The organism is Chryseobacterium sp. AC405b (assembly GCF_979258685.1).
In genome coordinates, this window is record NZ_OZ409877.1 from 2,709,682 (window position 1) to 2,767,352 (window position 57,671).

56 protein-coding genes and 4 pseudogenes (1 of these 60 running past the window's edge) are annotated in these 57,671 nt (G+C 34.0%); 27 read left to right on the forward strand and 33 right to left on the reverse strand.

The features are described 5' to 3' along the window. The 6 genes from ACZZZA_RS12945 to ACZZZA_RS12970 all read right to left on the reverse strand — a co-directional run. Positions 1-566, reverse strand: partial view of a polysaccharide deacetylase family protein gene (locus ACZZZA_RS12945; RefSeq protein WP_463432378.1) — the 5' portion only. It extends 301 nt beyond the left edge of the window; only the first 566 of its 867 coding nucleotides appear in the window; its start codon is at positions 564-566; its stop codon lies off the left edge, out of view. Positions 567-682: 116 nt separating this feature from the next. After that, positions 683-1,315: a DUF72 domain-containing protein gene (locus ACZZZA_RS12950; protein WP_463433778.1), complete on the reverse strand. Its 633-nt coding sequence runs from the start codon at positions 1,313-1,315 to the stop codon at positions 683-685. Continuing rightward, complete coding sequence (locus ACZZZA_RS12955; RefSeq protein WP_463432380.1) at positions 1,285-1,413, reverse strand: hypothetical protein; 129 nt, start codon at positions 1,411-1,413, stop codon at positions 1,285-1,287. The genes ACZZZA_RS12950 and ACZZZA_RS12955 overlap by 31 nt, the downstream gene beginning before the upstream one ends. Positions 1,414-1,479: 66 nt before the next feature. Continuing rightward, positions 1,480-4,212, reverse strand: a complete 2,733-nt coding sequence (locus tag ACZZZA_RS12960) for a heavy metal translocating P-type ATPase (RefSeq protein ID WP_463432382.1) — start codon at positions 4,210-4,212, stop codon at positions 1,480-1,482. Positions 4,213-4,381: 169 nt separating this feature from the next. Then, positions 4,382-4,942: a helix-turn-helix domain-containing protein gene (locus tag ACZZZA_RS12965; RefSeq protein ID WP_463432384.1), complete on the reverse strand. Its 561-nt coding sequence runs from the start codon at positions 4,940-4,942 to the stop codon at positions 4,382-4,384. Then, the gene (locus tag ACZZZA_RS12970) at positions 4,939-5,334 is read right to left on the reverse strand and encodes an acyl-CoA thioesterase (protein WP_463432386.1); all 396 of its coding nucleotides are present in this window, start codon (positions 5,332-5,334) and stop codon (positions 4,939-4,941) included. Before ACZZZA_RS12970 ends, ACZZZA_RS12965 begins: the two co-directional genes overlap by 4 nt. Before the next feature lie 347 nt (positions 5,335-5,681). Here ACZZZA_RS12970 and ACZZZA_RS12975 point away from each other — a divergent pair, with 347 nt between their 5' ends. Continuing rightward, positions 5,682-6,065: an RNA recognition motif domain-containing protein gene (locus ACZZZA_RS12975; RefSeq protein WP_463432388.1), complete on the forward strand. Its 384-nt coding sequence runs from the start codon at positions 5,682-5,684 to the stop codon at positions 6,063-6,065. A gap of 60 nt (positions 6,066-6,125) precedes the next feature. Here the strand turns inward: ACZZZA_RS12975 and ACZZZA_RS12980 are convergent, their stop codons facing one another. Both ACZZZA_RS12980 and ACZZZA_RS12985 read right to left on the reverse strand, forming a co-directional pair. Beyond that, positions 6,126-6,587 carry a BlaI/MecI/CopY family transcriptional regulator gene (locus ACZZZA_RS12980; RefSeq protein ID WP_463432390.1) on the reverse strand — a complete coding sequence of 154 codons (462 nt, stop codon included), beginning with the start codon at positions 6,585-6,587 and terminating at the stop codon, positions 6,126-6,128. A gap of 42 nt (positions 6,588-6,629) precedes the next feature. Beyond that, positions 6,630-7,277, reverse strand: a complete 648-nt coding sequence (locus ACZZZA_RS12985) for a phosphatase PAP2 family protein (protein ID WP_463432392.1) — start codon at positions 7,275-7,277, stop codon at positions 6,630-6,632. Between the two features lie 126 nt (positions 7,278-7,403). Between ACZZZA_RS12985 and pdhA the strand changes: the two genes are divergently transcribed. Beyond that, positions 7,404-8,405 carry a pyruvate dehydrogenase (acetyl-transferring) E1 component subunit alpha gene (gene pdhA, locus ACZZZA_RS12990; RefSeq protein WP_463432394.1) on the forward strand — a complete coding sequence of 334 codons (1,002 nt, stop codon included), beginning with the start codon at positions 7,404-7,406 and terminating at the stop codon, positions 8,403-8,405. 82 nt (positions 8,406-8,487) lie between these two features. Then, on the forward strand, positions 8,488-10,104 hold the full coding sequence (locus ACZZZA_RS12995; protein WP_463432396.1) for a dihydrolipoamide acetyltransferase family protein: 1,617 nt from the start codon (positions 8,488-8,490) through the stop codon (positions 10,102-10,104). 192 nt (positions 10,105-10,296) lie between these two features. On the opposite strand, the gene fsa is transcribed toward ACZZZA_RS12995, so the two are convergent. Continuing rightward, entirely contained in the window at positions 10,297-10,950 is a 654-nt protein-coding gene (gene fsa / locus ACZZZA_RS13000; protein WP_463432398.1) for a fructose-6-phosphate aldolase, read from the reverse strand. A 150-nt stretch (positions 10,951-11,100) separates the two neighbouring features. Between fsa and pepE the strand changes: the two genes are divergently transcribed. From pepE to ACZZZA_RS13035, 7 genes are all read left to right on the forward strand, one after another. Beyond that, complete coding sequence (gene pepE / locus ACZZZA_RS13005) at positions 11,101-11,793, forward strand: dipeptidase PepE (protein WP_463432400.1); 693 nt, start codon at positions 11,101-11,103, stop codon at positions 11,791-11,793. Positions 11,794-11,833: 40 nt separating this feature from the next. Further along, on the forward strand, positions 11,834-13,207 hold the full coding sequence (gene dacB, locus ACZZZA_RS13010) for a D-alanyl-D-alanine carboxypeptidase/D-alanyl-D-alanine endopeptidase (RefSeq protein ID WP_463432402.1): 1,374 nt from the start codon (positions 11,834-11,836) through the stop codon (positions 13,205-13,207). 6 nt (positions 13,208-13,213) lie between these two features. Continuing rightward, positions 13,214-14,368 carry a sensor histidine kinase gene (locus tag ACZZZA_RS13015; RefSeq protein ID WP_463432404.1) on the forward strand — a complete coding sequence of 385 codons (1,155 nt, stop codon included), beginning with the start codon at positions 13,214-13,216 and terminating at the stop codon, positions 14,366-14,368. Between the two features lie 76 nt (positions 14,369-14,444). Continuing rightward, a complete protein-coding gene (locus tag ACZZZA_RS13020; protein ID WP_463432406.1) occupies positions 14,445-15,113 on the forward strand; it encodes an ABC transporter ATP-binding protein in 669 nt (222 codons plus the stop codon). Positions 15,114-15,172: 59 nt separating this feature from the next. Then, entirely contained in the window at positions 15,173-15,745 is a 573-nt protein-coding gene (locus ACZZZA_RS13025; protein WP_463432408.1) for a murein L,D-transpeptidase catalytic domain-containing protein, read from the forward strand. A gap of 26 nt (positions 15,746-15,771) precedes the next feature. Continuing rightward, on the forward strand, positions 15,772-16,449 hold the full coding sequence (gene radC, locus ACZZZA_RS13030; RefSeq protein ID WP_463432410.1) for a RadC family protein: 678 nt from the start codon (positions 15,772-15,774) through the stop codon (positions 16,447-16,449). Beyond that, entirely contained in the window at positions 16,446-17,336 is an 891-nt protein-coding gene (locus ACZZZA_RS13035; RefSeq protein WP_463432412.1) for a hypothetical protein, read from the forward strand. The genes radC and ACZZZA_RS13035 overlap by 4 nt, the downstream gene beginning before the upstream one ends. A 3-nt stretch (positions 17,337-17,339) precedes the next feature. Here the strand turns inward: ACZZZA_RS13035 and ACZZZA_RS13040 are convergent, their stop codons facing one another. Next, complete coding sequence (locus ACZZZA_RS13040) at positions 17,340-18,122, reverse strand: FkbM family methyltransferase (protein ID WP_463432414.1); 783 nt, start codon at positions 18,120-18,122, stop codon at positions 17,340-17,342. Between the two features lie 170 nt (positions 18,123-18,292). On the opposite strand from ACZZZA_RS13040, the gene ACZZZA_RS13045 reads away from it, so the two are divergent. The 3 genes from ACZZZA_RS13045 (at position 18,293) to ACZZZA_RS13055 (ending at position 22,397) form a co-directional block, all read left to right on the forward strand. Further along, on the forward strand, positions 18,293-18,805 hold the full coding sequence (locus ACZZZA_RS13045; RefSeq protein ID WP_463432416.1) for a DUF7935 family protein: 513 nt from the start codon (positions 18,293-18,295) through the stop codon (positions 18,803-18,805). Positions 18,806-18,827: 22 nt separating this feature from the next. After that, positions 18,828-19,439 carry an inorganic pyrophosphatase gene (locus tag ACZZZA_RS13050; RefSeq protein WP_463432418.1) on the forward strand — a complete coding sequence of 204 codons (612 nt, stop codon included), beginning with the start codon at positions 18,828-18,830 and terminating at the stop codon, positions 19,437-19,439. 225 nt (positions 19,440-19,664) lie between these two features. Continuing rightward, entirely contained in the window at positions 19,665-22,397 is a 2,733-nt protein-coding gene (locus ACZZZA_RS13055) for a sodium-translocating pyrophosphatase (protein WP_463432420.1), read from the forward strand. A gap of 93 nt (positions 22,398-22,490) precedes the next feature. Here ACZZZA_RS13055 and ACZZZA_RS13060 read toward each other — a convergent pair whose 3' ends face one another. After that, positions 22,491-23,630, reverse strand: a complete 1,140-nt coding sequence (locus tag ACZZZA_RS13060; protein WP_463432422.1) for an aminotransferase class I/II-fold pyridoxal phosphate-dependent enzyme — start codon at positions 23,628-23,630, stop codon at positions 22,491-22,493. 159 nt (positions 23,631-23,789) lie between these two features. Here ACZZZA_RS13060 and ACZZZA_RS13065 point away from each other — a divergent pair, with 159 nt between their 5' ends. The 4 genes from ACZZZA_RS13065 (at position 23,790) to ACZZZA_RS13080 (ending at position 26,231) form a co-directional block, all read left to right on the forward strand. Beyond that, positions 23,790-24,845, forward strand: a complete 1,056-nt coding sequence (locus tag ACZZZA_RS13065) for a M28 family metallopeptidase (RefSeq protein WP_463432424.1) — start codon at positions 23,790-23,792, stop codon at positions 24,843-24,845. 67 nt (positions 24,846-24,912) lie between these two features. Continuing rightward, on the forward strand, positions 24,913-25,359 hold the full coding sequence (locus tag ACZZZA_RS13070; RefSeq protein ID WP_463432426.1) for a GNAT family N-acetyltransferase: 447 nt from the start codon (positions 24,913-24,915) through the stop codon (positions 25,357-25,359). Then, the gene (locus tag ACZZZA_RS13075; RefSeq protein WP_463432428.1) at positions 25,356-25,724 is read left to right on the forward strand and encodes a VOC family protein; all 369 of its coding nucleotides are present in this window, start codon (positions 25,356-25,358) and stop codon (positions 25,722-25,724) included. Before ACZZZA_RS13070 ends, ACZZZA_RS13075 begins: the two co-directional genes overlap by 4 nt. 6 nt (positions 25,725-25,730) lie before the next feature. After that, on the forward strand, positions 25,731-26,231 hold the full coding sequence (locus tag ACZZZA_RS13080) for an endonuclease V (protein WP_463432429.1): 501 nt from the start codon (positions 25,731-25,733) through the stop codon (positions 26,229-26,231). 269 nt (positions 26,232-26,500) lie between these two features. Here the strand turns inward: ACZZZA_RS13080 and ACZZZA_RS13085 are convergent, their stop codons facing one another. Further along, positions 26,501-27,058, reverse strand: a complete 558-nt coding sequence (locus ACZZZA_RS13085; RefSeq protein ID WP_463432430.1) for a hypothetical protein — start codon at positions 27,056-27,058, stop codon at positions 26,501-26,503. 9 nt (positions 27,059-27,067) lie between these two features. Next, positions 27,068-29,855: pseudogene (uvrA, locus tag ACZZZA_RS13090) on the reverse strand (excinuclease ABC subunit UvrA). 480 nt (positions 29,856-30,335) lie between these two features. Here uvrA and ACZZZA_RS13095 point away from each other — a divergent pair. Genes ACZZZA_RS13095 through ACZZZA_RS13110 form a run of 4 tightly spaced genes read left to right on the forward strand, consistent with a single transcriptional unit; the run spans position 30,336 to position 32,915 of the window. After that, the gene (locus tag ACZZZA_RS13095) at positions 30,336-30,803 is read left to right on the forward strand and encodes a TonB-dependent receptor (protein WP_463432432.1); all 468 of its coding nucleotides are present in this window, start codon (positions 30,336-30,338) and stop codon (positions 30,801-30,803) included. Then, complete coding sequence (locus tag ACZZZA_RS13100) at positions 30,700-32,142, forward strand: TonB-dependent receptor (protein ID WP_463432434.1); 1,443 nt, start codon at positions 30,700-30,702, stop codon at positions 32,140-32,142. Before ACZZZA_RS13095 ends, ACZZZA_RS13100 begins: the two co-directional genes overlap by 104 nt. A gap of 51 nt (positions 32,143-32,193) precedes the next feature. Continuing rightward, positions 32,194-32,523 carry a porin family protein gene (locus ACZZZA_RS13105; protein WP_463432436.1) on the forward strand — a complete coding sequence of 110 codons (330 nt, stop codon included), beginning with the start codon at positions 32,194-32,196 and terminating at the stop codon, positions 32,521-32,523. After that, positions 32,481-32,915, forward strand: a complete 435-nt coding sequence (locus ACZZZA_RS13110; protein WP_463432438.1) for a DUF2490 domain-containing protein — start codon at positions 32,481-32,483, stop codon at positions 32,913-32,915. Before ACZZZA_RS13105 ends, ACZZZA_RS13110 begins: the two co-directional genes overlap by 43 nt. On the opposite strand, the gene ACZZZA_RS13115 is transcribed toward ACZZZA_RS13110, so the two are convergent. Continuing rightward, the gene (locus ACZZZA_RS13115) at positions 32,912-33,358 is read right to left on the reverse strand and encodes a phosphohydrolase (RefSeq protein ID WP_463433780.1); all 447 of its coding nucleotides are present in this window, start codon (positions 33,356-33,358) and stop codon (positions 32,912-32,914) included. The two genes, ACZZZA_RS13110 and ACZZZA_RS13115, sit on opposite strands and share 4 nt — an antisense overlap. Positions 33,359-33,638: 280 nt before the next feature. Here ACZZZA_RS13115 and ACZZZA_RS13120 point away from each other — a divergent pair, with 280 nt between their 5' ends. Beyond that, complete coding sequence (locus tag ACZZZA_RS13120; protein ID WP_463432440.1) at positions 33,639-34,223, forward strand: outer membrane beta-barrel protein; 585 nt, start codon at positions 33,639-33,641, stop codon at positions 34,221-34,223. Between the two features lie 214 nt (positions 34,224-34,437). On the opposite strand, the gene ACZZZA_RS13125 is transcribed toward ACZZZA_RS13120, so the two are convergent. The 10 genes and pseudogenes from ACZZZA_RS13125 to ACZZZA_RS13170 form a co-directional block, all read right to left on the reverse strand. Then, a complete protein-coding gene (locus ACZZZA_RS13125; RefSeq protein ID WP_463432442.1) occupies positions 34,438-36,249 on the reverse strand; it encodes a GEVED domain-containing protein in 1,812 nt (603 codons plus the stop codon). A 120-nt stretch (positions 36,250-36,369) separates the two neighbouring features. Then, positions 36,370-38,151, reverse strand: coding sequence for an acyl-CoA dehydrogenase family protein (locus ACZZZA_RS13130; protein ID WP_463432444.1), 1,782 nt, complete (start codon positions 38,149-38,151; stop codon positions 36,370-36,372). A 48-nt stretch (positions 38,152-38,199) separates the two neighbouring features. Beyond that, positions 38,200-38,556 carry a four helix bundle protein gene (locus ACZZZA_RS13135; RefSeq protein ID WP_463432446.1) on the reverse strand — a complete coding sequence of 119 codons (357 nt, stop codon included), beginning with the start codon at positions 38,554-38,556 and terminating at the stop codon, positions 38,200-38,202. Positions 38,557-38,589: 33 nt separating this feature from the next. Further along, complete coding sequence (locus ACZZZA_RS13140) at positions 38,590-39,768, reverse strand: thiolase family protein (RefSeq protein WP_463432447.1); 1,179 nt, start codon at positions 39,766-39,768, stop codon at positions 38,590-38,592. 45 nt (positions 39,769-39,813) lie between these two features. Beyond that, positions 39,814-40,175, reverse strand: a pseudogene (locus tag ACZZZA_RS13145) (four helix bundle protein). A gap of 35 nt (positions 40,176-40,210) precedes the next feature. Continuing rightward, positions 40,211-42,604 (reverse strand): annotated as a pseudogene (locus tag ACZZZA_RS13150) (3-hydroxyacyl-CoA dehydrogenase/enoyl-CoA hydratase family protein). A 5-nt stretch (positions 42,605-42,609) separates the two neighbouring features. Continuing rightward, positions 42,610-43,061: pseudogene (locus ACZZZA_RS13155) on the reverse strand (MarR family winged helix-turn-helix transcriptional regulator). A 166-nt stretch (positions 43,062-43,227) separates the two neighbouring features. After that, entirely contained in the window at positions 43,228-44,151 is a 924-nt protein-coding gene (locus tag ACZZZA_RS13160) for an ABC transporter ATP-binding protein (RefSeq protein ID WP_463432448.1), read from the reverse strand. 148 nt (positions 44,152-44,299) lie between these two features. Then, complete coding sequence (locus ACZZZA_RS13165) at positions 44,300-45,271, reverse strand: FecCD family ABC transporter permease (RefSeq protein WP_463432450.1); 972 nt, start codon at positions 45,269-45,271, stop codon at positions 44,300-44,302. Between the two features lie 23 nt (positions 45,272-45,294). Next, positions 45,295-45,855, reverse strand: coding sequence for a TlpA family protein disulfide reductase (locus ACZZZA_RS13170; protein ID WP_463432452.1), 561 nt, complete (start codon positions 45,853-45,855; stop codon positions 45,295-45,297). 121 nt (positions 45,856-45,976) lie between these two features. Here ACZZZA_RS13170 and ACZZZA_RS13175 point away from each other — a divergent pair, with 121 nt between their 5' ends. Then, on the forward strand, positions 45,977-47,101 hold the full coding sequence (locus ACZZZA_RS13175) for a flavin reductase family protein (RefSeq protein ID WP_463432454.1): 1,125 nt from the start codon (positions 45,977-45,979) through the stop codon (positions 47,099-47,101). Further along, a complete protein-coding gene (locus tag ACZZZA_RS13180; RefSeq protein ID WP_463432456.1) occupies positions 47,098-47,715 on the forward strand; it encodes a SanA/YdcF family protein in 618 nt (205 codons plus the stop codon). The genes ACZZZA_RS13175 and ACZZZA_RS13180 overlap by 4 nt, the downstream gene beginning before the upstream one ends. On the opposite strand, the gene tamL is transcribed toward ACZZZA_RS13180, so the two are convergent. Further along, entirely contained in the window at positions 47,712-50,309 is a 2,598-nt protein-coding gene (gene tamL, locus ACZZZA_RS13185) for a translocation and assembly module lipoprotein TamL (RefSeq protein ID WP_463432458.1), read from the reverse strand. The two genes, ACZZZA_RS13180 and tamL, sit on opposite strands and share 4 nt — an antisense overlap. Here tamL and ACZZZA_RS13190 point away from each other — a divergent pair. Beyond that, on the forward strand, positions 50,295-51,026 hold the full coding sequence (locus tag ACZZZA_RS13190; protein WP_463432460.1) for a TrmH family RNA methyltransferase: 732 nt from the start codon (positions 50,295-50,297) through the stop codon (positions 51,024-51,026). The genes tamL and ACZZZA_RS13190 overlap by 15 nt on opposite strands. Positions 51,027-51,096: 70 nt before the next feature. On the opposite strand, the gene ACZZZA_RS13195 is transcribed toward ACZZZA_RS13190, so the two are convergent. From ACZZZA_RS13195 to porQ, 5 genes are all read right to left on the reverse strand, one after another. Further along, on the reverse strand, positions 51,097-51,594 hold the full coding sequence (locus ACZZZA_RS13195) for a phosphoribosyl-ATP pyrophosphatase (RefSeq protein WP_463432462.1): 498 nt from the start codon (positions 51,592-51,594) through the stop codon (positions 51,097-51,099). A 2-nt stretch (positions 51,595-51,596) separates the two neighbouring features. After that, positions 51,597-51,905 carry a phage holin family protein gene (locus ACZZZA_RS13200; protein ID WP_463432464.1) on the reverse strand — a complete coding sequence of 103 codons (309 nt, stop codon included), beginning with the start codon at positions 51,903-51,905 and terminating at the stop codon, positions 51,597-51,599. A 77-nt stretch (positions 51,906-51,982) separates the two neighbouring features. Further along, positions 51,983-52,333, reverse strand: coding sequence for a YtxH domain-containing protein (locus tag ACZZZA_RS13205; RefSeq protein WP_463432465.1), 351 nt, complete (start codon positions 52,331-52,333; stop codon positions 51,983-51,985). An 86-nt stretch (positions 52,334-52,419) separates the two neighbouring features. Next, positions 52,420-53,091 carry a (d)CMP kinase gene (cmk, locus tag ACZZZA_RS13210; protein ID WP_463432467.1) on the reverse strand — a complete coding sequence of 224 codons (672 nt, stop codon included), beginning with the start codon at positions 53,089-53,091 and terminating at the stop codon, positions 52,420-52,422. Between the two features lie 81 nt (positions 53,092-53,172). After that, on the reverse strand, positions 53,173-54,165 hold the full coding sequence (porQ, locus tag ACZZZA_RS13215) for a type IX secretion system protein PorQ (RefSeq protein ID WP_463432469.1): 993 nt from the start codon (positions 54,163-54,165) through the stop codon (positions 53,173-53,175). A 165-nt stretch (positions 54,166-54,330) separates the two neighbouring features. Here porQ and pyrH point away from each other — a divergent pair, with 165 nt between their 5' ends. Together pyrH and frr are read left to right on the forward strand one after the other, a co-directional pair. Beyond that, positions 54,331-55,038 (forward strand): UMP kinase, encoded by a 708-nt coding sequence (gene pyrH / locus ACZZZA_RS13220; RefSeq protein ID WP_463432471.1) that lies wholly within the window; start codon positions 54,331-54,333, stop codon positions 55,036-55,038. A gap of 88 nt (positions 55,039-55,126) precedes the next feature. Next, entirely contained in the window at positions 55,127-55,681 is a 555-nt protein-coding gene (frr, locus tag ACZZZA_RS13225; protein ID WP_463432473.1) for a ribosome recycling factor, read from the forward strand. A 61-nt stretch (positions 55,682-55,742) separates the two neighbouring features. On the opposite strand, the gene ACZZZA_RS13230 is transcribed toward frr, so the two are convergent. From ACZZZA_RS13230 to ACZZZA_RS13240, 3 genes are read right to left on the reverse strand one after another with little or no spacing between them, the layout of a single operon-like run. Then, positions 55,743-56,378 carry a hypothetical protein gene (locus ACZZZA_RS13230; RefSeq protein ID WP_463432475.1) on the reverse strand — a complete coding sequence of 212 codons (636 nt, stop codon included), beginning with the start codon at positions 56,376-56,378 and terminating at the stop codon, positions 55,743-55,745. Positions 56,379-56,431: 53 nt separating this feature from the next. Continuing rightward, a complete protein-coding gene (locus ACZZZA_RS13235) occupies positions 56,432-56,770 on the reverse strand; it encodes a hypothetical protein (protein WP_463432477.1) in 339 nt (112 codons plus the stop codon). A 7-nt stretch (positions 56,771-56,777) separates the two neighbouring features. Continuing rightward, positions 56,778-57,572, reverse strand: coding sequence for a hypothetical protein (locus tag ACZZZA_RS13240; protein WP_463432479.1), 795 nt, complete (start codon positions 57,570-57,572; stop codon positions 56,778-56,780). Between the last annotated feature and the right edge of the window lie 99 nt (positions 57,573-57,671).

Sequence of the window (57,671 nt, forward strand, 5' to 3'; positions counted from 1 at the left end):
GCTTCGTCTGAAGTTTTGATGTCGGTACTTGTAATGTTATTAAGTCTCCAGATATTTCTTCCCGGAGTTCTTGCTATTTTATTCAGCAATTTTAAACTGTCTTTTGCCGTATCAAAATCATGAATTACAGCCGCAGGATTCTTGTAGAAATCTGTGTATCTGTTATGAGCATGGGTGTGGCTGTGATTGGCTAATTCTATCAACCTGTCTCTCCTCAAAGATTCAAGGTCATCTTTTTGTTTTTTGCTGCCATTAGCATGTTGTCCTACTAAAAATGCGGTTGCACAAACATTTCTTTTATGAAGGATTTTAAGAAGATTTTCAGTTCCACGATTGGGACCGTCATCAAAAGTGAGATAAATTACTCTTTTGTCTGAAATAATATCTTCATCATTTGATTGTAAATTTTGCTTTGCGACGGGAGGATCTTTGGAGATGATCTTTTCAGATGCTTTCATGTCTTTTTTCTGATTACAACTCGTAAAGAAAATTGATGTTGCGCTTATTACTGCAATCATCCCTAGAAAAGTCCCGTTAAAAGACTTTTCCGCAAAGGTTTTTTTCATAAAAAATGTCGGATATTAAATTGTTAAAAAAATGTTAAATTCTATTTTTACAATTAGCAAATTTAATACCAATATTTGTGAAAAAAAATGATGATTTAATTAAATTTTAATGATAATTATTTAGACAATATTTTTTGAAGATACAATCCGTTTTTAATAGCAGATATTCCCCAGGTATTGTTGAAAAATATGAATGTTTTTCTGTCTGAAATTTTGATTGTATCAGCTAAATCATTTAAAAATTCATCTGAATATTCTGATTTATACAGAATGGGTTTTCCGTGAAGTCTGTAATAAAGAAAATCATCAGAATTGAGAATCACTTCTTCCGGAAGGTTTCCCGGGAAGCTTACGCCGGAAAAAATAATTTTGTTGTCTTTCAATGTCTTGAGAATTTCATCAGTCCACCACGATTCATGACGAAATTCGATAACGTTTAAAAAGCTAAAATCAATATTTTCCAAAATAAGTTTCAAATGTTGATCGGTATTTTTAAAAGATGGCGGAAACTGGTATAAAAATCCGGAAAGTTTTTCTTTTAAATGGGTATGAATATGATCACAGAAATCACTGATTTCTTCTTTGCAGTTTTCAAGACTTTTATCATGTGAAATAGCCTTTGGTATTTTAATAAAAAACTTAAAATCATCAGGAGTTTCATCAAACCATTTTTGAAGTGTTTTTGCGGTAGGTTTTCTGTAAAAAGTTGAGTTAATTTCTACCGCATTGAATTGTTGAGAATACAGTATAAGAAAGTCTTTACTTTTTGCATCTTCAGGATACAGCGAACCCTTCCAATCATTGTTGTAAAAGCCGGAACAACCAATGTAGAGATTTTTTTTTTCATGTCAGATTTTAACATTTTAAGTTTAGTAAAAGCTGTGAAATATTATCTTTTTTGATGGCTCAAGTTTTATTTAATATTTAAATCCACAGAATTTAATCTTAATGAATTTAAAATTACCGATAATGAACTGATGCTCATTGCAGCTGCTGCTATCATCGGAGACAGCAAAATTCCAAAAAACGGATACAACAATCCTGCCGCAATCGGTATTCCCAGAACATTATAAATAAATGCAAAGAACAGATTCTCTTTAATGTTTTTTAGAAGTTTTTCGCTCAGAATTTTAGCTTTGGCAACTCCCATAAAATCACCTTTTAATAAAGTTATTTCAGCAGTTTCGATGGCAATATCGGTACCTGTTCCCATCGCAATTCCGATGTTTGCCTGTGCCAAAGCAGGGGAGTCGTTAATTCCGTCACCGGTCATGGCTACGATTTTTCCTTGTTGCTGCAGTTTTTTTACTTCATTTAATTTATCCTCAGGAAGACAATTTGCTCTAAATTGTTTAATTCCCAGTGTATCTGCAACGGCTTTTGCCGTGTCTTCATTGTCGCCTGTCATCATAACGACATCAATTCCGTCATTGATCAATAATTCAACTGCTCTTTTTGAGCTTGCTTTAATTTTGTCGGTGAAGCTTAAAAATCCTAAGACTTCATTTTCCTGTGCAACATAAGAAATGGTGTGCGCTTTTGATTGGGTTTCAATGGCTTTCTGTTTTAAAATTTCAGGAATCTGAATTTGATTTGAAGTCAGAAGGTTTTCATTACCTAGATAAACTGTTTTTCCGTTAATGATTCCTTTTACACCTTTTCCTGAAATGTTCTCAAACTGACTTACTTTTTCAGCAGAAATATTTTTTTCTTTAGCTTTTTTAATGACCGCATTGGATAATGGGTGTTCAGAATTTTGGTTTAACGAATAGGCCAGTTTTAAAATTAAATTTTGATCATTACTTACAGTTTCAATAGCCTCAAGAGAAGGTTTGCCTTCGGTTAAAGTCCCTGTTTTATCGGTAATTAGAACGTTTACTTTATTCATTTGTTCAAGTGCTTCGGCATTCTTAATTAAAATACCGTTCTTCGCACCCTTTCCGATTCCCACCATTAAAGACATCGGTGTTGCAAGTCCTAAAGCACATGGACACGCCACAATAAGAACAGCAACTGCATTTACAAAAGCAAACAGACTTTTTTTACCTTCAGGACCAAAAAATTGCCATAAAATAAATGTAACTACCGCAACAAAAATAACAGTCGGAACAAAAACTTTTGCCACTTTATCAGTCAGTTTCTGAATCGGAGCACGGCTTCGGCTTGCGTCGTTCACCATTTTAATGATTTTTGAAAGCAAAGTTTCGTCGCCCACTTTTTCAGCTTTCATAATGAAAACCTGGTTTCCGTTGATGGTTCCTGAACTTACCTTATCATCCAGGTTTTTTTCAACAGGAATGGGTTCGCCGGTGATCATACTTTCGTCAATCACAGAATTTCCTTCCGTAATTTTTCCGTCGACAGGAATTTTTTCGCCCGGTTTTACTTTTAATAAATCTCCAATTTTTATTTCGGATAATGGAACTTTTTTTTCCTCACCATTTACTATTAAATTGGCCTCATCCGGAGAAAGACTCATCAGTTCTTTGATGGCATTTCCTGTTCTTTTGTGAGCGGCAGCTTCCATAAGCTGACCTAGGATCACTAAAGTAATAATCACGCAAACCGCTTCAAAATACAATGGGCTTTCATGACTGTGACCTCGAATTTCGTGAGGAATAATATCCGGGAAAAGCAAAGCAATAATGCTAAACAAAAACGCAGCTGAAACACCTAAAGCAATCAGACTGAACATATTTAAGTTCCAGGTTTTGAAAGAAATAAAACCTCTTTTCATCAAAAACCAACCGGAATAGAACAGAACGGGAATTGTTAAGATAAATTCAATATAACCTTGAATTTGATGTGAAAAAGGAAAGTCAATCAACATTCCGCCCATTGACAAAATGAAAACAGGAATTGTGAATGCTAATGAAGTGATGAATTTTCTCTTTAAAATATTGAATGTTTCATCTTCTTCGCTATTGCCATTTTTATCGGGATATTTTACGAGATCCATCCCGCAGACCGGGCAGCCAACATTGGAATCATACGTTTTATCTCCCTCACAAAACATTGGGCAATAATATTTTCCCGCCATATCATCAGTAACTTTTGGAGCTTCATGATGTTGATGAAAATGTGAATGATTTGTAACGGAATTTTTAACCAGATCTTCTGTGATCTCTTCAAGATGCATATGGCAAACCGGGCAATCGCCTTTTTCATCATAAATTTTATCGCTCTCGCAGAACATCGGACAGTAATAATCACCGATATGATCTTTAAAATTTTCGGGTAAATTGGTTTTGGAAAAAGCAGGTTTGAAGTTCGGGTCTTTTGCCAGTTTTTCCTCAATAGGAACTAAAAACATATGGCAAACCGGGCATCTTTCACCTTGTTTAAAATATACTTTTTCGCCTTCACATTCCATCGGGCAATAGTAAACCGAAGATGGGGAAACTCTATCTTGTGGCTTTAGAAAAGTTTTTTCGGGATGATTGGGATCTTCCAATTTGTAATTTCCTATTTCTTCTAAAGCTGTGTTTAATTTTTCTAAATTAATTTCTTTATCAGAATTGACGGTTGCTGTGTTGCTTTCTAAATTGACATCAGCTTTTATATTTTCCAGACTATTAAGTTTTTCTGAAATTTTCTTCTGACAACCTGAACAGGTCATCCCAAATATTTTAAACTGCTGTTGCATGATTTTTAAATTTATTCAACAAATTTCCAAAATGAATATGGAAGACTGTTATAAATTTAAGGATAATAGTTATAGAATTTGGTGTTTTTCGTGAGAGAGAGAGAACCGGAGAGTTTGAGTGAAAGAAAGTTTAAGGATTACGAGAATCTAAACTCTAAACTCTAAACTCTCACACTTGATCCAGAGGTTTTCTGTCCAAGACTTTAAGTTTTTTAAACTCAGTAGGAGTGTGGCCTGTAGTAGTTTTAAATTGGGATGAAAGATGCTGTACACTTTTGTAGCCCATATGTCCTGCAATTTCGGTCAGCGTAAAATCGTTATTGAAAAGCAGTTCTTTTACTTTTTCAATTTTCTGAAGAATATAATATTGTTCTAAGGTAATATTTTCGTTTTGTGAAAACACCTTTGATATGGCACTATAATCTTTGTGAAGTGCATCGCTAAGAAAATTAGACAATATAAAGTTTTCGTCAGTATCTAATCTTCCAACTTTTAAAACAATCAGGTTTTTAATTTTCTCAATCAGTTGATGTGCAGAATCTTTAATTCTTTCAAAGCCAATTTCTTCAAGCCTTTTCTCAATATCAAAAAGTTGATTTTCTGGAATTTCAGACTCGGTCTCAACTTCACCTAATGTGATGGCTTTTATCTTAATTTCCTCTTTTTCAAAAATATTTGCCACAGCAGAAATACAGCGGTCACAAACCATATTTTTTACTGAAATTTTCATAACGGATTGCTCAGTCTGTCTTTTACAAATTCTACTTTTGTTTTTCCGTGTGGCTTAGGATTTCCGTCTTCATCAAGATTTACCATTACGATTTTTTCAACGGTAATGATGGTTTGGTGGGTCATTTTATTTCGTACAGCACATTTTAAAGTAAGTGAAGTTGATCCGAAAGCCGAAACCTCGATACCAATTTCGATGATGTCACCTTGTTTTGCAGAACTTACGAAATTAATCTCTGAAATATATTTGGTGACCACCTTTTTATTTTCAAGCTGAATTACAGCATATAGGGCAGCTTCCTCATCAATCCATTGCAGAAGTTTTCCTCCGAAAAGTGATTGGTTAGGGTTTAAGTCTTCAGGTTTTACCCATTTTCTGGTATGATAATTCATATTATAGATGATTAAAAATACAAATTTAAGGTTTAAAACTGGATAATTGAATTTAATGGAAATTATAGCCATATTAAAGACTTTGTTGATGTTATTATAGCAGAATTGCCTAATTGTTTTGATCTTTAAATGGCAGTTTACGACCGCAATGACTTGATTTATACAGGCATTTTATTAATTGAATGTTAAATTTGATATAATCGATGAAATACTTCAAAAAATGTTTTGATATATTTAATTTAATTGTATCTTGCAAGCGTTTATATTAGGAATCAATATCATGTTCATTATTATGTTGCTTTTCTTTTATACCAGAATTTATATTAATTTTTAATTTTTTTTTTACAATGAACATTTTTGTTTCAAACATCAATTACGCAACTAAAGAATATGAGTTGCACGATTTATTCGCAGAATTTGGCGATGTATCATCTGCTAAAATTGTTACAGACAGAGAAACTGGTCGTTCTAGAGGTTTCGGTTTCGTAGAAATGGGTGACGAAGAAGGAGCTCAGGCTATCGAAGCGCTTAATCAAAAAGAACTTAACGGTAAGATTCTTAACGTGTCTGAGGCTAAGCCAAGAGAAGAAAAACCAAGAAGAAGTTTTGATAATAACAGAAGCGGAGGTGGAAGTTATGGTAACAACCGTGGAGGAGGTAACAACTCTGGAGGTGGTTACGGAAACAACAACAACCGTGGAGGTAACGGAGGCGGCGGAAGTCGTTGGTAAAAAATTGAAGCGGCTTTTTAGCCGCTTTTTTTATGAGTTAAAACAAAATACAAACAACCATCACTCTTTTTTCTTCTTCTTTTTCTTATCCTTTCCTTTTTTCTCTTTCTTCGGATTTAAAATTTCTTCAGCTAGTTGCAATGTCGGAGATTTTACTTTTACAGGTTTCGTTTCAGTTTCGAAATATTCTTTGAAATCATCCTTTGAAACCAGATTTTCTTTAAACAAAAATTCTAAAATTTCTTTTCCTGAATTGTTGAAGAAATCTTGTGTAAGTTCTTTCAGTAAGAATTTTTTATAGTCATCGAACGGAATACCAACGCTGTACTTAAAAATTCTGCCTTCTTTTTCCGTAGATAAATAACCTTTTTCAACCAGTATTTTTAAGTAAGTAGAAACCGTATTCTGATGTGGTTTGGGCTCAGAATGTTTATCCATAACATCTTTAAGATAAAAGGAATTGAGATCCCAAAAAAGCTTCATTAAATTTTCTTCTGCTGATGTAAGATGACTTATTTTCATATTTGAATTTAAAATTATAATATAAGTATTTTTATAAAATGCTTATTTAATCGTTGTTTCCACAGGAATCACTTCAGTTGGCAAATCGTTGCGTTGATACTTATTGTTGCAATAAAGATAAATAAAAGAAACCAAAACAGCGATACCGGCTCCCATAAATACTTCTTTTACAGTATGTCTTTTCAGAATAACTCTTGTAATTCCTACCAAGATTGCAATCGCTAACCACACAAATCCGATTTTTATATCAAATGCAAAGAATAAAGCAGCTACAAATACATTGAAGGCAGTGTGCATCGAGCTTTTGATATATAAATTACTGAATTGTAAAGCGAATAAAAGGATCAGAATAAACAACATTACAAAATCTATAAATCCGTTTTTTATATAATTGAATGTCAGGTAAGAGATAATACAAACAGCAATGAAGATATACAGGCTTTTTCTCTGAACACGATTGGATACATCCATATTCGTGTAACGACCGGTTTTTACGTTCCAAACAATCCATAAAATGACAGGAAGAATGGTTATCAGCAAAATGGGTAAAAAGTGTGTTAGCGCATCTTTAAAAGTGTAATTCTGAATACTGAAATACACAAAATAAATAAACAGAGAAACCAGCGGATTAAAAAAATCTGAAATAATTCTTGAAACAATTTGTAATAATGAGGTCTTTTTTTCTTCCATATTGAAGTTTGTGATGTAAATATAACATTATAACTAAAAAAACAATTGGTATGTATATAATAAAAACAAAGTTTTTTTTATATTTTTGCTCAACTATTTCATAATAAATAAGCAAGAAGCTAGCACATGAAAGAATTTTCTAAAGAGATATACCTGAAGTGGTATGAAGATATGACAATGTGGAGAAGGTTTGAAGACAAATGCCGTTCTCTTTATTTAAAACAAAAAATCAGAGGTTTTTTACATTTGTACAACGGTCAGGAAGCTATTCCTGCTGGTTTTACTCATGCAATGGATTTAACTAAAGACAGCATGATCACTGCTTACAGATGTCATATTCATCCAATGGCAATGGGAGTAGACCCAAAAAGAATCATGGCAGAACTTTGTGGCAAAGCTACAGGTACTTCCGGAGGTATGGGAGGATCTATGCACATTTTCAGTAAAGAACACCGTTTCTATGGAGGTCACGGTATTGTAGGAGGACAAATTCCTTTGGGCGCAGGTATTGCTTTTGCAGATAAATTCTTTGACAGAAAAGCAGTAAACATTTGTTTCTTCGGAGACGGAGCTGCAAGACAGGGTTCTCTTCACGAAACCTTCAATATGGCAATGAACTGGAAACTTCCTGTAGTATTTGTGGTTGAAAACAATCAATATGCAATGGGAACTTCTGTGAAAAGAACTGCTAATCACGAAGATATTTACAAATTAGGTTTAGGGTACGAAATGCCTTGCCTTGCTGTAGATGCAATGGATCCTGAAAAAGTGGCTGAAGCTGCTTACGAAGCAATTGAAAGAGCAAGAAGAGGTGACGGACCGACATTTATCGAAGCCAGAACTTACCGTTTCAGAGGTCACTCTATGTCTGATGCAGAACCATACAGATCTAAGGATGAAGTTGCTATTGCCAAAAAAGACGATCCTATTGAATTGATCAAAGCGAGAATCTTAGAAAACAACTGGGCGACAGAAGAAGAATTGGAAGCTACAGACAACAAATCAAGAGAATTTGTAGAAGAATGCATCGAGTTTATGGAAAATTCTCCATACCCTACTGCAGAAAAAATCTATGAGTATGTTTACGCTCAGGAAGACTATCCATTCTTAGACAAATTAGAAAACTAAAAAATAATAATTAATTTGATTTTTTGAATTTGGGATATCTAATCTCAAATCTCGAATCTCGAATCTCAAATCAATATAGATTATGGCAGAAGTTATTACAATGCCACGTCTTTCCGATACGATGACGGAAGGTAAAGTGGCAAAATGGCATAAAAAAGTAGGAGATAAAGTAAAAGAAGGAGATATTTTAGCTGAAATTGAAACAGATAAAGCTGTTCAGGATTTTGAATCTGAAATTGAAGGAACCCTTTTATTTGTTGGAGTTGAAGAAGGTGCTGCTGCGGCAGTAGATTCTGTTTTAGCAATTATAGGTCAGGAAGGTGAAGATATTTCTGCATTAAAGGGAGGAAACCCAACAACATCAGAAGGAGCTTCTGAAGAAAAAAAATCACAGGAAGAAACTAAAACTGAAAATGAATCTACAAGTGTTGAAGAAACTTCGGCCGAAGTTCCTGCAGGAGTAGAAGTGATTACGATGCCAAGACTTTCTGATACAATGACAGAAGGTAAAGTTGCAAAATGGCACAAAAACGTTGGAGATACAGTAAAAGAAGGAGATCTTCTTGCTGAGATCGAAACAGATAAAGCGGTTCAGGATTTTGAATCTGAATTTAACGGAATCCTTTTGAAACAAGGTGTTGAAGAAGGCGGCGCTGCACCAGTTGATACTGTTTTGGCGATTATTGGTCCTGAAGGAACTGATGTTTCAGGTGTTGGAGCTGCAAAACCTACAACTAAATCTGAAGATAAACCTGCCGAACAAAAATCTGAAACGAAGACAGAAGAGAAATCGGTTGCACAAACTGTAAATACTTCATCTTCAGATAGAGTAGCAATTTCGCCTTTAGCTAAAAAAATGGCTCAGGATAAAGGTGTTGATATCAACAGTCTTCAGGGATCTGGTGAAAACGGAAGAATTGTGAAAAAAGATATTGAAAATTATCAGCCTTCACAAAAAACCGAATCTGCTCCTACACAAAACAATGCAGCAGCTCAGGTTGCGTTGAGTTTTGTTCAAGGTGAAGATACAGAGACACCAAACTCGCCTGTAAGAACTATTATTGCAAAACGTCTTGCTGAAAGTAAATTCTCAGCTCCTCATTACTATCTGATGGTGGAGATCAACATGGATAAAGCGATCGAAGCGAGAAAAGAAATCAACTCATTACCAGATACTAAGATTTCATTCAACGATATGATTATTAAGGCGACAGCAGTTGCTTTAAGAAAACATCCTCAAGTGAATTCAAGCTGGGCAGGAGATAAAGTGATTCACAGAGGAAACATCAACGTTGGAGTGGCGGTTGCGATTCCTGACGGATTGGTAGTTCCGGTTCTTAAGAATACAGATCAGATGAATTACACCCAGATTTCTGCTGCTGTAAAAGATATGGCCGGAAGAGCAAAATCTAAAGGTCTTAAAGCAAACGAAATGGAAGGATCTACATTCTCTATTTCAAACTTAGGAATGTTCGGAATTGAAACTTTCACGAGTATCATCAATCAACCGAACTCTGCAATTCTTTCAGTAGGTGCAATTGTGGAGAAACCAATTGTAAAAGACGGACAGATTGTTGTAGGAAACATCATGAAACTTTCTTTAGCTTGCGACCACAGAGTTGTTGACGGTGCTACAGGAGCTCAGTTCTTACAAACTTTAAAAACATATTTAGAAAGTCCATTAACTTTGTTATTGTAATCTTCTTTCTATATAATATTCAAACCTCTCATTTTGAGAGGTTTTTTTCGTTAAAATTATATTACGTTTCAATCATAAATTTTCCAAAATAGTAAAAAAAAATGCTAAAATAATAATCTCCTGGAATTCGAATTATTACAATAAAAAACGCCCGAAACTTTAGTTTCGGGCGTTCATATTTAAGTTTAAAATTTATGCTAGTTTCTGAGAATCTGCAACAAACTGAGCCAAACCGCTTTCTGTTAAAGGATGTTTCAATAGACTCAAGATCGGAGGAAGTGGAGAAGTAATTACATCTGCACCAATCTTCGCACAATCGATGATGTGCATCGAATGACGGATTGACGCAGCCAAAATTTCAGTTTCGTACATATAATTGTCGAAGATCAAACGAATTTCCTGGATTAAATTTAATCCGTCTGTAGAAATATCATCTAATCTCCCTAAGAATGGAGAAACGTAACTCGCACCAGCTTTCGCAGCCAAAAGAGCCTGCCCGGCAGAAAAAATCAACGTACAGTTAGTTTTAATTCCCTTATCAGAAAAATATTTTAAAGCTTTGATCCCGTCTTTTATCATTGGAATTTTCACTACAATGTTTGGGTGAATCGCCGCCAATTCATCACCTTCTTTGATCATTTCTTCGTAAGTTGTAGAAAGCACTTCCGCAGAAATATCTCCGTCTACAATTTCACAGATTGCTTTGTAATGATCTTTGATTGCTTCAGCTCCGCGAATTCCTTCTTTCGCCATCAATGACGGGTTGGTTGTTACACCATCCAAAATTCCAAGGTCTTTGGCTTCTTTAATTTGCTCTAAATTTGCAGTGTCAATAAAAAATTTCATTTTGTTCGATAGATTTATTCCCGCAAAGATAACGAATACTTTGTAATTGAGTGATCGATTATCGGCTATGAATTATCAGTTTTAAGTATATTTGCTGGTAATGGAAATCTCAATTACAGATTTTCTGTCAGGAATTTAAAATTGTATTAAATGAACATCATATTAGCTTCAACTTCCACACTTTTTGGTGGAAATTATCTGGAATATTTAAAGGAAGAGTTAATTAAATTATATCAGGGAATTGATGAAATTGTTTTCATTCCATTCGCAAGACCCGGCGGAATTTCTCATGAGGAGTATACGGAGAAAGTACGTTCTTTTTTTGCAACCATAAACATCAAAGTAAAAGGTTTACATGAATTTAACGATAAAAATGAAGCTTTAAATCAGGCAGAAGGCTATTTTACAGGTGGAGGAAATACGTTTCTGCTCGTTAAAACCTTGCATGAAGAAAATTTGATGAATATTCTAAAGCAAAATGTAGAGAACGGAAAACCTTATCTGGGATGCAGTGCCGGAAGTAACATTGGTGGGCAAAACATGAAAACCACCAACGACATGCCTATTGTTTATCCGTCAAGCTTTGATTGTATGGGATTGGTTCCTTTTAATATCAACCCGCATTATTTAGATCCAAATCCTGAGTTGAAACATAATGGCGAAACAAGAGAAACGAGAATTAAAGAATTTTTAACTCAAAACGATAGTAAAGTTGTAGGGCTTCGTGAAGGAAACTGGATTCGCAAAATCGGCGATAAAATTATAGTCGAAGGAAGCGAACTGACCAGAATTTTTGAGAAAGGAAAAGAACCTTATGAAATTGAATCTGGCAGTCAGCTTTAGTTTGTATTCTTAATTTTATATTTGAATAAGTATTTCTGAAATGAAAAAATCGTTTTCAATATTTGCACTTTCAACACAAGTTTTTTTTGCACAAAATATCAGCCAAAAACTGGATGAAGCTACAAAAAATCTGATGAACTCCCCAACAGCAGTTTCATCGAATCTGTCATTCTATGTTTCTGATGAGAGCGGAAATGTAGTCTACGATTATCAGGGAAATAAAGGACTTTCGACAGCCTCAACGCAAAAAATTTTCACAGCTGCTGCTGCCTTAGAAACTTTAGGTAAAAATTATACTTACAAAACAAATGCAGGCTACTCGGGAACGATCTCCGGAGGAAATTTAAATGGAAATTTTTTTATTACTTCAAATGGAGACCCGACTTTAGGAAGCTGGAGATATGAGAGTTACAAACCGGAAAATTTTAAACAAAAGCTTTTAGAAGCCATCAAAAAATCAGGAATTACAAAAATTTCAGGTGATTTAATTATTGATGATTCTTATTTTGACCATCAGACGATTCCCGGAGGCTGGCCTTGGGATGATTTAGGAAATTATTACGGAGCCGGAGTCTGGGGCGTAAACTGGCGTGAAAATCAGTTTGATATCAACATCAACGGAACAGATATTAAAAGTTTTTCATACCCGTTGGCTAATGTCAAATGGCTTAATGATCTGAAAGCAGCAGGAAGTTCAGACCAAAGCTTGATTTTTACAGCTCCACATTCGGATGTGGCGTTGATCAACGGAAGTTTGCCTGCAGGAAAAGTAACCACTGTTTCTGGTTCTGTTCCCAATCCGCCATTACAGCTGGGTATGGAAGTTCAAAAATGGCTGAAAGATTCAGGAATTGATTTTTCAGGAAAAGTCTTAACAAATTCTCAACTAGAATTAGATGGGAAAACAGCACTAGAATTTCCTAAAAACAATAGTATTCTTACCTACGAATCTCCGACTTTAGATAAAATTATCTATTGGTTTCTGAGAAAATCTGTGAATTTGTATGGCGAAAATTTAATTAAAACTTTAGGTAAAGAAAAAAAAGGAAACCCTAGTTTCAAAAGCGGAGTTGCCTATCTTAAAGAATTCTGGAAATCAAAAGGAATTAATTCTAATATGATTAATTTCGCTGACGGAAGCGGTCTTTCACCTCAAAATTATGTTTCTGCAAAAGCAGAAGTTCAGGCATTAATTTATGCCAGAAAACAATCTTGGTTTGAAAGTTATTATGATGGATTTCCCACTCAGGACAACGGCATGAAGATGAAAAGCGGAACGATGAGAGATACAAAATCTTATGCAGGTTATCACACTTCCAAGGATGGAAAAAAATACGTTTACGCAATTATCATCAATAATTATCAGGGAAGCGGAAGCACCGAGTTGCAAAAAATTTTAAATGTTTTAAAATAAATTCAATTGAAAAAAAGATCCATTTTTTCCAGATTCAACAACTGGTTTATTTTTTCTCTGATGACTTTGGTAGTCGTCGCTATCGTAATTGCTTCTACAATGGTAGTCAATTACTTAAGAAAAGAAGAAGTGAAAAGGGTTGATATTTTGGTTAAAGCTATAAAATTTCAGCAGGATATTACCCCGAGTTTAGAAGTTCAGGAGCTCCTTCTTGCAATTTACAGTTCCAACACTACAATTCCTGTGATTATTTTAGATAAAAATGATCAGATTATAGAATACAAACATTTACCAAAAGAGATTGGTGATGATTCCAGCGAAATAATTGCATTAGCAAAAGGAATGGCAAAAAAATACCCTGCGATAGAAATAATAGTGCAGGGTGGAAATAATCAGTTTGTTTATTATGACAATTCGGAAATGCTTAATAATCTGCAATATTTTCCTTTTTTGCTTGGTTTTTTTGTGTTGTGTTATTTCCTTTTTTCATTCTGGTTTTTAAGAACGGTCAAAAAAACTGATGAAGGCTACCTTTGGGCTGGTTTGGCAAAAGAAACCGCACATCAAATTGGGACACCATTATCTTCAATGATGGGTTGGATGGAAATTATGAAGCTTGATAATCCTGATTCGGACGGTGTTCAGGAAATCGAAAAAGATATTGAGAGATTGCGAACCATCTCCGAAAGATTTTCTAAAATCGGTTCGGTTCCAGAATTGAATGACAAGAATTTTAATGAAACAATTCGTGAAAATTATGATTACCTGAAAACAAGAATTTCAAAAAAAATCGACTTTACACTTTTGCTTCCCACTTACAATATTCTCGTTCCTCATAACAGAATTCTGATGAGTTGGGTCATCGAAAATTTAGTTAAAAATGCCGTAGATGCTATGAAAGGACAAGGAACTTTACAGATGTCGGTGTTTGAACGCAACAAAAATATTTTGGTTGAAGTAAAAGACAATGGCAGCGGAATGACAAAATATCAAGCTCAAAACGCGTTCAAACCAGGATATTCTACAAAAAAACGTGGTTGGGGATTAGGCTTATCATTAGCAAAAAGAGTGGTGCAGGAGTATCACAATGGCGATATTAAAATTTCACAAACCGAAATAGGAAAGGGTACAACTTTCAGAATTATTATTAAAAAAGCATAATATATTTTTCAAAATCTACAATACTAATAGTATAATTCAGAAGCCAAAAGCAAAAAAAAATCACTATTTTTGAAACATGATTAAAGCAAGTAATATCCATAAATCTTATGGAAATCTGGAGGTTTTAAAAGGGGTTGATCTTCACATCAAAACCGGTGAAGTGGTTTCTATTGTTGGAGAATCGGGAGCGGGAAAATCTACTCTTTTACAGATTTTAGGAACGCTGGACAGCCCGACGAATCCTAAAAATTATCATACAGAAATTACTCTGAATGGCGAATCTTTTATCAATATGAGCGACAAACAGATTTCAAAATTCAGAAATCAGAATATTGGTTTTGTGTTTCAGTTTCATCAGCTTCTTCCGGAGTTTACGGCTTTAGAAAATGTTTTAATTCCGACAAAAATTGCAGGAGCCAATGAAAAAGAAGCTATCGAAAAAGCCCATGATTTGTTTGAAGATCTGAAAATCGGACAAAGATTACATCATAAACCTAATCAGCTCTCTGGTGGTGAAGCACAAAGAGTAGCGGTGGCGAGAGCTTTGATAAATTCACCAAAAATCATTTACGCAGATGAACCGACCGGAAATCTGGATTCAAAAAACGCAGACGATCTTCACAGATTATTTTTTGATTTAAGAGATAAATACAATCAGACTTTTGTGATTGTAACGCACAATCCAAATTTGGCAGAAATCACAGACAGAAAACTCGTCATGAAAGACGGAATGATTATAGAATAGAGCTACTCTTGACTATTTTATAAATAATCTAAATTTTTAAAATTTGAACACAATTTCTGATGAAACACTTTATTTTACTATTTCTTTTTATTATTTCATGCTCCAAAACCCAGTCTCAACAGAGTCAATTGGCTTTGCCTGCATCTAAAATTTCGGAAATCAGAGAATTTGTAAAAGAAAAAAATTATAATCAGAATATTGCTGTATTTATCAATTTTAAAACACATTCAGGAAAATACAGATACTATGTCTATGACCTGAAAAACAATAAGATTTTACAGAAAGCGATCGTCTCTCACGGTTCAGGTTCTGTTGTTGCAAAATCTGCCAAACTGAAATTTTCTAATGTAGAGGGCTCTTATCAATCATCTTTGGGAAAATATGAGATCAGGGAAAGTTACGTCGGCAAGTTTGGCAAATCTTACAGATTGCAAGGTCTTGATTCTAGCAACAGCAATGCAATGCAGCGCGCTATTATCCTTCATTCTTTTGATTGCATTCCCAATAAGGAATCAGAAACACTGGCTTGTTTAAGTTTGGGATGTCCCATGCTTTCTAAAATTGCATTTGATCAAACTGCAAAATATATCGACCAGTCAAAGAAACCGATTATTTTGTACGCATTTTACTAAGCCTAGAAACTAATACTCATTAGATCATGTCCATAAAATTTCTAGCCGAAGATGACAGACCCAGAGAAAAGTTTTTACTGAAAGGTAAAAATTCGCTTTCTGATTCTGAACTTTTGGCAATTATCATGGGAAGCGGCAGCAGAGATGAGACAGCGGTGGAATTGGCAAGAAAAATTCTGGCATCGGTCAATAATAATTGGCATCATTTGAGTTTGCTGACGATAAAAGATTTAACAAAATTCAAAGGTGTTGGTGAAGTGAAAGCAATTTCAATTGCTGCGGCTCTAGAAATCGGACGAAGAAGAGCGGGACAGGAAATTCCGGAAAAACCTCAAATCTCAAGCAGCAATGACGCTTATCAAATCCTGAAACTTCATTTGTCTGATCTTAGAACGGAAGAATTTTGGGCAGTTTTTCTCAATCAAAGTAACAAAGTTATTCATATTGCCCGGCTTACACAAGGAGGAATCAATCAGTCGATTGTGGATATCCGGATTGTTTTTAAAACAGCGTTAGAACATTTTGCTACAGGAATTATCATTTCTCACAATCATCCTTCAGGTAATTTAAAACCAAGTTCTGAAGATATTAATATTACAAAAAAAATAAAAGCTGCGGGAGAGTTTATGAGTATTCAACTGCTCGACCATCTTATCATTACTCAAAATTCTTATTTAAGTTTTGCAGACGAAAACATATTATGATCAGAAGATTAAAATACAACGAAATAGATTTTGATAAATACTCAAAATGTTTAGAAGATTCTGAACAAAGAAAATATTCTGCGGCAAAAGATTTTCTCGATATTACTTCAGGCAAGCAATGGGAACTATTGGTTTATAATGATTATGAAGCGGTGATGCCCATTCCTTATGTTAGAAAAATGAGTTTAAAATTGGTAATTCATCCAAAACTTTGTCAGCAACTTGGAATTTTTTCTGAAAAAGATAATATTCAGATCAATGATCTGTTTTTAGATTTTATTAAAAAAAAATACAAAATCTGGTATTATGCATTCAACGATGCCAATCAGTTCACTCAAAAATTGAAGACAAGAAAAAATTATTTGATATATCCTGAAAACTATGAAGCTGTAAAGCAGAGATATTCGCCCAAAAGGAAAAGAAAACTCAGACTTGATGATGAAATAGTTGCTCATTCGGAGATTAAAGAAATCAAATTCAGACAAGCTGAAAAGTTTATATCAGAAAATTTCATCGGTGCAAAAAATAAAGATGATAAAAAGAAATTTCTAAAGATATTCTCTGATTTGGAGAAAGCAAATCTTTTAAAAATAAACGTTTTCATTTATAAATCGGAAATAATTAATGCATTGGCATTATATTCAGATCAAAATACAGTTGCCTTGCTGGGTACTTTTAATGATAAAAATTACATCAAACTATCGGGATCAGCTGTTTTGATAGATTATATTATTTCCAGAAACATTCATTCTAAAATATTTGATTTTGAAGGAAGCGAAATTCCCTCGATAGAAGAATTTTTCACTGGTTTTCGTCCAACATTAAAGACGTATCCTGTTATTAGAAATTCAAAAAAAGATCTTGTCAAGATGTTTTTAAAGCTTTAATAATTAAACTTTAGCTGCCATCAATACTGAGTGTTCTGCGCTTTTGATTTTAAAACCAAAAGGTTCTAAGTCTTCATTCAAATCTTGCTCTGAATAAGGATGATGAATTTCTATAATAATATTTTCCACGCTCGAAAGCCATGAATTTTGTTTACTTAATAGTTCGGTTTCTCCGCCTTCAATATCTATTTTCATCAAATCTATCTTACTAATATTGTATTTCTGCCTCAAGCTTTCAATAGAAATAGCTTCAGTTGAAATTCCTTTGTCTGATATTTTCTGATTGTAAGAAAGTTCATCATTACTGAAATTCACAAATCCGTCCTCAAAGTAGGCTGCAGCATTGATGCATAGTATGTTATTGAATGATTTCGTATTGGTTTTAAGCAGTTCAAAATTTTCACGCGAAGCTTCAACAGAATATATTTTTGCACTTGGATATTTCAGAGACAGATAAATAGAAGTCACCCCAATATGCGCTCCAAGATCAACAATTATCTGCGGTTCTTCTTTCAAAAGCGAAAGATATTCTGAATACGTTTTTTTCCAGAAAACTTCGTAGAAAATATCAATATCTCCTTTAAAAGTTCTCATGTAAAAATCAAAATTTTTCTTTCCTGCTTTTAAATGATAAACAAATGTTTCGTCATTTTTTAAGTCTAATATGTTTTTCTTGAATTTTGTACTGTATCTTTTTGAATTTACAATAAGAGAAATCCAGGATTTAATATTCTGACTTATGTTTGAGGTGAAAAAAAATTTTGAGAGATAATTTTTAAGAGGCATTTTAGGATATTTTGTTGTTCCGATTGGTAAAAATACTTTTAATTTCGATGAAACTTTATCTAATTTAATGATTTATTTTACTCGTAAACCTTTAGTATAAGAGCTTTTATTAAAACTTGTTAAAATAATGATTAAATAACAAATATTTAGTAATTTTGCTTCCTCAAATTATGACAGATTTTTCAGATTATTTACCGTATGCTTTTGCATTGATTGTAGCAATTCCTTTTTTGGTTTTGCTGAGACAGTTTGTCTACACTTATATTAATTTAAAAAATCAGGAAATCAAATTACTTTCTGTAAAATCAAATTCTGAAAACAAAACGCATTCTTACGAAAGAATGACGCTTTTTTTAGAACGAATGAAACCTTCAAACCTTATTCAGAAATTTGATAAAAATCTTGCTGCTCACGAATTTATATTCTTAACAGAGAAAACCATCAATGACGAATTTGAGTACAACTCATCTCAACAATTGTATTTAACAAAAAACTCATGGCAGAATATTGTAGATTCTAAAAATGCCATTATCGATTTGCTCCACAAAACCTACGAAAGTCTCAACAACAATCCTAATCTTGATGAATTCAAAACTGTATTCATCATGAATTATATAAACGGAGACGATTATATCGTTGCAACCATCGAAGATTTACGAAGAGAAATTTTAATAATTGCTTAAACTATAAAAATAAATATAAATAATGATTCCAAATTTTAAAGCACATCCATGGCATGGGATTTCTGCGGGAGAAGATGCGCCAGAAGTTGTTAACGTTTTCGTGGAAATTGTTCCTTCAGATACTATTAAATACGAAATTGATAAAGCTACAGGATATTTGAAGGTAGACAGACCTCAGAAATTCTCTAATATCATCCCGGCATTGTACGGTTTTGTTCCAAGAACATATTGTAACGATGAAGTTATGAAATTAGCTGTAGAAAGCGGAGCAGACGACGTTACAATGGGAGATCATGATCCTTTGGATATTTGTGTTTTAAGTTCTCATAATATTCATTCTGGCGGATTGTTGATGGAAGCTATTCCAATCGGTGGTTTTAAAATGATTGACGATGGTGAAGCAGATGATAAAATTGTTGCGGTAATGGTGAGTGACCATGCTTTCGGACATTTCAGAGATATTTCTGAGCTTCCTGAAGCTGAAGTTAAAAGATTAATGCACTACTTCTTAACGTATAAAAATCTTCCGGATGAGCCTGCAAAATGTAGAATTCAGGAAGTTTACGGAGCTGATCACGCAAGAAAAGTGATTGTTGCTTCACAAAATGATTACGCTAGTAAATTCGGAGGATAAAATTCTCAAAATCATACAATCTAAAAGAGTAAATGAGTGATCATTTGCTCTTTTTTCGTTTTAATTTTCAATAATATATTGACAATTTACATACTCTGGAAGCATAAAATTTCTATACAAATTAAAGCTTAGTGTAAAATTTTTAAAGACTTTTCAAAATTTTTAAATTTATGAATAGAATAATTTGGTATATTTATTAAACTATTATCAAAAAAATATTAAACTATGAACTTATTCTATTTAGTACCTATTTTTGGTGTTATCGCATTACTCTACACATTTCTGCAAAGCAACTGGGTGACCAAGCAAAACGCAGGAAATGAAAGAATGAAAGTTATAAGCGGACACATCGCTGACGGAGCCATGGCGTTCCTGAAAGCTGAATACAAAATCTTAACTTATTTCGTTGTCATTGTTGCCGTACTCCTGGCAATCATGGGAACCACTAATGAAAATTCTCACTGGAGCATCAGTATTGCTTTTGTAATTGGAGCCGTATTTTCTGCATTGGCAGGATTTATCGGAATGAAAATCGCTACGAAAGCCAATGTAAGAACTGCAGAAGCTGCAAGAACTTCACTTTCCAAAGCATTGAAAGTTTCTTTTGCCGGAGGTTCTGTAATGGGAATGGGCGTTGCAGGGCTGGCTGTTTTAGGTTTAGGAGCTTTGTATTTAATTATTAAACAGATCTTTGCTCCGGATGCAATGGTTGATTCTCACGAAATGGAAAGAACGATTGAAATTCTTACCGGATTTTCTTTGGGTGCGGAATCAATCGCTCTTTTTGCTCGAGTTGGTGGTGGAATTTACACAAAAGCAGCAGACGTAGGAGCCGATTTGGTGGGTAAAGTAGAAGCAGGAATTCCTGAAGATGATCCAAGAAACCCTGCAACTATTGCAGACAATGTTGGGGATAATGTAGGAGATGTTGCCGGGATGGGTGCCGATTTGTTCGGTTCTTATGTCGCAACAGTTTTAGCAACAATGGTTTTAGGCCGTGAGACCATGTCTAATGATTCATTTGGTGGTTTTGCACCCATTCTTTTACCGATGCTCATCGCCGGAACAGGAATTATCTTTTCAATGATCGGAACTTTATTTGTAAAAATAAATGACGATGAAGAGTCTTCTACTTCAAGTGTTCAGAATGCTTTGAATCTTGGTAACTGGGGAAGTATCGTCATTACAGCAATATCTTCATATTTTTTGGTTAATTACCTGTTACCGGAAACGATGGTTTTACGTGGATTGGAATTTACTAAAATGGGAGTTTTCGGAGCCATCATGGTAGGTTTGGTTGTAGGTACTTTAATGAGTATCATCACAGAATATTATACAGCAATGGGAAAAAGACCGGTTAAAAGTATTGTAAAACAATCTTCCACAGGTCATGCAACCAATATCATCGGAGGACTTTCCGTTGGTATGGAATCTACATTTTTACCAATCATTGTTTTAGCAGGAGGAATCTACGGTTCTTATCTCTGTGCAGGATTGTATGGAGTTGCTATTGCAGCAGCAGGAATGATGGCGACTACAGCAATGCAGTTGGCTATTGATGCTTTCGGACCTATTGCAGATAATGCGGGAGGAATTGCCGAAATGAGTGAATTACCAAAAGAAGTTCGTGAAAAAACAGATATTTTAGATGCCGTAGGAAATACTACTGCAGCAACAGGAAAAGGATTTGCAATTGCTTCAGCAGCTTTGACGGCTTTAGCATTATTTGCAGCCTTTGTAGGAATTGCAGGAATTGATGGGATTGATATTTACAGAGCAGATGTTCTTGCAGGATTATTTGTAGGAGGGATGATTCCTTTTATCTTTTCATCGTTGGCAATTACAGCAGTTGGACAGGCTGCAATGGCGATGGTGGAAGAAGTGAGAAGGCAATTCAGAGAAATCCCTGGGATTTTAGAAGGCAAAGCAGAACCGGAATACGAAAAATGTGTTGCGATTTCTACGGACGCCTCCATCAGAAAAATGATGCTTCCCGGTGCGATTGCAATCATTTCACCTCTATTGGTAGGTTTTATATTCGGGCCTGAAGTTTTAGGTGGATTTTTAGCAGGAGCAACTGTTTGTGGAGTTTTAATGGGAATGTTCCAGAATAACGCCGGCGGAGCTTGGGATAATGCCAAAAAGTCTTTTGAAAAAGGTGCGAAAATTAATGGCGAAACGTATTACAAAGGTTCAGAACCTCATAAAGCTTCGGTAACCGGAGATACTGTGGGAGATCCTTTCAAAGACACTTCAGGACCGTCGATGAATATTTTGATTAAACTTATGTCAATTGTTTCATTGGTGATTGCACCCACTTTAGCAGTAATGCATAAAGATAAAATTGACGCTAACCGTCAGGCAAAAATCGAAAGCCTTACAAGAATGGCAGGAGTTTCGATCAATCAAAATACAGCAGGTGCAACCCCTGTAGTTGTTCCTGCAGAAGTAATGGGTCAGCTTAATGAAAACGGTGATTTTGTTTACAATACAGGAACTCCCCAAGAGATTAAACTGAAAGGTGGTAAAACAATTTCTTTAGGAAACCAAAGTCAGCTTTTTGCGATGTATGATAATATCAATAGAAAAGATCAGAAAGTTTTAGATCCAAATTCGTGGTATACGATTGAGAACTTGTATTTTGAAGCAGGTTCAAGTGATCTGAAAGCAGGATCTGATAATCAATTGATGAATTTAGCTGAAATATTAAATGAATATCCTAATCTGAAAATAAAATTAGGTGGCTACACAGATAATTCAGGAAGTGAAGAAGCTAACAAGCAATTATCTAATCTGAGAGCGCAGACAGCAAAACTTAAATTATTAGAATTGGGAATCGCAGCAGACAGAGTAGAAGCAGAAGGTTACGGTTCGCAATATCCTGTTTGTCCTGCAAACGACACAGATGAATGTATGGCGAAAAACAGAAGGATTGATGTGAGAGTTTTGTCTTTCTAATGAAAATCAATAAATAAATAAATAAAATGAAACACCGCAATTTATATGCGGTGTTTTTTTATAAGTGAAAATCTGCGTGATCTTTGGGAACGTTCACAAATTCTTTCTCAAATGCTCCATCGCCTGAATAATCAAATCGTCTTTTTTAGCAAAACTAAATCGAATGTAATCCGAATCTTCCTTCGATTGATAAAATGCAGAAAGGGGTAAGCAGGAAACTTTCTTCTCAACAGTCAGCCATTTAGAAAACTCAACATCGGTCATCGTTTTAGAAACACTTCTGAAATTGACCAGTTGAAAAAAGCTGCCTTCAGATTTTTGTTCAACCAGCAGCGGAGTTTCTTTAATCATTTCGTTAAAAATATCTCTTTTATTCTGCATGATTTTTTGATTGTCTGAAGGATCAAAAACTTCCAAATACTTTGCTATAGCGTATTGACAGGGAGCATTTGAACTGTAAGAAATATATTGCTGATGACTTCTGAAATTTTCTAGCAATTCTTCCGAAGCTAAAAGATAACTTACTTTCCAGCCTGTAGAATGAAACATTTTACCAAAAGAAAAAATGGAGAATGTTCTTTTTTTGAGTTCAGGATGTAAAAAAGGACTGTAATGTTCGACTTCATCGTAACAGTAAATATCATAAATTTCTTCTGAAATGAGATAAATGTCATGATTTTTAATCAACTGGTACAACTGTTCCCAATCTGAAGCAGTCCACATTTTCCCAGTAGGATTTTGGGGAGAATTGATGATGATTGCTTTAGTTTTATCAGATATACAGTTTTGAAGTTTTTCCCAATTGATGGCAAAATCATTATTAAGATCATAATAAACAGGAATCCCTCCATTCAATACAATAGATGGCGCATAAGTGTAATATGATGGCTGAATGACAATTACTTCATCACCAAAATCCAATATCGATTTCAAAGAAGTATATAAAGCAAAAGTGGAACATGGGACAATATTTACTTCCTCTTTTTTCAGCAATAAGCTGTTAGTCCTTTTGATGTTGAATTTTAATATATTATCAATCAAAAGAGAATTTCCGGCAAGTGATTCGTAGCTGTGACTGATGATATCGGCAGATTCTTTGAGGTAATGGCGCAGACGCGGATCGATCTCGAAATCGGGAAGACCTAATGATAAATCATAACTCTGATGTCTCGAAGCGAGCTCAGACATTTCAGTAAAAAATTTAAAATCATTAAATCCGTAATTTTTTTTCATCGTGGTTATCAAATTTATAAATATTGATTCTGATCTAAAGTTAAATTATTTTTATTATTTTTAAAGAAATAATTTACGAATGAAATTGCCACGGTTGGTTTTGATCCGCAAACACCGATATAAAGGCAATAACCTGTGATCTTAAAATAAAATCTGCATATGAAAAAAATTCTTTTTCCGATATTTTCTTTGGTGGTTCTGGCAAGTTGTGGAGCATCAAAAGTAAGTCCTACTCATCAGACTACTCAAACTTCTGCAACTTCAAGTTCTCTTAAAAATGACAAGGCTTTTCAAGCTGCCTATCAAAACATTAAGCTGGAAGATTTAAAGAAAAATCTTTATGTAATTGCAGCTGATAATATGGAAGGCAGAGATACAGGAAGTCCTGGTCAGAAGAGAGCGGGTGATTATATGATCAATTACTACAAAAGTATCGGTGTTTCGTTTCCGAAGACTTTAGGTTCTTATTATCAGAAAGTTCCTGCCGATTATATGAAAAAAAGAGGTGGTGAAAATTTACCAGATTCAGAAAATATTCTGGCATTTATTGAAGGAAGCGAAAAACCTGAAGAAATCGTAGTGATTTCTGCACATTATGATCATGTAGGTACTCAAAATGGTGTCGTATTCAATGGAGCAGACGATGACGGAAGTGGAACAGTAGCTGTAATGGAGCTTGCAAAAGCTTTTCAAAGTGCAAAAAAAGCAGGGAACGGACCGAAAAGATCCATTTTGTTTCTTCATGTGACGGGCGAAGAGCATGGCCTTTTCGGGTCTGAATATTATTCTGATAATCCTGTATTTCCTTTGGCAAATACGGTTGTAGATTTAAATATTGATATGATCGGTCGTGACGATCCTGAAAACAGAGGTAAAAATTATGTCTATGTGATAGGGTCTGAAATGTTAAGCTCAGAATTAAAAGTCATCAATGAAGCTGCCAATAAACAAACAGTTAATCTGGAACTGAATTACAAATATGACGATCCGAAAGATCCACAGAGATTGTATTACAGATCAGATCATTATAATTTTGCTAAAAACAATATTCCGGTAGCGTTTTACTTTGACGGAATTCACGAAGATTATCACAAATCTACTGATGATGTCGAAAAAATTGATTATTCGATGTTGCAGAAGAGAACACAACTAGTCTTTGCGACAGCTTGGGAATTAGCTAACAGAGAAGCAAGAATAGTGGTTGACAGAAAATAAGTCATGTTAGATATTAACATTAAACCTATAAGAAAATTCTTGTAGGTTTTTTAAATTGAAATTTCAAATGAATATTAGAGAAGCTAAGATTGAGGATATTGCACAAATACAAATCGTAAGAAATTCTGTAAAAGAAAATGCATTATTTGATCCGAAGCTTGTTTCGGATAAAGACTGTGAAGAATATCTCACGAATAGAGGGAAGGGCTGGGTTTGCGAAATAGATAATGAGATCGTAGGATTTTCAATTGCAGATGTAAAAGATAATAACATTTGGGCATTGTTTATTCATCCTGATTTTGAAAAACAGGGAATTGGAAGAAAACTTCATGATGTGATGGTTGACTGGTATTTCTCAAAATGTATGGAAACGCTATGGCTCGGAACCTCACCCAACACGAGAGCTGAAACATTTTACAGGAAATCCGGCTGGGAAGATGTCGGAATGCACGGCAAAGAAATTAAATTTGAAATGACTTTAGATAACTGGAAAAAACAAATATCAAAAAAATGAAACAGAATATAAAATCAATCCGACCTTTTATAGGAGCTGAAAATTTTGAAGTGAGCAGAGCGTTTTACAGAGATTTAGGTTTTGAAGAAGTGATTCTTGAACATAACTTTTCAGTATTTAAAAAACAGGAAATCGCCTTTTATCTGCAGGATTATTATGCAAAAGAATGGATCGAGAACACCATGATCTTCATCGAAGTGGAAAATACTGATGAATATTATCATGAACTTTTATCATTGAACCTAAATGAAAAATATGAGAGTGTAAAATTAAGTCCAGTGAAAATAATGGAGTGGGGAAAAGAGTGTTTTCTTCATGATCCTTCAGGGATTTTATGGCATTTTGGAGAATTTTTTAATAAATAATCACTGATGATTTACGCTTTTGACACTTATTATTACGAAGATTCTGCGAAAACCGTCTGTATTTCATTTGAAGACTGGATCTCTGAAGAAGAAACAAAAATTTTCACAGAAAAAACTGAAATCAGTTCAGATTATAAAAGTGGTGAATTTTATAGAAGAGAATTGCCCTGCATTTTGAGCCTTTTGAAAAAGATTGAATTAGAACATAACGACATCATCATTGTAGATGGTTATGTTACATTAAGTGATGACGGGAAAATCGGTTTAGGAGGTTATCTTTATGAAGAACTTCATAAAAAAATTCCAATCATCGGAATTGCAAAAAATGAATTTTCATCGCCAGATTCAGATCGGAGAGAAGTTTATCGGGGAGAAAGCAAAACTCCTTTATTTATTACTGCATTGGGAATTGATGTAGATGAAGTAAAACCGAAAATACAGCAAATGCACGGCGCTTACAGAATACCAGCTTTGTTGAAGAAACTTGACCAATTGACCAGAGAATGATATCAATAAAAGAATCCGCCCTTTAGAGGCGGATCCAGTAGATAATCTCATTTTTTTTTAATTAGACAACAACAAAAAAGCACAGCCGACGATGCTGTGCTTTAAATTTATTTCAAATTTAATTGCAATTCCGAAAACGAAGAGAGCAAAAATTGATTTCATTTCAGTTTTATTACATAGTAAATGTAAGAATATTTTTAATATACAAAATGAATTTAATGTTAAAATTAACAGGTTATCCACATTTTTTTGTTGATAAGGTTATATTGCTATTTATATTTAATCGCTTCACTCTCAAAACGTGCTATCCTTCTAACATTATAAGAATGATAACCTAAACTGTCGATGTCTTGTAGTAATTTATAAATATCAAAATTCTTAATCGTATCATTCTCAAATGAAAAAGATAAATGATTTAAACTAACCCAATTATTTTTCAATTCTTTAGCTACAGTTTTTTCTTTTACAAAATTCAAAATTTCTCTAAACTGAATTTTTTGTAAACTGTCTTTGGACAATGTTCTTTTAATAGGTTTTAAGTTTCCTAATCCATTTCCACACATTATTGTAAATAATTCTTCTTGATAATACAGGATGGAACCATCTTTTAAAAAAATAAAATTAAATATTCCTTTAGGATAATCATACAATTTTGGTTGTTTAATAATCGATATTTCAGGATTTTTAATAAGTGATTCCTGAACATGTTTTTCAATATCATTATTAAATTTAGAAACGATGAAAACTTTCTCTTCAATACTTTTCTTATCATCATTTTTACAAGATGAAATAATTAAAGTTATCAGTATGAAAAAGAAAATTTTCATAGAATAGACTTACAATTTCTCAGCAATATATTTCGCCGTATGCGATTTCTTATTTTTGGCTAAATCTTCCGGAGTACCTGCAAAAACTACTTCTCCGCCATGTTTTCCGGCTTCGGGTCACTATGTCGATGATGTGGTCTGCAGATTTCATAATATCGGGTTGATGTTCAATGACAATCACAGAATGTCCTAATTCAATTAATGCCTGAAGAGATTTTAATAATTTCTGAATATCATGGAAATGTAATCCGGTGGAAGGCTCATCAAAAATGAATAAAGTTTTATCAGTCGTCACACCTTTTACCAGAAATGATGCAAGTTTCACACGTTGCGCTTCACCGCCGGAAAGGGTAGAAGAACTTTGTCCGAGTTGCAAATATCCCAAACCAACTTCCTGAAGCGGAGTCAGTTTTGTTGCGATTTTATCTTCTTTATTTTCTCTGAAAAATGCCAAGGCTTCATCAACTGTCATGTGAAGAATATCTGAAATGTTTTTTTCGTCAAATCTCACTTCAAGAATTTCATTTTTAAAACGGGTTCCTTTGCACACTTCACATTCAAGTTCAATATCTGCCATAAACTGCATAGAAACATTGATCACGCCTTCACCTTTACATTCGTCACATCTTCCGCCGTCGACGTTAAATGAGAAATGCTTTGGCTTGTAACCCATCATTTTCGAAACCTTCTGTTTCGAATACAGATCTCTGATATCGTCATATGCTTTCAGATATGTAACAGGGTTTGAACGTGATGATTTTCCTATTGGGTTTTGATCAATTAATTCAATATTTTTCACCAGTTTTTTTGGAAATTCCACAGAATCATAATCTCCTTTTTTTCCGCCCATTCCCAGCTGAATCTGAATCTCATTGGTCAGGATTTCCTTCATTAAGGTAGATTTCCCACTTCCTGAAACTCCTGATATGACAACCAGACTTTCTAAAGGGACATCAACATCAATATTTTTAAGATTATTGGTTCTTGCACCTTTTATATGAATAAATTCTTTAGCTTTTCTGCGTTTTTCAGGAACTTTAATTTCTAATCTTCCTGTTAAATACTTTGAAGTCAGCGTATCTGCATCCTTTAATTCTTTATAATCGCCTGCAAAAACCAATTCTCCACCGAGATAACCCGCTTCAGGACCGATATCAATAATATAATCGGCTGCACGCATCACATCTTCATCATGTTCTACAACAATTACGGTATTTCCCAGATCTCGAAGATTTTTTAAAACTCCGATTAAATTTTCAGTATCACGGGAATGCAATCCGATAGATGGCTCATCTAAAATATAGATAGAACCCACCAAAGAACTTCCTAAACTTGTTGCAAGGTTAATCCTCTGACTTTCACCTCCCGAAAGTGTATTTGAAGTTCTGTTAATTGATAAGTATCCTAAACCGACTTTCAGTAAAAAATCAAGTCGGGTGGTAATTTCGTATAATAATCTTTTGGCAATATCTTTATCGTGCTGAGAAAGCTGCAGGTTGCTGATCATCGGTGACAATTCATCCAGAGGAAGCTCAATCATTGACTGAATATTGAGACCGTCTATTTTTACCCAAGTAGTTTCTTCACGTAAACGCAGACCTTCACAGGTAGGGCAAAGCGTTTTTCCACGATAACGGGACAACATGACACGGTATTGGATCTTATACAAATTTTCCTCCAGCATATTGAAGAAATTATTCAAAGATGGGAACGTTTTGCTGCCGTCACCTTTCCAGAGATAATTTTTCTGCTCTTTGGTTAATTGATGATAAGGCTTATGAATAGGGAAATCTTTGGCTTTTTTAATGAAATCTTTTTTCCATTCGCTCATCGTTTCGCCTCTCCAAGAAGCCACAGCATCTTCAAAAACAGACAGCGCCTTATTAGGAATGACTAAGTCTTCATCAATTCCTATTACTTTTCCATAACCTTCACAGGTCGGACAAGCACCATAAGGATTATTAAAACTGAAAAAATGAACATTCGGCTCAAGAAATTCAAGTCCGTCAAGTTCAAATTTATTAGAGAAATCTTTCCTTTCTGCGGTCTGTATATTTTTCAATGAACAATATCCCCGACCTTCATAAAAAGCCATTTGAATTGAATCTGCCAAACGCTGAAGAAAACTCTCGTCGTCTTCATATGAAAAGCGGTCAATAACAAGATTAATAATCATTTCTTTTGAAGGTATAAAGCCAAAGCTTTCCAGATCTTCAATACCTGCAACGTTTCCGTTAACTTCAAGTCTCGTAAACCCTGCAAGTTTTAGAATATTTAAATTTTCTGTAAAATTTTCAATATCATATTGCAAAGGAACTGTCAGTAGAAATGTGGTCTCTTTTTTTGCTGATTTAATGTAGTCAATAACATCTGAAACCGAATCTTTTTTTACTTCTTCACCAGAAACCGGAGAAAAAGTTCTCCCGATTCTTGCAAAAAGCAGCTTCATATAATCGTAGATTTCCGTAGAAGTTCCTACAGTAGAACGTGGATTGGAGGAGATTACTTTCTGTTGAATCGCAATCGATGGTGCTAAACCTTTGATGTCATCAACTTTTGGCTTTTCAAGCTTGCCTAAAAACTGACGGGCGTAAGAGCTCAAACTTTCTACATAACGTCTTTGTCCTTCAGCATAAATGGTGTCGAAAGCCAGAGAAGATTTTCCGCTTCCGGAAACTCCTGTAATGACGATCAATTTATTCTTAGGAATTAATACATCGATGTGTTTCAGGTTGTTAAGATGTGCGTTTTTAACGAAAACCTGCTTTTTTATATCTATTTCTGTAAGTGGAGTCATAGTAAAATTAAGACTAACAAAAATACGAATTTTAAATTGTAATTTTCGAAGTAATTTTAATGCGATTTTAGAATGTCATATGACTTTTACGCATCAAGAATTCAAAATAATTCTTAGTAGATCTGTTAAAATTTCAAACAATAATTCACCTTGTTAACATTTTTTTTGACCATGTTAAAATTTAATTCCTTAATTATCAATTCTGTCAGAAAAATTTTAAAAAAAATAATTGCATTTTGTTGTAACATATTGTTTTATGTTTGAATTATATGTAAATTGCATATACCATAAAAATCTTAAAATATGAAAACATTGTTTAAACAGTTTATTACATATTTGATGAACAAAAGATAAATTTTCCCGTATTGCCCCTCAAAAAAAGACACAGATTTCTGTGTCTTTTTTTATGATAAGAATCATTTCTGATTTTCGAAGATCTCGTGTACTTTTGGCTTTTGATAATACGAGAAACTCATCAATATGATTAAAAGATTAGTAGCCATTTTATTTCTTGGGAATTTAGTCAGTGCACAGGAAAAAATTTCAGCAATTGATTCTCTGGAAATTCAGGGGAAATTTATTTCAACACCTTATAAAAATGCCAATCAGAATATTTCTGTAATTACAAAAGCAGATATTTTGAATTCACCCTCAACCAGCATCGATGAAATTCTTCAGCAGATTCCGGGGATGGATATCAGAAGGAGAGGAGCAAATGGTGTACAGAGTGATATTGGCTTCCGTGGAAGTTCTTTTGAGCAGGTTCTTTTGCTTCTTAATGGGATAAGAATGAATGACTCTCAAACCGGTCATAACTCACTGAATATACCTGTAGATCTGGAAGATGTTGAGAGAATTGAAATCATCAAGGTGCCCTGCAGCAAGACGTTTCGGGCAGAATGCTTTTGCAGGAGCAATCAATATTATTACGAAAGCCAATCCCGGTAAAAGAGTGAAGATAAGAGCGGAAGCGGGCGATTATGAAACCTATGGATTAGGACTGAATGCCAATTTTGGAAATGAAAAGTTTTCAAATTTATTACAGGCCAACTCGAATTCTTCACAAGGTTACAGACATAATACAGATTTTGAAATAAGAAATGTTTTCTATCAGAATCAATTAAAAATTAAAGATGGAAACATACGATTGCAAGCAGGGTTTTCTGAGAAAAAATTTGGAGCAAACGGCTTTTACTCTTCACCTAATGCCACTGAACAGTATGAAGAGCTTCAGGCTTCTATTGTAAGTCTGGCTCATCAGCAAAGTTTTGGGAAATTTAAATTCAACTCAAATGTTTACTGGCGAAGAGGGCAAGATATGTATCTGTTTAACAGAGAAAAGCCTGAGATTTACAGAAACATGCATATTGGGAATAATGTAGGCGGAGAAGTGAATTCCAGCTATACTTCAAGCTTGGGAACAACAGGTTTAGGAGTTGAGCTGAGGAAAGAATTTCTGGCAAGTAATAATTTGGGACAGAGAGAAAGATTTGTTTCTCAGGTCTTTTTTGAACATCACTTTTCTTTTTTAGATCAGAAACTGAATATTACACCGGGAATTTCCTGGGCAAATTATTCTAACGAAGGAAACTTCTTTTATCCGGGGTTAGATGTGGGATTTGATTTTAATTCAAACCATAAAATTTACGGAAACATCTCCAAAGTTCACAGAGTTCCGACGTTTACAGATTTGTATTACACCAGTAAAACAGAGAAAGGTAATGAAAATCTGGATCCGGAAAATGCTGTCTCGGCAGAAGTCGGATATCAATTTCAAAGAAATGGAATTCTCATTAAAGCGAGTGGATTCATGAGAAATTCAAAAAATGCTATTGACTGGGTGAAAAAATCGTTACAAGACCCAATCTGGTATGCACAAAATGTTGGAGCGATAGATACAAAAGGTGTGGAATTGGAAATTAATCATCAATTAACATCATGGTTGAAATATTCTTTGGGATATACTTATTTAGATACAGAATTTAAGCAACAAAATCAATTTGTCTCAAGATATGTGCTTGATAATCTGAAACATCAGGTTGTCACCAAATTACAGACTAAATTTCTTACTTACTTTACCAATGAATTGGTTTACAGATACAACGATCGTGTAAATTTGGGAAGCTATCATCTTCTGGATGAGAAACTGAGCTTTAATAAAAATGATTTTTCTGTATATGTTTTAGTAAATAATGTGACTAATTCGGATTATACAGAAACTTTTGGTGTACCGATGCCACAAAGATGGTTTCACCTGGGATTTACTTACAATATTAATATTAAGTAAACTTAATATTACGATACTGTTAATTCGTTTATTTTTGCAAAAATTTTTCGGATGAAGTTTATTACAAGTCTTGGCTTAGTTTTGATGGCAGCTTTTTTTAATGCTCAGGAGCATATTTCTTCTTTCAATGCATTGACTGTGACCTATAAATTTCATCCGAAATTTTTCTTATATGCAGAAGGTCAAATGAGAGGTATTGAAGAATACACTTATCCCGATTATTACGAAATCAAAGGTGGTTTAGGATATAATTTGACTAAAAATCACAAACCATTTGTTGGTTTAGGAAGATATGCAACATACAAAAATCACGCAATTGATAAAGAGAAGAGTTCAGAGTGTGGTTACAGGACGTCATTGATTTCAGAAAAGGAATTGTAAAATTCGAAAATCGTTTCAGAGCAGAGAAATCATGGTTTTATGAACCCAAAACCGGTAAAAATTCTGATAGAATGCGTTATCGTTACCGATTGAATATTTCAGTGCCTTTAAATGCCAAAAAAATAGAGCCAGGAACTTTATTTGCCAATGTTTACGATGAAGTTTTCTTTGTAACACCTATGAAGCCTACATTTGCCCGAAACAGATTATATGGTGGTTTCGGATATCAGGCTGACGAAACTTTCGGTATTGTGAGCGGTTATCTCTGGCAAAGAGAATTTGACGCAAAAGGAAATAAAAATGTACACTTTGTTTACTTAGCTCTCAACATCAATATTGACGGAGCAAAAGGTGAGGAAACGAAAACCTATCATTTCCCGGGAGCAGATTAATATTTCTCTGATAAATATCGGTAAGCTTTTAAATATTTATTGAATCTCTGAATATCTTTTGATGTAAGCTCACGGTTTACTCTTCTTAGATCCATATTATCCCGTAGATCATTAAGCTTTACTGCAACAGAAAGTGGGGATCTTTCTGTTCGTTTTACAAAATCATCATATAATTCGTCAGGATCATATTTTGTAAGACAGCTGATCGCATAAAGAATGTACTCAGGAAACCCCTCATCACGTAGATAATCTATACTGAAATCCTGAGGATTGTCTTCTACTACATCATGCAAAACTCCTACAATTTTTTCGTCCATCGTTTTCCCATATTCCATCACACGCATTACATGAGCGATGTAAGGAGCATGATATTTGTCTTTTTGACCTTTGTGTGCTTTATCTGCAATTTTTATCGCTTTATGTAGAAGTTCTTCTTTTGTCATTGTATGTAAAGTAGAATACAAAAATAGAAAATGCCTTAAAATCTGAGACATTTTTTTACTATTATTTTATATAATATTTACGTTTGCCTTTTATATTTTAATTAAGTATTTGAGCTATTGCTTTTTGAAGATAAACCGGAAACAGTAAAAAAATAACAGGCAGTAATTATTTTAACTATAAGTGGAAGGAAGCTTCATTAAAACATGATTAAAATCATAAAAAAATATTTCTCATCAATATAAAATTATTTAAATTTGTCACTTAATTAAAAACACATTTATGAAAAAATTGATTTTGACTGGGGCTATTGCCCTTTTCGGGTTGGTAAGTGCCCAAAAAAACACATTATTAGTTGGAGGTAACATAGCATATAGCTCTACCAAGGATACTAATGATCTCAATGATTCAAATACTTCAAATAAGTTCGAATTTTCGCCGACAATAGGATATCAGTTTGCAGACCATTGGACTGCTGGTGTTAATGCTTTTTGGGGAAGCGATAAAATATCGGAGGTTTATAAAAAAAACACCGATAAAATAGGAGCGTTTGTAAGATATGCCCAACCTTTTAATGAAACTTTTGCCATATATGGCGACTTAGGGGTTGGATATCAAGGTCAGAAAACTACACAGACATTGATGGATCAGGATCTTGTTACTAAAGCTAATGGGATGTATGTACAGTTTACACCCGCTCTATTCATTAATTTTAAGAATAGTTTCGGACTCAACTTTAATATCGGAGGTATTGGATACAACAATTTAAACGATAAGAATTCTGATCTAAAAACCAGTACATTCGATTTTTCTTTTGGTAAATCTATTAATGTAGGGATTTCTAAGAATTTCAAACTTGGTAAATAAGAAATAGATAAGCATGTATATCATAAAGCCGTCTCAATTGAGACGGCTTTTATATTTACAAAATAAGAAAGCAGAATAATGATTTTTCCCACTGATTTGTATATTGGTTAAAAGATAGATAAGTACAATAAATAATCAGAAGATTCTTTAGATATCAGACAGCATAAAAAAAACGCCTCAAAAATGAGACGTTTTGGTTTAAATAATGTTGTCTTTATTTATTAAATTTAGTATTGTATTTATCGTTAGAAATAATGTATGTTCCTTCTAGGTTAAAATTAAGATTAATTTCTTTTGACCTACTGTTTCCATACTGCATCAGTTTACCGGACATATCATAGATTTTATAATCGCCAATTACTTTATTGCTTATCAATTTGTTTTCATCTTTAGAATAGGTAATAACAAATTTATTATTTACTACCTTTTCATAAGTTTTTAAAACAGATGCTTGTTTAAGAATGACCGTATAGTCTTCCACCTGTCCTTGAGAAGGTGTTGTACAAGCTCCGGTTTCTCCGCTGGCTCTTACTCTGAATCGTAGCGGGGTATTAAGTGTAGCAGTAGCAGGAGGTGTTATTTGGGACATCCATACAGCATCAGTTGCAAAGCCATTAGGTGTAGGAACCTGTGTTAATGATGTTGCAACCAATTCAGATGCTTCAAAAGAACCATTATTGTTATAGTCTATCCAAGCCTGGATATATTGAGGATTGCCTTTAATATTTATCTGGAGTGTATAACTTTGTCCTATTGTAAGATCAGTATATGCTCCGGGGTTAATACAATTTTCAACAGAATAATCAGTATAATAAATATCATTGTCTGAATCTCTACCGCCACTTATATTATTTATCGTTCCTAATTTAACCAGTCTAGGACCTTTACCATAATTAATACTATTATTGGGATTTGCTATTGTACAGCTAGTAGCTGCTAATCCGCCAATTCCAGGATTAGTCACAATATCAGTGGCTCCTAAAGATTGAGTGAGATTTTCTCTATATGCTAAAAACTGTACAAGCGCTCTATCTCTTTGCCCCGGAGTAAATTTTCTACTGCTATTATAGCTCATCATATTGTACTGTATCCCATCATACACCTGGTTGGTACATGGGTTAATCATAGTATTATCAGGAAGAGGATTTATATAAGCAGTGTTAGGAGAAGTATCACAAACTTTATCATTATCAATATCACAATTATTGTTAGTTGAACAAACAGTTCCATTGCCACTAAAAGTATGCAGTAACCCTAATGAATGTCCTATTTCATGGGGCAAAATTCCTAAACTAAAATCACTGGTTCCAGTGACTAAGCCGCTTTTCATAAAAGCATGATAATCTGAATTAGGAGAGTTGGGGAAACCTGCAAAACCATTCTTTGCTGTGTAAGCGAAATTTCCGTCAAATCCTTTAACAACATATATGTTATAATATGATGATTCTGACCAATGAGGTGCTAAACTTGTAATCTGATCTCTTGATACCCCCGTATTATTATTTATATTAACACCATAAGTAGCGTAGTTTGCCAAAGAGCTGCCATCGTATCTTACTATCCCTGTTGTCGCAGTGCAATCTTTTTTTCTTTTAGCTAAAACAAGTTGGAAGGGAATAACTGTACCGTCATTATTTCCAATCCCTTCAGCAGAGAAGATTCCACCCTTGGTAGTTGCAAATATTGCATTTGTATTATTGATCCATGTTTGAATTTGTGCATCTGATGGATTAAACTCACTGCCAAGAGCTTCACCGTTTGGCACTATAATATGTACGACCACAGGTATTGTATAAATTGGCCCCACATATTTTACAGATACATCTGTTTTAATTTTTCTTGAACTTAAAAATTTTTTAATATCCAAAGAAAGTAATTTTTTTTCGGCATCTTCTCTCTCTTTTATAAGTGAGGGATTTCTGGATTCTAATTTTTTTTGTATTTCATCAGTCGCACAAAAATCTTGGGCATTTGAGAGGGAAAAAACATTTAAAAGGATTCCAAAGATTAGTAAACTTTTTTTCATTGTAAGTAGTTTTTTAAAGAATTAATATTGATTTTCTAACAAAAATAATAAATAATATTCATTATAATACAAAACGTCTCAAAAAATGAGACGTTTTGGAATTAAATTATGTGTAAAAGACTAATAAGATCCTTTTGCAATATAATGAGCAGCAACTTTTTCAGTTAAAGCAACTACATTCGGGTTGTTGGTGTATTTTGTAAACCTTCTCAATCCCGAAAGCATCATTCTCTGTTCGTCGCCTTCTGCGAAAGAAATAATTCCTTCTTTGGCAGCAACAATGATTTTTTCTACCGCTTTATAAAGATTAAGCTGTGCCATTGCAACTTCAACAGATTCTGCAGAAAAATGTTTTTCAGCTCTTAAGACTGCAGATTCTGCTAAATAAATCTGATTTAAAATTTCTGAAGCATTCAACAATAAATGTTGTTGTTTCTCAATATCCATCATGAATTTCTGAAGAGCAGCTCCGGCAACCATTAAAAATACTTTTTTGAGATTTGCCAAAATCGACTTTTCTTCACTCATCAATTCAGAATAATCAGGAACTTCAAAACTTGGGATCCCCATTAATTCTTTAGAAATCGCCATTGCAGGAGAAAGTAAATCCAATTCGCCTTTCATCGCTTTTTTGATTAACATTCCAACAGAAAGTAAACGGTTGATCTCGTTGGTTCCTTCATAGATTCTTCCGATTCTAGAATCTCTCCATGCTGCTTCCATCGGCATATCTTCCGAGAATCCCATTCCGCCATAGATCTGAATTCCTTCATCGGCAGTATGTTGTGTAAGATCTGAAACGAAAACTTTCAGAATAGAAGCTTCCACCGCAAATTCTTCAACACCTTTCAATTCTGCTTGTTGGTGATTCATTCCACCTGCAACCAATTCTGCAATTTTATCTTCTACATCTTTTGCGGCTCTGTATGAACCTGCTTCAGATACGAAAATTCCAGTCGCCATTTCCGCTATCTTTTTTCTGATAGCTCCGAAAGTCGAAATAGAAACTCCAAACTGCTTTCTTTCGTTAGAATATTGCAGGGAGTGATTTAAAATTCTTCTTTGTCCGTCAAGGTTTGCAGCAGCTAATTTAATTCTGCCCACATTCAAAGCATTCAAAGCGATTTTGAAACCGTTGTTTCTTTCACCTAAAAGATTTTCAGCAGGAACTTTCATATCATTAAAGAATACCTGTCTTGTAGAAGACGAACGGATTCCTAATTTATGCTCCTCTTCACCAAAAGAAAGTCCTTCAGTTCCTTCTTTTTCAACAATGAAGCCTGTAATGTTTTTATCGTCGTCAATTTTAGCAAAAACAATGAAAATCTCTGCAAAACCTGCGTTTGAAATCCACATTTTCTGTCCGTTAATGATATAATGTTTTCCATCTTCAGACAATTTTGCTCTTGTTTTTCCTGAATTTGCGTCAGAACCTGCATCTGGTTCAGTCAAACAATATGCTCCAAATTTAGTTCCTGTCGCCAGATCCGGAAGATATTTTTGCTTTTGCTCCTCAGTTCCGTAGAGTAGGATAGGAAGTGTTCCGATTCCTGTGTGAGCTCCGTAAGCTGTTGCTAATGAACCATTTGCTCCCGAACAATAATCGCAAGCCAGCATGGTGTTTACAAAGCCCATTCCAAGACCGCCGTATTCTTCGGGTACGGCAACTCCAAGAAGTCCCATCTCACCCAACTGACGCATCTTCTCCTCTGTTAAAGCATAATCTTTATGCTCAAATCTTTCTTTTTGAGGAATGACTTCTCTATCGATAAATTCTTTTGCAGAATCACGAAGCATTTTTTGTTCTTCTGACAGTTCCTCTAAAGTGAAGATTTCTTTTGCAGGAGTTTCTTTGATTAAGAATTCTCCTCCTTTTAATGATTTATTAAGTGTATCACTCATTGTTTTGTTTTTTTTTAGATTGAAGAATAAAGAGAAAAGAATAAAGACTTACAACTTTAAGGTTTTTTGGAAGCCAGAAATCATTCTCTGCAATTCTGTGATTTTAATTTCTATATTTTCAAGTTTAGATATTTCAAAATAATTTCTGTTTGAAGAAATTATTATTTGAGTCTGCAATTCATAAAGAGAGCCAAGACTGATTTCTAAAAAACGATTAAAATCTTTGTTAGAAGTTCTGCTTGAACCTTCAGCAATATTAGAAGCGATGGAAACTGAACATCTTCTAATCTGAGATTTAAGTCCAAATTCTTCGTTTTTTGGAAAACTATCTGTAAGAATATAAATTTCGTTTGCTAATTCTATTGAAAGCTTCCAAATATTTAAATTCTTAAAATTATGCTTCATCTGGTCTTTACTCTTTATTCTTTGTTCTTTTATCTACAATAACTCAAAAATTGAAGCCGCACCTTGCCCTGTTCCTACACACATAGAAACCATTCCATATTTGTTTCCGCGTTTTCTCATTTCGTCAAGCAACTGAACGGTTAATTTTGTTCCTGTGCAGCCAAGCGGGTGACCGAGAGCAATTGCGCCGCCGTTGACGTTCAGAATATCAGGATTTAAGTTTAATTCTTTTTTAATCGCCACCGATTGAGAAGCAAAGGCTTCATTCAATTCGATCAATTCGATGTCTTTTAATTCTAAACCAGCCTGTTTTAATGCTTTTGGAATGGCATAAATTGGTCCCATTCCCATAATTCTTGGCTCCAAACCTGCTGCTGCATATGCCACTAATCTTGCTTCCGGTTCCAAACCTAATTCCTTGACCATCTCTTCCGACATCACAATTACGAAAGCAGCTCCGTCACTCATTTGAGATGAGTTTCCTGCGGTAACCGAACCTCCGTTTGCAAAGACTGGTTTTAATTTTGTTAAACCTTCAATTGATGTATCTTTTCTCGGCCCTTCATCTACAGAAAAATCGAATTTTTTGGTTTGCATTTTCTGGTTTTCATCCAAGAAATTATATTCAACCGGGATTGAAACGATCTGATTGGCAAATTTTCCTTCTTCATTGGCTTTTAAAGCTTTCATGTGAGACTCAAAAGCAAACTGGTCTTGTTCTTCACGAGAAATGTTGAATTGTTTTGCAACTTCTTCTGCCGTGTAACCCATTCCCCAATAATAATCGGGATTTGACTTTGCAATTTCAGTTTCAGGAACCGGTTTGTAACCACCCATCGGAATGTAAGACATAGATTCTGTACCACCTGCGATGATACAATCTGCCATTCCTGCCTGAATTTTCGCCGATGCAATCGCAATAGCCTCACTTCCGGAAGCGCAATATCTGTTCACAGTAACACCGGGAACTTTGTCGGTTTTCAATCCCATTAAAGAAATTAAACGCGCCACATTTAAGCCTTGTTCAGCTTCCGGCATTGCGTTTCCAACGATTAAATCGTCGATTCTGTTTTTATCCAACTGCGGAACGGCTGCCATCAGTTTTTCGATAACTGTTGCCGCCATTACGTCGGGTCTTGTAAATCTTAAACTACCTTTTGGCGCTTTTCCAACGGCAGTTCTGAACCCTTTTATGATATATGCTTGTTTCATTTTTGTATTAATTAAGAAGTTAGAAATGAGAGGTTAGAATTTAGACTAACCAACCATTAGATTTGTTTTAAATTTGTAAATCATCTTTTGAATTTCTGTTAGGACATTTATTAAGGACTGAATTTCCTCTTCACTTTTAAAATTTAAATCAACTAATAAAATTAACTGAGTTTCCAGTTCATAACTCGAACCATTTGCAATTCCTAAAATTGATAAAACTCTTTAGTATTATTTCTTCCGGCACCTTCAGCGATATTAGAAGGAATAGAAACTGCACATCTTCTGATTTGTGAAATCAATCCGTACTTCTCAGTCAAAGGAATGTTTTTAGTTAAGAGATAAATATCTTTAACCAATCCCATTGATTTCTGCCAAATAATTAGATCTCGTAATCTGTGCGTTTTCATCTAACTTCTAATATCTAATATCTAATTTCTAACATCTAATTTCTCAACGGTTTCCCTTTTTGCAACATAAACTGAATTCTTTCCAAAGTTTTTCTTTCACCACATAGTTGAAGGAAGGTTTCTCTTTCAAGATTCAAAAGATATTGTTCGGTTACCACTGTTGGCTCAGAAAGATTTCCACCTACCAAAACATTAGCTAATTTATCTGCGATTAATTTGTCATGTTTTGAGATAAAATTCCCGGTTAACATTTGATCGGTACCAACGTAGAACATTCCTAAAGCATCTTTTCCAAGAACCTTTACAGTTTGTTCGATCGGTTGTGTGTAACCGTGTTCTGCCAAACTTTTCGCCATCATTTTTGCGGTCATAATCTGGCGTTTTTTGTCAACTACTACCACATCTTTCCCTTTTTCAAGAATCCCCATATCGTAAGCTTCGTAAGCTGAAGTGGCAACTTTTCCCATCGCAATATTCATGAAAGCTTCACGAAGGCGGTTGTTTTTTACATCATCGCTATGGAATTCTCTTGAAGTTCTCAAGGCAAATTCTTTCGTTCCGCCACCACCAGGAATTACACCAACTCCTGTTTCAACTAATCCGATATAAGTTTCTGCTGCTGCGACAACCCTGTCTGCGTGCATGGTCATTTCGCATCCACCACCAAGTGTCATTCCGTGAGGCGCAACCACAACAGGAATTGATGAATAACGAACTCTCATCATCGATTTCTGGAAATAAGCAATTGCCATATTCAGATCATCCCAATCCTGTTCGATTGCCATCATTAAAATCATGGCTAAGTTGGCTCCCACAGAGAAGTTTGCTCCTTGATTTCCGATAACCAAACCATCGTATTCTTTTTCAGCTAAATCAATGGCTCTGTTTAAACCATCTAAAACTTCACCTCCAAGTGAATTCATTTTAGAGCGGATTTCAAAATTGATAATTCCGTCGCCTAAATCTTCAATAGAAGAACCTGAATTGCTCCAAAGCGTTTTGTTTTTTCTGATATTATCTAAAATAATAAGTGATTCCTGACCCGGAATATTATTATAATTTCCTGTGTTTTTGTCGAAGAAAATGCTTTGTCCGTCTTCGTTTACTTTATAAAAAGATTCTACATTCTTCACCCAGTCAGAAACTTCGTAACCAGCTTCTGTGGCTAATTCGATTCCTTTTTGAACTCCAACTGCATCCCAAATTTCGAAAGTGACCGTTTTCCCAACCGAAACCGGCTCTCATCGCATCATCGATTTTGTAAACTTCATCAGAAATTTCCGGAACTTTATGAGAAACATAAGCGAATAATGCTCCTAAAGATTTTCTGTATAATTCTCCGGCTTTATCTTTTCCTCCAATTAAGACTTTAAAACGGTCAATTGGTTTGTCGATATTTTTCGTTAATTCTAAAGTAGGGAATGAAGATTTACCCTGAAGTTCGTATTCTAAAGTATCCAGATTTAATCCGTGAATTTCAGATTTTCCGTCTGCTCCTTTTACTTTTTTATAGAAACCTTGCTCGGTTTTTGATCCCAGCCATTTGTTGTCTACCATTTTCTGAATATAGTCAGGAAGAGCAAAAACATTGTTGAAATCATTCGCTTCTGCACCGCTTTGACGAACGCCGTTTGCAACCATTACCAAAGTATCAAGTCCTACAACATCTGCAGTTCTGAAAGTTGCAGATTTTGGACGACCAATAACGGACCTGTCAATTTATCAACATCAGAAACATTTAAACCTAATTTCTGAACATTGTGAAGCAAATCCATCATTGAGAAAACTCCGATTCTATTGGCGATAAATGCGGGAGTATCCTTTGCTAAAACGGTTGTTTTACCTAAAAATTTTGCACCGTAATTCATATAGAAATCGGCTATTTCAGGATCAGTTTCCGGCGTTGGAATTACCTCTAAAAGTGGCAAATATCTTACAGGATTAAAAAAATGTGTCCCTGCAAAATGTTTCTTAAAATCATCGCTTCTTCCTTCGATCAGAAAGTGAATAGGTATTCCTGAAGTATTGGAAGAGACCAAAGTTCCCGGTTTTCTGAACTGCTCGATTTTTTCGTAAACCGATTTTTTGATGTCCAATTTTTCCACAACAACTTCAATAATCCAGTCAGTATCTTTTATTTTCTGTAGATCATCATCAAAATTTCCTACTTTGATTCTTTCAGCAAATTTTGGAGAATAGAGTAGTGCAGGACTTGCTTTCTTAAGTTTTTCAAAGTTTTCGGAAGCAATTCTGTTACGAATGGCTTTATCTTCTTTGGTCAAACCTTTTTTCTGTTCGGTTTCATTCAATTCAAACGGAACAATATCGAGCAACGAAACCTGCACACCAATATTGGCAAAATGTGCAGCAATACCGCTTCCCATGATTCCTGAACCTAAGACCGTTACGTGTTTGATTCGTCTTTTCATTTGATTTATTTTCTATTATTAATATCTGTTGCAATTTTCATAATTTCTGTCATCACTTCTTTGAACATCTCCAGTTTTTCGGGAGCAATTTTTTCCATCACCTTTTTGTTGAAATTGACCACGACTTCTTTAGACATATTTCGGGAACTTAATCCTTTATCTGTAAGTTTAATAATGACTTCTCTTTTGTCAGTAGTGGTTTTTTCTTTATAGATATATCCGTTGTCTTCGAGTAGTTTGATAATTCTTGTAAGTGAAGTGGGCTCGATTGCCATTTTTCGGTACCTAAATTGGTACTTCTGGTACCTTCTTTCGGATCAATTTTCAATAATGTTAATGCCTGTACAGCAGTAGAATCGTGTTCTTGAGCAAGCTCTGTGTACATTTTAGAAACAGCCAACCAAGTCTGTTTTAAAATGAGATCAACATTTTCTGTTTTTTCTTTATTATTATCCATCATATTTTTTGCTAATCGGTTTTATCAAATTTAGTAAATATTATGCATGCATAGTATTTATTAACATTAAAATTTGTTAACAATATGATTTACAGATAATTAAAATGTATGACAAGCATAATACTATGCATGCATAGTATGTAGATATTTTAATGAAAAATGAGAATTAATGAATGTTTGAGATTAATTTAAGTATATTTTCAAAAGATTCGCATTGGTATACTTTGCCATTATAAGAAATCTCCCAGAATGTTCCATCAAATTTAAAATTTAAGTTTGAGAGATCTTTTTCAAAATTTTTCTGAAGTAATGAGTATAGCATTTCTTTTTGTACTTCAGGTGCTGAAATCTTTGGTGCTGCAAAACCTTCATTCACCTGAAAAAGTGAAACATTGGTGAGTTCATCATGTTGTAGTAAAACATCTTCAACCAAACCGGAAAACAGTTTTTGATCTTTAATGTACCAGATTTTATCCGCAAATTCTTTTGCCAATCGCCAATCGTGAGAAGAAAACAAAATTAATTTATTTTGTTCTTTTGCTAATTTTCTCAGTGTTTTAAGAATAATTAATTTATTTTTCTCATCCAAATGAGTCGTGGGCTCGTCAAGAATAATGATGGCAGAATTCTGTGTTAAAGCTCTTCCGATGAATGCTTTCTGAAGATTTCCATCCGACAGATTTTGGAGTAACGTGTTTTTATATTGTGTTAAATCTAGCTCATCAATAATATCAGCAACTTCTTTTCTGTCTTCATTTTTCAGTTCAAAGTAATAGGGATAATAAATATATTTTCCTAAAGAAATCAAATCTTCAACCGTATAATTCTGCGGAATCACAGCCTTTGAAAAAACCACTGCAATATTTTCAGCAATTTCTTTAACAGATAAATCTTTTATATTTTTACTATCAATTAAAATTTCTCCTTGCAATAGAGGATTTTGATGAAGTATTGATTTAATTAAAGTTGTTTTTCCTACACCATTATTACCAATGAGCAGGCATACATCTCCTAATTTCAAAGTAGCTTCTACATTTGAAATTAAAGATTTATCATAACCGATGTTGGCCAGGTTAATTTGCAGGTGCATTGTTTATCTTTTAAACATTATGTTTGTCATGCTGAAAGCATCTCTACAAAGTTAGTTTAGATTCCTACCGGAATGACAATAATAACGTATTATTTTAATTTTAACTTCTTTAAAAATTATTAATTCATTCATGGGTTTTATTATTATTTTAAACTTTATTCTGTCTCAAAAGCATCATCAAAATTACAGGAATTCCAAAGACGGAACTGATTACATTCAATGGAATTTGAGATTTTTCTGCGGCAATAGAAAATAGTAACATGATAAGCATTCCTAAAAACATATTCAGAATCCACTGTTGCCATAATTTTGCGGGATTGTAAATGAGTCTGCAGAAGTGCGGAACAATAATTCCGATAAATAAAATAGGTCCTAAAAATGCTGTTATTGAAGCCGAAAGCAATGATGAAGTAGCAATAATTAATAACTTCAGATTCTTTGAGTTAACTCCCAAACTCTTCGCATATGAAGTTCCCAGAGAATTTCCAATTAATGGCTTAATAGTTTTAAAACAGATCACTAAACCCGTTAAAACCAGAATAGACAGCACAATAATCTGACTTCTAGACACCATATTATTGGCTCCAAAAGACCATAATATATAATTTTTCAGACTTTGATTTTCTGCATAAAACTGCAATAAAGAAACGATTGCTCCTGCAAATGCTGAAACCAAAAATCCAAAAATAATTAAATACGATTTATCCTGAAATTTATTGGATAACGACAGCAAAACGAGCATCAAAAGTAAACTTCCTATAATTGCAGATAAACTCAAAAAACTATTCTGCAAAAATTCGGGAAGCAAAATGCTGTGTGAAAAGAAAATGTAAAATGCAACAGATAAACTCGCAATCGAAGTGATTCCTAAGATATCCGGTCCGGCAAGTGGGTTCTGAAAATACTCCTGCATCAGAAATCCGGAAGTAGGAATTGAAATTCCCGCCAAAAGCATGACCAAAACTCGATTAACACGAATCTCAGCAATCTGCCCGTTTTCAGAAGTCAGAAAAAAATCCTGAAAATTTAAATGTAAAAATCCTGTGTTCAGATTCATAACCGCTGTAAATACAATTGCGATGATAAATATTAAACACAGGATTTTAAATTTTTTAGACATGATGAAGATAATTCCAAATAGAATTATTTGATAAATGAATTTATTTTTGAATTGAGTAATTCTGAGGTCATCATTCCTAAATATTCATCAGTTTTATCTCCTTTTCTCATGTAAGTAAAAGGAATTGCACCGCCATCCCAATTTTTAAAATTATTCTTAAAAAAAGTCTCGTCTAACAAACCGCCATCCAAGAGAATTGTATTATTTCTGATGCCTTGTTTATCAACAAATTTAGGAATCTCAGTATTCCAGACCTCTTTCGTATCTAAACTTATAAAAGTGATTTTTACAGGCTGATCTTTTAATTCTGCAATTTTATCTTTGAAATGCGGAATTTCTCTTACACACGGTCCACACCAGGTTGCAAAGAAATTGGTTACATACAGAGTATCATTTTTAGTCTGTAAAAAATCTGTTGTCTGTTTAGGATTAAAAGTTTTCAAAGTAATAGCTGCAGGTAGGGACTCCGGAGTTACATTTGAAATCGAATCGTTGACAACTGTATTTTCTTCCGTTTTTTCGGCTTCTTTTTTACAGCTGAAAAGAGTAGCAGCTAAAAGGGTTGATAAAAATATTTTTTTCATAGATAAATCTTCTTTTATTACAGTGAAATATACGATTGCTGATTCTTACCGGTTTTATAATTAATAAAATTACATCAGCAGCAAATTCATAATTATTTTTTATTTATTTTTGAATTGAAGTATGGAACAACAAATCTATAAAGGTAAACTGATGCAGTTTCACCGCCTAAAAATAGTTAAAAAGGAAGACCTGACCAAAAATAGTTTTTCGCTGGAGCTCGAAGTTCCTGAGAATCTGAAAGAGAAATTTAAGTTTGAGGCAGGGCAGTTTGTAAGTGTCAAATTCATTTCCAATTGTGATGAAGTGATCAATGATTATTCGATGACATCGGCTCCGTACGAGGAAAAAATTGCTTTAGGTATAAAAATAAATTCATTGAATGGCGCCACTTCACAATTGTATGAAAATTATCAAATTGGTGATGAATTGCTTATCAGTGAACCCAGCGGAAGATTTACATTGGTTTCCAAACCGAGTGAATTCCGTACCATCATTGGTTTTGCTGCCGGAATTGGGATTACCCCTATAATCAGTCATTTTAAAAATATTCTTTACAACGAGCCCCGCACAAGATTGTTCTTATTTTTTGGAAATAAAAATTCTGAAGAGATCATTTATCGTGAACTTCTTGACAAACTTGCGCAAGAACATCATCATAGGTTGCAAATTTTCTATTTTTATTCTCAGGAAAAAACTGCAGATCATTTTTTCTATGGAAGATTAGACGCAAAAAAATTGAATTTAATTATCAATCAAATCCTCCATTTAGATGACACAGACGAAGAATCTACGATTTGGGATGCCGTAGACGAGGTTTTAATTTGCGGAAAAGGAGAAATGATCAAAACGCTTGCAAATGCATGTTATCATCATGGAATTCCGAAAAAGAATATACATTTTGAATTGTTTGAAGAGTTCAATGATGATATTTATCCTGTAGAACAAGAATTTGCGTTGATTGAAAATGTACAGGTAGATTTTAAAATGCTGGGGAATAATTATCAAACGGTATTATCAGATAATCGTGAGAAGATTCTTCAGCAACTTTTAACACAAAAATTTTCCGTTCCTTATTCATGCAAATCAGGAATCTGTGGAAGCTGTGAATGTACTTTGGAAGAAGGAGAAGTGGAGCTGTTAGAAAATGAATATCTTACCGAAAAAGAAGAAGCGCAAGGCAAAATTCTTGCCTGTATGTCGATCGCAAAAACTAAGAAAATAAAGCTTAACTTTGATTTCAGTTGAGAATTATCCGAAACATATTTAAGCTTATTATTTCATCAATAGAACTGGTTTTTCTATTGATCTGCCTTTCTAATGTCTGGGTTTTTGGTTTGACAAATGGAAGAACGTACAATAAAATTTCAAAAATTCCGCCAAGAGAAATAGCTTTGGTTTTAGGAACTTCGCCGAGGATGAGATCAGGTGTTTCCAACCCTTACTTTACAAAAAGGATGGATGCTACAGCACTTCTTTACCATCATGGGAAGATTAAAAAAATCATTGTAAGCGGTGAAAAAAGCAAAGGTTACGATGAACCGGCTGCGATGAAAAATTATCTGGTGTATCAGGAAGGTGTGCCTGAAGATATAATCATTGAAGATCCTAAAGGTTTCAATACCTACAAAAGTATTTTGCGCTGCAAAGACGTTTATAAAATGAAAAATGTGATTATCGTTTCACAGGGTTTTCACAATCTTCGAGCGTTATTTTTTGCAAGAAATAATAATATGAATGCTTTAGGATTTGATGCTCAGGATGTCAATAAACCACAGAGTTTCTACAGAAATCAATCCAGAGAAATACTTGCCAGAGTGATTGCTGTAGTTTATTTTTTGCTGGGGATTTCTCCTGATTAAAAAGGATATCCGAACGCAATATTTAACGTAGGTTTTAGAGGTTGAAACTGGCTGAATCTCCATTTTTCTCCATCAGGTTTATTAGGATCATAAAGTTTATATGCCAAATCTACTCTCAACGTGATATAAGCGACATTTACTCTCAACCCAAAACCACTTCCCACACCCATTTCACGAATGAATCTGTTAAATTTAAACTGATCTCCAAAACCATTGTTTTCAGTATTCCAGACATTCCCAACATCCGTAAATATTGCGCCTTCATACATATCATTAAAAGGAATTCTATATTCTAAATTGGTTGTGAGCTTCACATTTCCCATCAAATAAGTTCTCACTCTTTCATCCACCTGAGAACCTCCGGGACCCAAACCTCCAAATGCAACCCAAGCACGAATATCATTAGATCCGCCATTAAAATATGATCTTACAAATGGCATTGAAGAAGAATTGCCGTATGGAATTCCTAAACCGATAAATTGACGGAGAACTAACGTCTGATTTCCATTGAATTTAAAATATTTTCTTACATCAAAATCAAATTTCACAAACTGCGCATAAGGAATTCCGAAAATTGTACGTTCAGGGTTTCTCAAGACACCTCCGTCATCTTCTCTTTTCTGATTAAATAAACTCGGAATATTACCCGCAACTTCCATTTTACCGTTAAAATAAAATGCATTGGGATAATCTTTTTTTCCGATTTCGTTATAGATAAAATTATAAATGAAAGATGAGATGATTACATCCTGCGTCTGTCTGTCTTTATTGATAAGTGTTCCCAAAAATGCAACCAATCGATCAGCTCTGTCTTTATCAAGTGTTCCCACATAACTTGCATCTTGTATAATCTGCTCAGAAACTTGATCTCTCGTCAATGCTCCGGAATTAAACTGTTGCTGTACCTGCGGATTAAAACTAAAATAATCTGCAAATATTTCTTTACGAATATTATCATCGTTGATAAAGAAATCATAGTAACTGTCTTTATTTTTAGTTAAACTGAAGAGGGTATTAAACAATGTTAATCTATGTGATGACTGATCATTGACGTTGGCAAAGTAATTTAATCCTGTATTAAAATTAACTCTTCCCAAACCGATATTATTCTGAATAGATGTACCCAATACAATTGAAGATGTTGGTGTATATCTTTTAGGAATCAGTTTGTAATAATTAAAAGGCAGCAATAAACGCGGGAAACTCAAAGATGCCTGAGCAGAAATTTCGTAGGCCAAAATTCTTCTATCCAGATTTTTAGGATTTCGGATGGAACCAAATGTTCCGGAAAGACTTGTTGAAAGGTTTTCTGCACCTCTGAAAACGTTCCTGGTAGTGAGATCAACAGATGGAGAAATTCCCAGATTCAGCAATTGAGAATAGTTAATATCTGTACCCACTTTCAGCTCATATTTTGGGAGAGGTTTTAATAGGTACAACACATCGATGATACTGTCATTAGGTTTTATTGCACCTCCTTGTCTTAAAGAATCTTTTGCTTTCAGAATGCTGAAATTGTTCATTGCAATAAAGTTTCTTTTTGTTAAATCGAGTTTATTCTGATCATAAACAGATTTATTATCAATTATTATGGCTCTCCAGATAGAATTGGTTTTGTAATCGTCGTTCATCTTATGAAACCTAACTCTTCTTAGACTGTCTTTAACTGTTTTTCTGCCAAAATCACGCGGCTCATCTACAATTGCAACATCAATATTTCCTATAGTGGCCACTTTATAAGGAGAATCTGCAGAATCTTTGTGAATTTCAAGAGTCAGCGGAATTTTTTTTCTATTCTTTAAAGAATCTGCAACAAAATAAACTTCGTCATTGGCATTATTGAATTTATAGTAGCCATTTCTTCGCATGAGGTCGTTTATTCTGGTTACCTCTTTTTCAAGAACTGTTTGATCCAGAACTTTTCCAGACTTTACAAGAGTTTCATTGATGTTTTGCTGATATATACTTTTAATTCCGGCATCAGGAATATTGTAATAATATTCTTTGATGTTTGTAGGGCTGTTATGAGTAATAAAATAGGTAACTGCAGCTTTCTTTGCAGTGGAATCTAGATCATGCTTAAACTTCACTTCAGAATCCCAGAAACCTCTGTAAGTCATTCTTTTTTCAATAGATTGTGCACTTTTCTCTGTTCTTGTCTGATCCAGAATTACAGGAGGGGTTCCCCAATTATGAAGAATTCTGTCCCACAATAAACTTTTCCCAACGCTCTCCGGCATATTGTATTTTACAAATAGTGAATCCCTAAGTTTCTGATTTCTCATTTCACTCGGGTAGGTCATGTACTCGCTAAAGATCGTGTCATATTTCGGATCTGCTGCATTGTGAAACCATAGACTGAGTGGCATGAAAAGAAATTGTTTTTTATTGGGCTTCTGCTGAACATAATTCTTGAGCTCATCATCAAAAAATTCTTTCTTATCTTCAAAATTAAAATTGTTTTTGGTGAGTAAAAATTCACCTTCCGGTACTTTCTTGGTTGTACTGCAAGCATAGAGTACAACCACAACAGTTGCAAATGATAGAATTTTATAATATTTTTGAGGAGAATTCTTAAAATGCTTACAGCTCATACAATAAAAGTTTTACAATCTTTAGATAAAAAGAAGTTCAGGCAAAAATACAATTTGTTTTTGGTTGAAGGGAATAAAATCATTTCCGAACTTCCCAATTCTAAGTTTAAAATTAAAGAAATATTTTCTACGAATCCTGAAAATTTAGGTTTAAGGGAAACAAACGTTCATCAAATCACTGAGAATGAACTTAAAAAAATAAGTTTTTTACAACATCCTAAAGATTCTGTTGCAGTTTGCGTTCTGAGTGAACAACAAAAATATGATGATCAGAATATTCAATTGGTTTTAGATGGAATTCAGGATCCCGGAAATTTGGGAACAATTATTCGTTTGGCAGACTGGTTCGGGATTGAGCAGATTATTTGCAGTGATGATACGGTAGATTTTTACAATCCAAAAGTAATACAGGCAAGTATGGGTTCTTTCACAAGAGTGAATATTGCTTATTGCAATTTGTTTGAGTATTTATCTGAAACAGAAAATACAAATGTAGGAACAGATATGGATGGAGAAAATATCTATTCATTTGAAAAACCTAAAAAACTCAATTTAATTTTAGGAAACGAAGGAAACGGAATGCGTGAAACGACAGAAAAATTGCTTCAAAATAAAATTTCAATCCCGAGATTCGGAAAAATCAAATCTACAGAAAGCCTGAATGTCTCTATGGCAGCAGGAATCATTTTAGGACAACTTTTCAATGTGGGAGAGTGATAGAGTTTTAGAGTAGGAAAGTTTAAAGTTACTTTTAAAAACTAAATTCCAATTCTAAAACTCTACAAACTTATATAAGTTGCTCCATGCTGGATACACTTTTTGTTTTCTGATAGGCCTCTAATTTTGTCCTTACAAATTTTAAAGCCATTGGAGCTACATAAATTAGTACGGCTCCTAAAATTTTCTTTTTCCAGTTTGAGCTAGTCATGTTTTTCTTTGCATAATTCGCAACAAATGCCGTGATCGCAATTTTTACAACAGTATCAATAGCATCTCCTTTAAAGGCGCTGCCTGCAATTCCAATTGCTGTATTTCTGCTAAAAAACAAATCTTTTACTTCTGAAGTCAGTTGTTTTGCAATAACATCTTTTCTGATAACCGTAGTTTCTTCGCCGTCTTCATCTATTTTCTCTTTTAAATATTGATCGGTCAGTCCGTTGGTAAAAGCACTTAAACTTTCTTTTGTATTTTTAAATGTCAATAAGCCTTCCAGATCCTGAACTTCATTTTGCAAAAGTTTTTTCTTTCTCCTCAGTTCTTCCAAACTGCTGTAATTTCTGCTCATATTTAGTGATTTAAAAATTCTATTACTTTGTTTGCGATAACATTTACAATGCTCTTTTTAAAGGTAATAACTAAAATTGTAACCAGCAAATAAAATGCTGCCACGATTAAAAAGCCATACGAAGTATTATTGAGAGCCTTACCGATAAGAAATGCAACTCCAAAATTAAAAAGGATTATGAAAAAAGTAAAAGCTACTAATAATACAACCAGATAAGCAATAATTCCTGCCGAAAGTGAAGATTTTTCTGTCGCCTGAAGTTTTAACAGATCTATCCTCTTTGATGCGTATTCTTTTAAAGTTTCTATCATTGTTTATATTTAAAAGTTACAAAAAAAGGAACTTTAATTTGGTCAAAGTTCCTTTTATTATTTAAATTAAGGTCTATTTATCTCTTAAGATCGTTCAAACCAGTTTCTACATCTTTTACAATGTCTGTAGTTTTAGAAACTATCTGATCTTTATATTTATCGTAACCATCTTTTACAGTATGGGCTACGTTACTTGCTGTTTCTTTGAAAGTAGAAGAGATATTTCCATACTGATCTTTTACTTTTTCAGAAACTTCTCCGTATTTGTTTTTAGCTTCCTCTTTTAAGTCGTTAGCTTTTGTTTTAATCTTTTTTCTTGTTTCTTTACCTTCTTCAGGAGCATATAACATTCCTAAGATTACTCCGGCTGCAGCGCCTGCTAAAAGTCCTGCTAAAATACCTGCTGTATTGTTCTCTTTTCTAGACATTTTTTGTTTTTTAATAGTTAATAAATATTTATATCTTAAAGGTTACAATTTATGTACCAAATGGTAATTTTGTCCTATAAATATTATTAATTTTTTATATGTGACAATATGCTTTCTATAGTCTCCTTCTTAGTGAGAAGGGTATTATCAATCACAATTGCATCTTCGGCACGTTTTAATGGTGCAATCTCGCGCTCACTGTCAATTTTGTCTCTTACGATAAGGTTTTCCTTTACTTTTTGTTCATCAGTATCTATTCCCAAGCTTAGTAATTCCTGATATCTTCTCCTGGTTCTTTCTTCAATACTCGCTGTCAGGAAAAATTTAAAATCTGCGTTTGGCAGTACAATTGTGCCAATATCTCTGCCATCCATGATGATGCCTCCTTTTTCTGCCAAATTGCGTTGGGATTCAAGTAAAAAATCTCTTACCTCTTTTTGTTTGGCGATAAAACTTACATTGTTTGAAACTTCGTTGGAACGGATTTCTTTTGAAATGTTGATATGGTTTAGAAAAAGAACCAATTCACCATCGTCATTTATAAATTCAAGGTCGATTGAAGGAAAAGAATTAAAAAGCTGCTCTAAATTGATTGTTTGATCTTCATTCAGACAGTTTTGCAAAGCAAACCAGGTTATACCACGATAAAGTGCTCCTGTATCAAGATGCACGATTCCCAATATATCTGCAATAATTTTTGAGATAGAACTTTTTCCTGTAGATGAGAATCCATCAATCGCTATCACTGGTTTTTTCATGCTACAAATTTCAAAAATTTTTCCGAAAATCCAAGAAAATCTAAAGATTTAATCTTAAAATTTTAAGTTTTATGTATGAAATTATTCTCCTTGGCGACCGCTTAGATCTACAGATATACCGATTTGATTCACATTTGAAGAATTATGATACCTTACATGTGCATAATCGATACGGAATCTTGAAACTTTAAGTCCGAAACCTGCTGAAAGCCCGGAGAAATTTCTTTGATCTGCTACAGCTAATTCATTTCCGCGTCTTACATTATACCCCAATCTGAAGTTGAAACTTTTTTCAGGAAAAAGCTCTGCACCTAAAGAAAAGTGATCGGCGATTTTTCTGCCAACGTTTACTTCCTGTCCGTTTACATTTAATTCTGAAGAAATATCAAATTCCTGCAGATCATGAGCTGTTATGGTAATCGCTAAAGGAAAAGCTTTTAAAATCTTGGTATATCCTAAATCTATTCTGAAAGGAAGATTTTCTCTTTCACCATTGAACGATTTAAACTGATATCCGAAATTTCTTAAAACTACAGCAACAACTTCTTTACTTTGTTTTGGATGATAAGTAACGCCTAAGGTTCCTGCCACCGCAGAAGAAGTGTAGGTGTCAATTTTTGAAGTGATAAAATTCAATCCTCCACCGATCGTCCAGTCTTCTTCAAACTGGTAAGCATATCCACCACCGATTGCAACATCTGAAGCGGAAAATTCTCCCATTTCAAAACCACTGTCATCCGTTCTCGGGATGTTTCCGTAGCTCATGTAACGTGCATTTACGGTTACCATGTGACCATTATCAAGATCTTTTGCAAAAGCTATGGTTCCATATTTTGAATCTGCAAGATATGCTGTTGCGTTCACAGAAAGTTGTTTGTCAGATTCCTTATTCAACAAAGACGGATTGGCAATAGCAAACGAAACGTCATGATCTCTCATTGTAATTGCGTCGCCCCCTAAAGCAGCCTGTCTTGCAGAAACCGGAATGTTCAGAAACGGATATACGTTTGTTCCAGTTTGTGCAAATGAAACAATTCCCGAAAGAAATAGTGAAAAAATTAGAACTTTCTTCAAATCAGTAATTAATTAATGCAAAAATAATCCTTTTTCGTACTTATCAAAATATTTACTTCATTATTTACTATTAAATATTTTTCTTTTTTCAATATTTTTAATGATTATATTTGCAAAGTTAATTTCTGAGGAAATTAATTCTCAAAAACTATTATAAATTTAAAGATGAAATATAAAAGAATCCTTCTAAAACTGAGTGGTGAGGCATTGATGGGGAACAGACAGTACGGTATCGATCCTGAAAGACTGATGGAGTATGCTGAAGAAATTAAAAAGGTAGTAGACTTAGGTTGCGAAATTGCTATCGTCATTGGAGGAGGAAATATTTTCCGTGGTGTTGCCGGAGCTGCGGCAGGAATGGACAGAGTGCAGGGAGATTATATGGGAATGCTTGCAACTGTAATCAACGGGATGGCATTACAAGGCGCTTTGGAAGATGCAGGAATCAAAACAAGACTGCAATCTGCTATAGAAATGAATAAAGTAGCCGAACCTTTCATCAAAAGAAGAGCGGTGAGACATCTTGAAAAAGGTAGAGTAGTGATCTTCGGGGCAGGAACCGGTAATCCTTATTTCACAACAGATACTGCAGCAACTTTGAGAGCTATCGAAATTGGAGCTGACGTTATTTTAAAAGGAACAAGAGTAGACGGAATCTACGACAGCGATCCTGAGAAAAATGAAAATGCAGTAAAATACAATTCATTATCTTTCGATGAAGTTTTTGAGAAAAATCTTAAAGTGATGGATATGACTGCTTTTACTCTAAGCCACGAAAATAAATTGCCAATCATCGTTTTTGACATGAACAAAGATGGTAATCTGGTGAAAATTGTAGAAGGAGAATCTGTAGGAACTTTAGTAAATATCTAGAAAGTAAAAAGATAAAAGGCATTGAAATTGCTGATTGCCAATTACCTATTACTTAAACATGTGTAACTTATCAAATTTTTATTATATAATGGAAGAATTAGATCTTATTGTAGAATCTGTAAAACATGATATGGAAGCAGCTATCAAGCACTTGGATCATGCATTTCAAAGAATCAGAGCAGGACGTGCGTCTACAAATATGGTTCAGGATGTGATGGTAGAATATTATGGTGCTCCGACTCCTCTTAATCAGGTTGCCAATGTATCTGTACCTGATGCAATGACAATCTCTATTCAACCTTGGGACAGAACTGCGATTGGAGCGATAGAAAAAGCAATTATCAATTCAAATTTAGGTTTTGCACCTTCTAATAATGGTGAAAATATTATTCTTAATGTTCCGCCTTTAACCGAAGAAAGAAGGAGAGAATTGGCTAAGCAGGCTAAAGGAGAAACTGAAGACACTAAAATTGTTGTAAGAAACGCCAGACAAAACGGTATCAAAGAACTGAAAAAACTGGAAGGTGTTTCCGAAGATGCAATAAAAGGTGTTGAAGAAGAAATTCAGGTACTTACTGACAAGCATGTAAAATTGTGTGATGATCATCTTAAAACAAAAGAGGCTGAAATTATGAAAGTATAATTTTCAGTTTAAAATAATAAAAAAAAAGTGGCTTTGAATTTTTTCGAAGCCACTTTTTATTTTACAGACATTTAATAGGGTCTTTTTTATCTTTATTTTTAAGAATTAGATTGAATGTTTTCAGCAATTCTGTATCTGAACAATTTTCACTTTCGCCGTCAGAAATATTTTCCTGTTTTGAATTATTTTTTGATCTTATTGTATATTTTTTATCTCTGCAATACTCCAATTTATTATTTACGTAATAATATCGGTTTTCTCTAACATCATCTTTTGTCTCCGGTTTCTCTGGTGTTCCGCCATCAAAGCTCCAAACTGTTTCTTGTTTAAAGATAAAATAGGGTTTTCCATCATTTACAAAATAATTCTCAATTGATGAAAAATGGCTGTCTGCAGAGAAATGTTTTATCACTTTCAAAATTCCGTTTTCAGAATAATAAACGACGTTACCAGATATTTCTTCACATTCATAATCGAAACTTACAGAATCAAATTTTTTTGCACTCAGTTTTGAATTTACCAAATTGTATTCTTCTTTTATTTTATCAATTGAATTGATCTCTTTACTTTTTTTTAGAGTATCAACCGCTGTTTCTGAACTCAAACTGTCTATAGAAAGAGACTTTTCAGCATTTTTATTTTCTTTCTTGCAGGAAATTATAATAAGCAGACAAAAAATTATAAGAAAATTCTTCATTTTAATAATGTTTGATAGATTATCAACAATAATTGTGCAACTCAGTTTTTAACTTAGAATTTTGCATCAAATCCCGCTTTCAAAGCTTTTTTTTCAGGTTCTGTCAAATTTCTTTTATTTATTTCTTCCCATATTTTCACAGCCTGATCAAAAGATTCAATACCTATTATTCTTACGTTTGCGGCCCAAAGTACAATTGCAAAATCTTTTTTATCATAGAGTATATTACCGAAACGGATAGAAGGAGCATCACGGTATTTTTCTTCGATCATTTTAGTAAAATCTAGTTTGCCATTAATGCTTTCTTTTTTAATGTAAGCTTCTTTATCCAATTGTTGAGCAAAACTAAAAATGCTTAACAGTAGAGTTGAAATGAGCAATGCTTTTTTCATGATATATCTATTTACAGTTTTCATTATAGTCTAAAATCACTTCATCAATAATTTGAGGAACATTTGACATTACATCGTCAATTTGGCTTTTAATCAATTTACCCAAACCTGATCTCTTTTTCTCATCATTTTTTAGTGAACCGTAAGAGCCACTTGCTATTTTATCTTTTACGTAAGGACAATCTGCAGTAATGATTTTTGATTCTTTTAAAGTCAGTTCTTTAAGTTTGCTGCCTTTTTTTGTAAATATATAAGATGGGTTTTTTCTCATTCTTTCGGTTTCCTGATCAGCCTTGTCAATTTGGCTTTGTCCGGCAGAAAATGTGGTTGGGTAACCATATAATTTATATACTTTTATTTTACCATCTGTTACCACTTCTGCAAACTGATTGCTTTTGGTAAGGTTATTAAACGCTTTGATATTTCCGCTTAATCCGCCGGTTGCTGTATTAAAACCTTCTTTGGTATTGGTATATTTTACCACTTCAAAATGCCTTTCGTTATCGCTGTCATCATACGCAACATATTCTTTCACGTCGTCAGAATCCATTGTTTTAAACTTTTGCCTCTTTTTAGATTTGTCAATGTCTGATGTAGCAACAAATTTTACTTTTTTCTGATTGACCCACGGATTCATATCATCTCCTGCTAATCTTACAATTCCTTCAGTTTTCTTTCCGTTTTTATCGATTATATAACCGTATTTTTCATTGGCTTTTAATTCGTAATCGGTATTTTCTTCCTGTGCGTAAACGCTTGAAGTGATCAAACTGAATAAGCCAAACAATAAAACTTTTCTCATTAGAATTTTATTTAAATTAATTTTTATAAATATGAGATTTTTTTTTGAAAGTTTGATGTTTTATCATGTACTGATTTAATTTTCAGAAGTATTTCTCTT

Coding starts and splice junctions, on each gene's coding strand:
- cmk (WP_463432467.1), bottom strand. CDS start 53,091: ATGAAAAAACCAGTGATAGCGATTGATGGATTCTCATCTACAGGAAAA.
- ACZZZA_RS13065 (WP_463432424.1), top strand. CDS start 23,790: ATGAAAAAAATTCTTTTTCCGATATTTTCTTTGGTGGTTCTGGCAAGT.
- frr (WP_463432473.1), top strand. CDS start 55,127: ATGGAAGAATTAGATCTTATTGTAGAATCTGTAAAACATGATATGGAA.
- dacB (WP_463432402.1), top strand. CDS start 11,834: ATGAAAAAATCGTTTTCAATATTTGCACTTTCAACACAAGTTTTTTTT.
- ACZZZA_RS12985 (WP_463432392.1), bottom strand. CDS start 7,277: ATGGAAGAAAAAAAGACCTCATTATTACAAATTGTTTCAAGAATTATT.
- ACZZZA_RS13115 (WP_463433780.1), bottom strand. CDS start 33,358: ATGACAAAAGAAGAACTTCTACATAAAGCGATAAAAATTGCAGATAAA.
- ACZZZA_RS13045 (WP_463432416.1), top strand. CDS start 18,293: ATGACAGATTTTTCAGATTATTTACCGTATGCTTTTGCATTGATTGTA.
- ACZZZA_RS13165 (WP_463432450.1), bottom strand. CDS start 45,271: ATGTCTAAAAAATTTAAAATCCTGTGTTTAATATTTATCATCGCAATT.
- ACZZZA_RS13035 (WP_463432412.1), top strand. CDS start 16,446: ATGATCAGAAGATTAAAATACAACGAAATAGATTTTGATAAATACTCA.
- ACZZZA_RS13085 (WP_463432430.1), bottom strand. CDS start 27,058: ATGAAAATTTTCTTTTTCATACTGATAACTTTAATTATTTCATCTTGT.
- radC (WP_463432410.1), top strand. CDS start 15,772: ATGTCCATAAAATTTCTAGCCGAAGATGACAGACCCAGAGAAAAGTTT.
- ACZZZA_RS13170 (WP_463432452.1), bottom strand. CDS start 45,855: ATGAAAAAAATATTTTTATCAACCCTTTTAGCTGCTACTCTTTTCAGC.
- ACZZZA_RS13095 (WP_463432432.1), top strand. CDS start 30,336: ATGATTAAAAGATTAGTAGCCATTTTATTTCTTGGGAATTTAGTCAGT.
- ACZZZA_RS13135 (WP_463432446.1), bottom strand. CDS start 38,556: ATGAAGCATAATTTTAAGAATTTAAATATTTGGAAGCTTTCAATAGAA.
- ACZZZA_RS13205 (WP_463432465.1), bottom strand. CDS start 52,333: ATGTCTAGAAAAGAGAACAATACAGCAGGTATTTTAGCAGGACTTTTA.
- ACZZZA_RS13070 (WP_463432426.1), top strand. CDS start 24,913: ATGAATATTAGAGAAGCTAAGATTGAGGATATTGCACAAATACAAATC.
- ACZZZA_RS13105 (WP_463432436.1), top strand. CDS start 32,194: ATGAAGTTTATTACAAGTCTTGGCTTAGTTTTGATGGCAGCTTTTTTT.
- ACZZZA_RS12965 (WP_463432384.1), bottom strand. CDS start 4,942: ATGAAAATTTCAGTAAAAAATATGGTTTGTGACCGCTGTATTTCTGCT.
- ACZZZA_RS13130 (WP_463432444.1), bottom strand. CDS start 38,151: ATGAGTGATACACTTAATAAATCATTAAAAGGAGGAGAATTCTTAATC.
- ACZZZA_RS12960 (WP_463432382.1), bottom strand. CDS start 4,212: ATGCAACAGCAGTTTAAAATATTTGGGATGACCTGTTCAGGTTGTCAG.
- ACZZZA_RS13020 (WP_463432406.1), top strand. CDS start 14,445: ATGATTAAAGCAAGTAATATCCATAAATCTTATGGAAATCTGGAGGTT.
- fsa (WP_463432398.1), bottom strand. CDS start 10,950: ATGAAATTTTTTATTGACACTGCAAATTTAGAGCAAATTAAAGAAGCC.
- ACZZZA_RS13200 (WP_463432464.1), bottom strand. CDS start 51,905: ATGATAGAAACTTTAAAAGAATACGCATCAAAGAGGATAGATCTGTTA.
- pepE (WP_463432400.1), top strand. CDS start 11,101: ATGAACATCATATTAGCTTCAACTTCCACACTTTTTGGTGGAAATTAT.
- ACZZZA_RS13050 (WP_463432418.1), top strand. CDS start 18,828: ATGATTCCAAATTTTAAAGCACATCCATGGCATGGGATTTCTGCGGGA.
- ACZZZA_RS13235 (WP_463432477.1), bottom strand. CDS start 56,770: ATGAAAAAAGCATTGCTCATTTCAACTCTACTGTTAAGCATTTTTAGT.
- ACZZZA_RS13040 (WP_463432414.1), bottom strand. CDS start 18,122: ATGCCTCTTAAAAATTATCTCTCAAAATTTTTTTTCACCTCAAACATA.
- ACZZZA_RS13230 (WP_463432475.1), bottom strand. CDS start 56,378: ATGAAGAATTTTCTTATAATTTTTTGTCTGCTTATTATAATTTCCTGC.
- ACZZZA_RS13100 (WP_463432434.1), top strand. CDS start 30,700: ATGTTGAGAGAATTGAAATCATCAAGGTGCCCTGCAGCAAGACGTTTC.
- pdhA (WP_463432394.1), top strand. CDS start 7,404: ATGAAAGAATTTTCTAAAGAGATATACCTGAAGTGGTATGAAGATATG.
- ACZZZA_RS13120 (WP_463432440.1), top strand. CDS start 33,639: ATGAAAAAATTGATTTTGACTGGGGCTATTGCCCTTTTCGGGTTGGTA.
- ACZZZA_RS12995 (WP_463432396.1), top strand. CDS start 8,488: ATGGCAGAAGTTATTACAATGCCACGTCTTTCCGATACGATGACGGAA.
- ACZZZA_RS13240 (WP_463432479.1), bottom strand. CDS start 57,572: ATGAGAAAAGTTTTATTGTTTGGCTTATTCAGTTTGATCACTTCAAGC.
- ACZZZA_RS13175 (WP_463432454.1), top strand. CDS start 45,977: ATGGAACAACAAATCTATAAAGGTAAACTGATGCAGTTTCACCGCCTA.
- ACZZZA_RS13140 (WP_463432447.1), bottom strand. CDS start 39,768: ATGAAACAAGCATATATCATAAAAGGGTTCAGAACTGCCGTTGGAAAA.
- ACZZZA_RS12955 (WP_463432380.1), bottom strand. CDS start 1,413: ATGAAAAAAAAAATCTCTACATTGGTTGTTCCGGCTTTTACAACAATG.
- pyrH (WP_463432471.1), top strand. CDS start 54,331: ATGAAATATAAAAGAATCCTTCTAAAACTGAGTGGTGAGGCATTGATG.
- ACZZZA_RS13080 (WP_463432429.1), top strand. CDS start 25,731: ATGATTTACGCTTTTGACACTTATTATTACGAAGATTCTGCGAAAACC.
- ACZZZA_RS13060 (WP_463432422.1), bottom strand. CDS start 23,630: ATGAAAAAAAATTACGGATTTAATGATTTTAAATTTTTTACTGAAATG.
- ACZZZA_RS12980 (WP_463432390.1), bottom strand. CDS start 6,587: ATGAAAATAAGTCATCTTACATCAGCAGAAGAAAATTTAATGAAGCTT.
- ACZZZA_RS12975 (WP_463432388.1), top strand. CDS start 5,682: ATGAACATTTTTGTTTCAAACATCAATTACGCAACTAAAGAATATGAG.
- ACZZZA_RS13055 (WP_463432420.1), top strand. CDS start 19,665: ATGAACTTATTCTATTTAGTACCTATTTTTGGTGTTATCGCATTACTC.
- ACZZZA_RS13160 (WP_463432448.1), bottom strand. CDS start 44,151: ATGCACCTGCAAATTAACCTGGCCAACATCGGTTATGATAAATCTTTA.
- ACZZZA_RS13195 (WP_463432462.1), bottom strand. CDS start 51,594: ATGAGCAGAAATTACAGCAGTTTGGAAGAACTGAGGAGAAAGAAAAAA.
- ACZZZA_RS13075 (WP_463432428.1), top strand. CDS start 25,356: ATGAAACAGAATATAAAATCAATCCGACCTTTTATAGGAGCTGAAAAT.
- ACZZZA_RS13125 (WP_463432442.1), bottom strand. CDS start 36,249: ATGAAAAAAAGTTTACTAATCTTTGGAATCCTTTTAAATGTTTTTTCC.
- ACZZZA_RS13025 (WP_463432408.1), top strand. CDS start 15,173: ATGAAACACTTTATTTTACTATTTCTTTTTATTATTTCATGCTCCAAA.
- tamL (WP_463432458.1), bottom strand. CDS start 50,309: ATGAGCTGTAAGCATTTTAAGAATTCTCCTCAAAAATATTATAAAATT.
- ACZZZA_RS12970 (WP_463432386.1), bottom strand. CDS start 5,334: ATGAATTATCATACCAGAAAATGGGTAAAACCTGAAGACTTAAACCCT.
- ACZZZA_RS13190 (WP_463432460.1), top strand. CDS start 50,295: ATGCTTACAGCTCATACAATAAAAGTTTTACAATCTTTAGATAAAAAG.